At 73.8% G+C, this 57671-nt stretch carries 49 protein-coding genes (1 of these 49 running past the window's edge); 24 read left to right on the forward strand and 25 right to left on the reverse strand.

From position 1 onward, the window contains the following. A partial coding sequence (locus K353_RS27895) for an RHS repeat domain-containing protein (RefSeq protein WP_305000339.1) occupies positions 1-1477 on the forward strand: 1477 nt, incomplete at its 5' end. Between the two features lie 170 nt (positions 1478-1647). Continuing rightward, positions 1648-2070: an SMI1/KNR4 family protein gene (locus K353_RS27900; protein ID WP_111556278.1), complete on the forward strand. Its 423-nt coding sequence runs from the start codon at positions 1648-1650 to the stop codon at positions 2068-2070. A 211-nt stretch (positions 2071-2281) separates the two neighbouring features. Here K353_RS27900 and K353_RS27905 read toward each other — a convergent pair whose 3' ends face one another. Next, on the reverse strand, positions 2282-3841 hold the full coding sequence (locus K353_RS27905; RefSeq protein WP_111556279.1) for a glycosyltransferase family 39 protein: 1560 nt from the start codon (positions 3839-3841) through the stop codon (positions 2282-2284). Positions 3842-4030: 189 nt separating this feature from the next. On the opposite strand from K353_RS27905, the gene K353_RS27910 reads away from it, so the two are divergent. The 3 genes from K353_RS27910 to K353_RS27920 are packed head-to-tail and all read left to right on the forward strand — an operon-like array spanning position 4031 to position 6968. Beyond that, positions 4031-5344, forward strand: coding sequence for a hemolysin family protein (locus tag K353_RS27910; protein ID WP_111556280.1), 1314 nt, complete (start codon positions 4031-4033; stop codon positions 5342-5344). 29 nt (positions 5345-5373) lie between these two features. Then, the gene (trpS, locus tag K353_RS27915) at positions 5374-6411 is read left to right on the forward strand and encodes a tryptophan--tRNA ligase (RefSeq protein ID WP_111556281.1); all 1038 of its coding nucleotides are present in this window, start codon (positions 5374-5376) and stop codon (positions 6409-6411) included. Continuing rightward, the gene (locus K353_RS27920; RefSeq protein ID WP_111556282.1) at positions 6411-6968 is read left to right on the forward strand and encodes a 2'-5' RNA ligase family protein; all 558 of its coding nucleotides are present in this window, start codon (positions 6411-6413) and stop codon (positions 6966-6968) included. The genes trpS and K353_RS27920 overlap by 1 nt, the downstream gene beginning before the upstream one ends. A 45-nt stretch (positions 6969-7013) precedes the next feature. Here K353_RS27920 and K353_RS33950 read toward each other — a convergent pair whose 3' ends face one another. Next, positions 7014-9446 carry a CDP-glycerol glycerophosphotransferase family protein gene (locus tag K353_RS33950; RefSeq protein ID WP_146616584.1) on the reverse strand — a complete coding sequence of 811 codons (2433 nt, stop codon included), beginning with the start codon at positions 9444-9446 and terminating at the stop codon, positions 7014-7016. Positions 9447-9600: 154 nt separating this feature from the next. Beyond that, positions 9601-13179: a CDP-glycerol glycerophosphotransferase family protein gene (locus K353_RS27930; RefSeq protein WP_111556283.1), complete on the reverse strand. Its 3579-nt coding sequence runs from the start codon at positions 13177-13179 to the stop codon at positions 9601-9603. Positions 13180-13321: 142 nt separating this feature from the next. Here K353_RS27930 and K353_RS27935 point away from each other — a divergent pair, with 142 nt between their 5' ends. The 3 genes from K353_RS27935 to K353_RS27945 all read left to right on the forward strand — a co-directional run bounded on the left by K353_RS27935 (position 13322) and on the right by K353_RS27945 (position 16435). Further along, complete coding sequence (locus tag K353_RS27935; protein WP_111556284.1) at positions 13322-14320, forward strand: glycosyltransferase; 999 nt, start codon at positions 13322-13324, stop codon at positions 14318-14320. A gap of 190 nt (positions 14321-14510) precedes the next feature. Next, positions 14511-15455 (forward strand): YihY/virulence factor BrkB family protein, encoded by a 945-nt coding sequence (locus tag K353_RS27940; protein WP_111556285.1) that lies wholly within the window; start codon positions 14511-14513, stop codon positions 15453-15455. Between the two features lie 83 nt (positions 15456-15538). Continuing rightward, positions 15539-16435 (forward strand): class I SAM-dependent methyltransferase, encoded by an 897-nt coding sequence (locus tag K353_RS27945; protein ID WP_233533871.1) that lies wholly within the window; start codon positions 15539-15541, stop codon positions 16433-16435. 86 nt (positions 16436-16521) lie between these two features. Here the strand turns inward: K353_RS27945 and K353_RS27950 are convergent, their stop codons facing one another. After that, the gene (locus K353_RS27950; RefSeq protein ID WP_111556287.1) at positions 16522-17751 is read right to left on the reverse strand and encodes a D-alanyl-D-alanine carboxypeptidase family protein; all 1230 of its coding nucleotides are present in this window, start codon (positions 17749-17751) and stop codon (positions 16522-16524) included. Positions 17752-17890: 139 nt separating this feature from the next. Between K353_RS27950 and K353_RS27955 the strand changes: the two genes are divergently transcribed. Next, positions 17891-18172 carry an SCO4848 family membrane protein gene (locus K353_RS27955; RefSeq protein ID WP_111556288.1) on the forward strand — a complete coding sequence of 94 codons (282 nt, stop codon included), beginning with the start codon at positions 17891-17893 and terminating at the stop codon, positions 18170-18172. Positions 18173-18336: 164 nt separating this feature from the next. Next, complete coding sequence (locus K353_RS27960) at positions 18337-19680, forward strand: hypothetical protein (RefSeq protein WP_111556289.1); 1344 nt, start codon at positions 18337-18339, stop codon at positions 19678-19680. Between the two features lie 101 nt (positions 19681-19781). Here the strand turns inward: K353_RS27960 and K353_RS27965 are convergent, their stop codons facing one another. The 4 genes from K353_RS27965 to sdhC are packed head-to-tail and all read right to left on the reverse strand — an operon-like array spanning position 19782 to position 23198. Next, positions 19782-20555, reverse strand: coding sequence for a succinate dehydrogenase iron-sulfur subunit (locus K353_RS27965; protein ID WP_111556290.1), 774 nt, complete (start codon positions 20553-20555; stop codon positions 19782-19784). Beyond that, complete coding sequence (gene sdhA, locus K353_RS27970; RefSeq protein ID WP_111556291.1) at positions 20555-22297, reverse strand: succinate dehydrogenase flavoprotein subunit; 1743 nt, start codon at positions 22295-22297, stop codon at positions 20555-20557. The genes K353_RS27965 and sdhA overlap by 1 nt, the downstream gene beginning before the upstream one ends. A 26-nt stretch (positions 22298-22323) precedes the next feature. Then, entirely contained in the window at positions 22324-22812 is a 489-nt protein-coding gene (sdhD, locus tag K353_RS27975; protein WP_370447671.1) for a succinate dehydrogenase, hydrophobic membrane anchor protein, read from the reverse strand. A 5-nt stretch (positions 22813-22817) separates the two neighbouring features. Further along, positions 22818-23198, reverse strand: a complete 381-nt coding sequence (gene sdhC / locus K353_RS27980) for a succinate dehydrogenase, cytochrome b556 subunit (RefSeq protein ID WP_111556292.1) — start codon at positions 23196-23198, stop codon at positions 22818-22820. Positions 23199-23437: 239 nt separating this feature from the next. On the opposite strand from sdhC, the gene K353_RS27985 reads away from it, so the two are divergent. Continuing rightward, positions 23438-24160, forward strand: coding sequence for a hypothetical protein (locus K353_RS27985; protein ID WP_111556293.1), 723 nt, complete (start codon positions 23438-23440; stop codon positions 24158-24160). Positions 24161-24241: 81 nt separating this feature from the next. Here K353_RS27985 and K353_RS27990 read toward each other — a convergent pair whose 3' ends face one another. Both K353_RS27990 and K353_RS27995 read right to left on the reverse strand, forming a co-directional pair. Then, a complete protein-coding gene (locus tag K353_RS27990) occupies positions 24242-24739 on the reverse strand; it encodes a 2-oxo-4-hydroxy-4-carboxy-5-ureidoimidazoline decarboxylase (protein ID WP_111556294.1) in 498 nt (165 codons plus the stop codon). 257 nt (positions 24740-24996) lie between these two features. Further along, the gene (locus K353_RS27995; protein WP_111556295.1) at positions 24997-25740 is read right to left on the reverse strand and encodes an SDR family oxidoreductase; all 744 of its coding nucleotides are present in this window, start codon (positions 25738-25740) and stop codon (positions 24997-24999) included. A 181-nt stretch (positions 25741-25921) separates the two neighbouring features. Between K353_RS27995 and K353_RS28000 the strand changes: the two genes are divergently transcribed. Continuing rightward, positions 25922-27511 carry a methylmalonyl-CoA mutase gene (locus K353_RS28000; RefSeq protein WP_111556296.1) on the forward strand — a complete coding sequence of 530 codons (1590 nt, stop codon included), beginning with the start codon at positions 25922-25924 and terminating at the stop codon, positions 27509-27511. Positions 27512-27592: 81 nt separating this feature from the next. Here the strand turns inward: K353_RS28000 and K353_RS28005 are convergent, their stop codons facing one another. Continuing rightward, complete coding sequence (locus K353_RS28005) at positions 27593-29647, reverse strand: protease pro-enzyme activation domain-containing protein (protein WP_233533872.1); 2055 nt, start codon at positions 29645-29647, stop codon at positions 27593-27595. Between the two features lie 403 nt (positions 29648-30050). Between K353_RS28005 and K353_RS28010 the strand changes: the two genes are divergently transcribed. The 7 genes from K353_RS28010 to K353_RS28040 all read left to right on the forward strand — a co-directional run bounded on the left by K353_RS28010 (position 30051) and on the right by K353_RS28040 (position 38789). Next, positions 30051-31301: an amidohydrolase gene (locus K353_RS28010; RefSeq protein ID WP_370447672.1), complete on the forward strand. Its 1251-nt coding sequence runs from the start codon at positions 30051-30053 to the stop codon at positions 31299-31301. Positions 31302-31626: 325 nt separating this feature from the next. Next, entirely contained in the window at positions 31627-32688 is a 1062-nt protein-coding gene (locus K353_RS28015) for a BMP family protein (protein ID WP_111556297.1), read from the forward strand. 303 nt (positions 32689-32991) lie between these two features. Further along, positions 32992-34593 (forward strand): ABC transporter ATP-binding protein, encoded by a 1602-nt coding sequence (locus K353_RS28020; protein WP_199528269.1) that lies wholly within the window; start codon positions 32992-32994, stop codon positions 34591-34593. Between the two features lie 4 nt (positions 34594-34597). After that, positions 34598-35764 (forward strand): ABC transporter permease, encoded by a 1167-nt coding sequence (locus K353_RS28025; protein ID WP_111556299.1) that lies wholly within the window; start codon positions 34598-34600, stop codon positions 35762-35764. Further along, positions 35761-37026: an ABC transporter permease gene (locus tag K353_RS28030; RefSeq protein ID WP_111556300.1), complete on the forward strand. Its 1266-nt coding sequence runs from the start codon at positions 35761-35763 to the stop codon at positions 37024-37026. Before K353_RS28025 ends, K353_RS28030 begins: the two co-directional genes overlap by 4 nt. Continuing rightward, positions 37023-37418, forward strand: coding sequence for a cytidine deaminase (locus K353_RS28035; RefSeq protein WP_111556301.1), 396 nt, complete (start codon positions 37023-37025; stop codon positions 37416-37418). The genes K353_RS28030 and K353_RS28035 overlap by 4 nt, the downstream gene beginning before the upstream one ends. Before the next feature lie 93 nt (positions 37419-37511). Then, on the forward strand, positions 37512-38789 hold the full coding sequence (locus tag K353_RS28040; protein ID WP_111556302.1) for a thymidine phosphorylase: 1278 nt from the start codon (positions 37512-37514) through the stop codon (positions 38787-38789). A gap of 85 nt (positions 38790-38874) precedes the next feature. Here K353_RS28040 and K353_RS28045 read toward each other — a convergent pair whose 3' ends face one another. The 4 genes from K353_RS28045 to K353_RS28060 form a co-directional block, all read right to left on the reverse strand. Continuing rightward, positions 38875-39771 carry a hypothetical protein gene (locus K353_RS28045; RefSeq protein WP_111556303.1) on the reverse strand — a complete coding sequence of 299 codons (897 nt, stop codon included), beginning with the start codon at positions 39769-39771 and terminating at the stop codon, positions 38875-38877. Between the two features lie 11 nt (positions 39772-39782). Next, a complete protein-coding gene (locus K353_RS28050; protein ID WP_146616585.1) occupies positions 39783-41609 on the reverse strand; it encodes a hypothetical protein in 1827 nt (608 codons plus the stop codon). Positions 41610-41778: 169 nt separating this feature from the next. Then, on the reverse strand, positions 41779-42288 hold the full coding sequence (locus K353_RS28055) for a Uma2 family endonuclease (RefSeq protein WP_111556305.1): 510 nt from the start codon (positions 42286-42288) through the stop codon (positions 41779-41781). Continuing rightward, positions 42285-43568 carry an MFS transporter gene (locus K353_RS28060; RefSeq protein WP_111556306.1) on the reverse strand — a complete coding sequence of 428 codons (1284 nt, stop codon included), beginning with the start codon at positions 43566-43568 and terminating at the stop codon, positions 42285-42287. Before K353_RS28060 ends, K353_RS28055 begins: the two co-directional genes overlap by 4 nt. A gap of 64 nt (positions 43569-43632) precedes the next feature. Here K353_RS28060 and K353_RS28065 point away from each other — a divergent pair, with 64 nt between their 5' ends. The 3 genes from K353_RS28065 (at position 43633) to K353_RS28075 (ending at position 46486) form a co-directional block, all read left to right on the forward strand. After that, positions 43633-44589, forward strand: a complete 957-nt coding sequence (locus tag K353_RS28065) for a LysR family transcriptional regulator (RefSeq protein WP_111556307.1) — start codon at positions 43633-43635, stop codon at positions 44587-44589. Between the two features lie 59 nt (positions 44590-44648). Beyond that, on the forward strand, positions 44649-45794 hold the full coding sequence (locus tag K353_RS28070) for an adenosine deaminase (RefSeq protein ID WP_111556308.1): 1146 nt from the start codon (positions 44649-44651) through the stop codon (positions 45792-45794). 215 nt (positions 45795-46009) lie between these two features. After that, positions 46010-46486 (forward strand): hypothetical protein, encoded by a 477-nt coding sequence (locus K353_RS28075; protein ID WP_111556309.1) that lies wholly within the window; start codon positions 46010-46012, stop codon positions 46484-46486. A gap of 98 nt (positions 46487-46584) precedes the next feature. Here K353_RS28075 and K353_RS28080 read toward each other — a convergent pair whose 3' ends face one another. The 5 genes from K353_RS28080 to K353_RS28095 form a co-directional block, all read right to left on the reverse strand. Then, positions 46585-46767 (reverse strand): PspC domain-containing protein, encoded by a 183-nt coding sequence (locus tag K353_RS28080; protein ID WP_111556310.1) that lies wholly within the window; start codon positions 46765-46767, stop codon positions 46585-46587. A gap of 401 nt (positions 46768-47168) precedes the next feature. Further along, entirely contained in the window at positions 47169-47846 is a 678-nt protein-coding gene (locus K353_RS28085) for a VanZ family protein (protein ID WP_158585498.1), read from the reverse strand. Positions 47847-47991: 145 nt separating this feature from the next. Further along, entirely contained in the window at positions 47992-48318 is a 327-nt protein-coding gene (locus K353_RS33955; RefSeq protein WP_146616586.1) for a hypothetical protein, read from the reverse strand. Then, a complete protein-coding gene (locus K353_RS28090; RefSeq protein WP_111556312.1) occupies positions 48315-49826 on the reverse strand; it encodes a HAMP domain-containing sensor histidine kinase in 1512 nt (503 codons plus the stop codon). The genes K353_RS33955 and K353_RS28090 overlap by 4 nt, the downstream gene beginning before the upstream one ends. Positions 49827-49854: 28 nt before the next feature. Next, positions 49855-50532 (reverse strand): response regulator transcription factor, encoded by a 678-nt coding sequence (locus K353_RS28095; RefSeq protein WP_199528270.1) that lies wholly within the window; start codon positions 50530-50532, stop codon positions 49855-49857. A 270-nt stretch (positions 50533-50802) separates the two neighbouring features. On the opposite strand from K353_RS28095, the gene K353_RS28100 reads away from it, so the two are divergent. Beyond that, positions 50803-51621 carry a SigE family RNA polymerase sigma factor gene (locus K353_RS28100; protein WP_111556313.1) on the forward strand — a complete coding sequence of 273 codons (819 nt, stop codon included), beginning with the start codon at positions 50803-50805 and terminating at the stop codon, positions 51619-51621. Positions 51622-51841: 220 nt separating this feature from the next. On the opposite strand, the gene K353_RS28105 is transcribed toward K353_RS28100, so the two are convergent. The 4 genes from K353_RS28105 to deoC all read right to left on the reverse strand — a co-directional run bounded on the left by K353_RS28105 (position 51842) and on the right by deoC (position 56085). Next, a complete protein-coding gene (locus tag K353_RS28105) occupies positions 51842-52477 on the reverse strand; it encodes an ATP-binding protein (RefSeq protein WP_111556314.1) in 636 nt (211 codons plus the stop codon). 194 nt (positions 52478-52671) lie between these two features. Continuing rightward, positions 52672-53574, reverse strand: a complete 903-nt coding sequence (locus K353_RS28110) for an aldehyde dehydrogenase family protein (RefSeq protein WP_111556315.1) — start codon at positions 53572-53574, stop codon at positions 52672-52674. Beyond that, on the reverse strand, positions 53567-55093 hold the full coding sequence (locus K353_RS28115) for an aldehyde dehydrogenase family protein (RefSeq protein ID WP_233533873.1): 1527 nt from the start codon (positions 55091-55093) through the stop codon (positions 53567-53569). The genes K353_RS28110 and K353_RS28115 overlap by 8 nt, the downstream gene beginning before the upstream one ends. Before the next feature lie 5 nt (positions 55094-55098). Then, on the reverse strand, positions 55099-56085 hold the full coding sequence (gene deoC / locus K353_RS28120) for a deoxyribose-phosphate aldolase (protein ID WP_199528271.1): 987 nt from the start codon (positions 56083-56085) through the stop codon (positions 55099-55101). Positions 56086-56218: 133 nt separating this feature from the next. On the opposite strand from deoC, the gene K353_RS28125 reads away from it, so the two are divergent. Continuing rightward, positions 56219-56809, forward strand: a complete 591-nt coding sequence (locus K353_RS28125; protein ID WP_111556317.1) for a TetR family transcriptional regulator — start codon at positions 56219-56221, stop codon at positions 56807-56809. 13 nt (positions 56810-56822) lie between these two features. Here K353_RS28125 and metG read toward each other — a convergent pair whose 3' ends face one another. Further along, a protein-coding gene (gene metG, locus K353_RS28130; protein ID WP_111556318.1) for a methionine--tRNA ligase crosses the window boundary here: on the reverse strand, positions 56823-57671 show its final stretch. 861 nt of this gene lie beyond the right edge of the window; the window shows 849 of its 1710 coding nt (coding positions 862-1710); the start codon falls outside the window, past its right edge — the gene reads right to left on this strand; the stop codon is at positions 56823-56825.

Raw genomic sequence — 57671 nt, forward strand, 5'->3', positions numbered from 1 at the left:
GACCCTCACCTGGGACAACGCCCATCGTCTCAGCAAGGTCAGCGGCCCGGCGGGCGACACGAAGTACGTCTACGACGCCGACGGCCAGGTCCTGCTCCAGAAGGACCCCACCTCCACCGTCCTCTACCTGCCCGGCCAACAACTCACCCTCACCGGAACGAGCGTGACCGGCACCCGCTACACCCCCCTGCCCGGCGGCGGCACCGTCGTGCGCACCGGCCTCGGCACCAACTACCGCTTCGAGATCACCGATCCCCACGGCACCGCCGGCCTGAGCCTGGACAACACCTGCCAGACCCCGACCTGGCGCCAGTTCACCCCCTACGGCACCCCCCGCGGCACCACCGTCAGCTGGTTCGACAACCGCGGCTTCCTCAACAAGCCCACCAACACCACCACCGGACTCACCACCCTCGGCGTCCGCCAGTACGACCCCGGCACGGGGAGCTTCATCAGCCCCGACCCACTCTTCGACCCCACCGACGCCCAGCAACTCGGCGGCTACAACTACGCCGGCAGCAACCCCGTCGCCAAGAGCGACCCCACCGGCCTACGTCCCGAAGGCAAGTGTTCGGGTACCTGCAACGACGGGACGACCGACCTGTGGGGCGGCGGCCCCGATCACTGGGTGTACGAGAACGTCGGCAACATATGCGGTAACAAGATCAGCATCACCGTGATCGACTTCGGGAAGTACGGCGGTTCAGACTCCTGGACGACGGACGCGCCGAAGAAGAAACTGCAGCCCACCAGCTGGGGTTGGGGCGTGAAGGTGCCCAACCGGGACCGAGACTTCTTTGCAGGCCTGGTCCAGACGCTCGTGATCGAACCGTTGTCACTCGGCGGCGACTTCCTTACCGGCCTGGCCCCCGGGCCTTCCGCCGGTGACCGTCTGCGCGAGAACTACGAACAGTGGATCCTCGCTCACGGAGTGGAGTTCGAGAGTGCGAACTACGCGGCGGGTGGGTTCCTGCCCATGGCCCTCGACGACCCGATCGGAGCGACCGGGTTCACCAAGGCACTCGCAGAGGACCCCGCCCAGGCCGCGCTGGTTAACGCCGTCCGCGAGCAGATGTACAACTCGTATGACACTTTCAAGAGCAACAACAGGCGTCCGGGCATGTCGGAGGGTCTGCTCCTGCCGGACGGCACGATGTACCTGAACTACAGCCTCAAGGGCACCAAGGCGAAGAACGTCGCGGAGGTCGACAACGTCCTGAATGATCTTCCAGACTTCTCGCGGGGCAACGGCCACGGTCAGTGCGGTCTGGTCCAGTGCATCAACCAGGCCATCCAGGACGGGAGGGACCCGACCGGTGGCAAGGTCGCGGCGTTCACTATCCTCCCACCCGCCAAGAAGACCGAGGCACCCCTGGGCCCCTGCCGTAGTTGCTTCTCACTTGTGAAGAAGTACGACCTGCAGGTACTCACCGGGGCGTCCGTGGCCGAGACCAAGACGAAGGGCGGCGGATGGTGACACCTCCCTCATAGCCGTCGTCCACGGACCGCAGCCCTGCCGGATACCCTTCGGCAGGGCTGTTCCGTACGTCTGCAGAGGGAAGTGGTCCGATGGACCGTAGATGGTGGCTATCGCTGTTCGGGGCGGCTACTGGGAACGCAGCCCGGCGGCGCGGTGATTTGAATCCCGTGCTCACCGAGTCCGAGGTGCGGGCGTTCGAGGACCGTTTCGCGATCGAACTTCCGGAGGATTACCGAGAGTTCCTGCTCACCGTGGGAGACGGCGGGGCGGGCGTGTGTCCGCTGCTCCGTCCCTGGTACCCGCCTGACGAACACGAGCCTTATCCCGGGTTCTTGGCGACCCCGTTTCCGCACGGCAGGGAGTTCCGGTTGGCTGGTCCGGTTGACGAGACCGAGGAACTCGTTGCGGGGACGATCGTGGTCGGGTACGACGGATTCGACCCGGTGAAGTGCTGGTACCGCCTGGTGGTCACCGGTGCCCAGGCTGGCCGCGTCTGGCAGGACCGGTTGGAACAGGAGGGCGTCCTGAAGCCTGGCCCGCGATTCGTGGTCTGGTACCGACACCGCCAGTTGACCGCCGGGCCCGACTGACGCCGCAGTAGGCCGGGGCGGACTTCAACCTGTCCTGCCACCGCCTTCTGCAATGCCCTCAGGGCCGGTTCTCGAAGATCGGACCCGGAACAGCACCGTAACGGTGCGATCGGCGGCCTGGCAGGGCTCATGGGCCTTGTCGTGGCGGGTACCCGGGCCCCATCACTATTCGAGGCGGGTCAAGCATCACGCGACGACGGGGCTGGCCCGGTCATCTGCGGACCAGCAGCGCGACGCTCAGGCCGGAGACCCGCCACACCTGCTGGACGGTGAAGTGCCGTTCCAGGGTCTGCTGTTCGGCGTAGTGGACGGTTTTCAGCACGTCCGGGTCGCCGTCGTCCTTGGAGACCAGCCAGATCCGCGGCTCGTCGTGCAGGCAGGCCTCCGGCTCGGCGCACAGGCCGGGCCACAGGTCGTCGCGCCGCTCTCCGCTCTCCCCCGCCGAGACGTCCCGCAGCCGGACGTGGCGCGGCAGGCGGTCCAGGTAGTAGGGCACTCCGATGTCGATCCCCCACCACAGGGCGTCGCGCTGCTGGCCGTACGCGGCGCCGTCGCCCGGGCGGGAGCCGGCGTCGACGACCGCGGCGGCGGCCCGGTAGTCGAGCGGGACGAACCAGGTCAGCGGCTTCGGGTACTCGTAACGGGCGTGCGAGAGCGGGCCGCGCACCGCGACCTGGTCGGGGTACGCGAGCAGGCCGAGGACGGCCAGCGCGGCCACCGCGCCGCGGAGCCGGGCCAGGGCCAGACCCCCGCCGGCCAGGGAGCAGGCGGCCGGCAGGACGAAGAACATGTACTTCGCGATGAAGTACGAGTGGGAGCCGTACCGGGAGAGCACCCACAGCAGCAGGACCGGGAGCAGCACGCCGGCCGTGCCGAGCGCGGCGGAGTCCCGCCGGGGGCCGCCCCAGGCGAGCGCGCCGGCCAGCAGGACGCCGCCCGCCAGCAGCGTGGAGCAGAAGAGCCCGCCCCAGACGTCCGCCAGCTGAGCGAGACCGGGCGCCTGGATCCAGCCGATCTGCCGGCCGGACTGCTCCCGGCCCAGCACGGCCACCGGGTACGCGCAGATCACGGCCAGCAGGACCGCGGCGGCGAAACCCGCGGGCCGCCGCCACCCGCGGGGCTCCCGCCGCCAGGCGACCAGGACGCCGAGGGCGTGCGCGGCCAGGAAGGCCAGCGCCACCAGGTGCAGGTAGGCGGTGCCCACCAGCGTCAGCGCGTAGGCGCCCCAGCGCGGTGCCGTCGGCCGTTCCAGGGCCCGCAGCAGGGCCAGCAGGGCCGCCGCGGCCATCAGCGTCACGAAGGCGTACGAGCGGGCCTCCTGGCCGTACCGGGCGACGGTCGGGGTGAGGGCGAGGACCAGGCCGCCCAGCAGGCCCGCGCGCGGGCCGAACATCCGCCGTCCGGCCAGCGCGGTGCAGGCCGAGGCACCGGCCATCGCCAGCACCGTCGGCAGGCGCAGCGCCGTCGGGGACTCGCCGGCCGCCGCCGTCCAGTAGTGCATGGCCAGGTAGTACAGGCCGTGCACCGCGTCGACGTTCCCGAGCATGGCGAGGATCGCGCCGGGGGGACGGCGGATCACGGTCAGGGTGGCCAGTTCGTCGTGCCACAGCACCGGGCGGCCGATCAGCAGCAGGCCGGACGCCAGGGCGAGCAGGGCCGGGAGGAGCCAGACCCGGCCGGTCAGCCGCCGCAGGACCGGCAGTGCGACGCCGGTCCGGTCCCGGCCGGGGCCGGGGGAGGACGCGGGCGGGGACGGGGCGGTCCGGGCCATGGAACGGTCCTGCGCTTTCGGCCGACAGCCACCCGGACCGGTCCGGCCGGGCAGTTTCGCGCGACTTTATCGCCGACCGGCCGGTACCGCAGGATTCCCGGCGCACGACATGCCGCGCGCGCCCCCTCGGCCCAGCCGTTCGACCCGTTCGGCCCGGACCGGTCGGCGCGGCCGCCCTACACTCGCCCCGTGAGCGAAACCCTGCAGGACGCCGCGCTCGTCCTGGTGTTCATCATGTTGGGCGGCCTGTTCAACGTCGCCGAGATCGCGCTGATCTCGCTGCGCGAGGGGCAGATCCGCGCGCTGGAGGCGGTGGGGACGCGGCGGGCCGGGCGGGCCGCGCACCTGGCGGCCGACCCGAACCGGTTCCTGGCGGCGGTGCAGGTCGGGGTGACCTGCATGGGCTTCCTGTCGGCCGCGTTCGGCGCGGACACGCTGGCCGGGAAGCTGGCGCCGGTGTTCGTCCGGGCCGGCCTGTCGGAGGGCGTCGCGGACGCGGTCGCGCTGGTCGGCCTGACCCTGGTCATCTCGTACGCCTCGCTGGTGCTGGGCGAGTTGACGCCCAAGCGGATCGGCCTGCAACGGGCCGAGTCGATCGCGCTGCTGGCCGCGCCGGTGGTCGACGTGATGTCGGTGGTGCTGCGGCCGGTGATCTGGCTGCTCGGCCACTCGACCAACCTGATGGTCCGCCTGCTGGGCGGCGACCCGAGCGCCGGACGCGGCGTGATGAGCCCCGAGGAACTGCGCGGCCTGGTCGCCGCCAACACCGAACTCGGCTCGGACGAACGCGCGTTGATCAACGAGGTGTTCGCGGCGGGGGAGCGCCAGCTGCGCGAGGTGATGGTGCCGCGCACCGAGGTGACCTTCCTGGACGGCGACCGGCCGGTCGGCGAGGTCCGGGCCGAGACCGACTCCGCCCCGCACTCCCGCTACCCGGTGGTCGAGGGCTCCTACGACGCGGTGACCGGCTTCGTGCACGTCCGCGACCTGTACGGGGCGCGCGGCGAGCAGGCCGTCCGGGTGCGCGAGCTGGCCCGCCCGGTCAAGCTGCTGCCCGCCACCAAGCGGGTGCTGGAGGCGATGGGCGAGATGCGCCGCGAGGGCCACCACCTGGCGATCGTGGTCGACGAGTACGGCGGCACCGCGGGCATCGTCACCCTGGAGGACCTGGTCGAGGAGGTGATCGGCGAGATCCGCGACGAGTACGACGCCCAGGACACCACCGCGACCCGCAGGCTGGCCGGCGGCGGCGTCGAGATCGACGGGCTGCTCAACCTCTCCGACTTCACCCAGGAGACCGGCCTGACCCTGCCCGAGGGCCCGTACGAGACGGTCGCCGGCTTCGTGGTGCGCGAACTGGGCCGGCTGCCCCGCAAGGGCGACCAGGTGGTCACCGACGCCGGGGCGCGGCTGACCGTCGCCCGGCTGGACGGGCGGCGGGTCGAGCGGCTGCGGGTGAGCACCGTCACACCGGCCGAACCGGTGGCCCCGGAGGTTTCCTGACCGGCCCGGGGAACTGGAACAATGGCCGCATGGTCAACGCAGCGGTCACCGGTCCCGTGAAGGACCGTCCCCGGGTGCTCTCCGGCATCCAGCCCACCTCGGGCTCCTTCCACCTGGGCAACTACCTCGGCGCGGTGCGCCAGTGGGTCGACCTCCAGGAGGCCAACGACGCCTTCTACATGGTGGTCGACCTACACGCCATCACCGTCGAGCAGGACCCGGCGGTGCTGCGGCAGAACACCCGGATCTCCGCCGCGCAGCTCCTCGGCGCCGGCCTCGACCCGGAGCGCTGCACCCTGTTCGTGCAGTCCCAGGTGCCCGAGCACGCCCAGCTCGCCTGGGTGATGAACTGCCTCACCGGCTTCGGCGAGGCCTCCCGGATGACCCAGTTCAAGGACAAGTCGGCCAAGCAGGGCAGCGACCGCACCACGGTCGGCCTGTTCACCTACCCGGTGCTGATGGTCGCCGACGTGCTGCTCTACCAGGCCGACGCGGTGCCGGTCGGCGAGGACCAGCGCCAGCACCTGGAGCTCACCCGGGACCTCGCGGACCGCTTCAACACCCGCTACGGCCGGACCTTCACGGTGCCCGAGCCGTACATCCTCAAGGCCACCGCGAAGATCCAGGACCTCCAGGACCCGGCCGCGAAGATGAGCAAGTCCGCGGCCACCGACAAGGGCCTGGTCAACCTGCTCGACCCGGCGAGGACCAGCGCCAAGAAGTTCAAGAGCGCCGTCACCGACACCGACACCGTCGTCACGTACGACGAGGCCGCCAAGCCCGGCGTCTCCAACCTGCTGCGCATCCACTCCGCGCTCAGCGGACGGTCGGTCGACGAACTGGTCGCGCACTTCGAGGGCAAGATGTACGGCGCCCTGAAGACCGAGCTCGCCGAGCTGTTCACCGAGTGGGTCACCCCGTTCCAGGCCCGCACCCAGCAGTACCTGGACGACCCGGCCGAGCTGGACCGGGTGCTGGCGCTGGGCGCCGAGAAGGCCCGCGCGGTGGCCGCCGAGACGCTCGCCGAGGTCTACGACCGGGTCGGCTTCCTGGCGCCCAAGCGCTGATGCCGACGGCTGCCGCCCCCGACGGTGCCGGCCTCGACGAGGCCGTCACCATCGGCGTGTCCATACACGTCCCGGAGCCCTACGGCAGCCGGGTGCAGGACGCCCGGGCCGGCCACGGCGACCCGCAGGCCAGGTCGATACCGACCCACGTCACCCTGCTCCCGCCGACCGAGACCCGCACCGCCCTGCTGCCCGCGATCGAACACCACCTGCGGACGGTGGCCGCCGCGCGCCGCCCGTTCCGGATGCTGCTCCAGGGCAGCGGCACCTTCCGCCCGGTCTCCCCGGTGGTGTTCATCCGGGTCGAGGAGGGCGCCCAGGAGTGCCGCGAACTGGAGGCCGAAGTCCGCTCCGGCCCGCTCGCCCGCGAACTGGCCTTCCCCTACCACCCGCACGTCACCGTCGCCCACGGCCTCCCCGAACCGGTCCTGGACGCCGCCTACGAGGACGCCCGGAGCTTCCGGGCGGTCTTCGAGGTCGGTGAGTTCGTCCTCTCACGGTTCGGGGCGGATTCTGTGTGGCGTCCCTGGTCGGCATTCGGATTCGGCGCTGCCTGACCGCCCCCGGACCGGCTGGGAGTTCCCCGGGGCTTCACTGGGGGTTCACTGGGAGCCGGCCGGGAGCGGACGGGCGAGTTCGAGCATCCGGTCGACCACCCGGGCCGCGGCCCGGCCGTCGTCGAGCGGGCAGAACCGCTCCCGGAAGGCCCGGTAGCGCTCCGCGTACGGCGCCGGGTCGAAGTCGCGCAGGGCGGCCACCACCTCGGCGGAGGTGGACAGCAGCGGGCCCGGCGCGTGCGCCTGGAAGTCGAAGGTGAAGCCGCGCAGCCGGTTGCGGTAGTGCTCCAGGTCGTAGGTGAAGAACAGCATCGGGCGCCCGGTCACCGCGAAGTCGAACATCAGCGAGGAGTAGTCGGTCACCAGCACGTCGGCGGCCAGCATCAGGTCGGCGACGTCCGGGTGGTCCGAGACGTCCCGGACGAAGTCGTCGTCGGGCATCCGCCCGCCGACGTGCACGTGCGGGCGCAGCAGCAGCAGGTGGTCCTCGCCGAGGGCGGCCCGGGCCGCCTCGACGTCCAGCCGCAGGTCCAGCCGGTAGCGGTCGCCGTCGCGCTGGTCGTCGCGCCAGGTCGGGGCGTACAGCACCACCGTGCGCCCCTCCGGGACGCCGAGCCGGGCGCGGACCGCGGCCCGCTCGACCGGGTCGGCGCGCACCAGCCGGTCGTTGCGCGGGTAGCCGGCCTCCAGCGGCTCGCCCCGGTAGTCGAAGGAGTCGGCGAGGATCGGGCCGGCGAACGGGCTGGGGGACAGCAGCAGGTTCCACTGCCGCACCTCGCGCTCCAGCCGGTCCAGGTAGCCGTCCTCGGCCATCCACTCGGTGCGCACCTGGCGCGCTATCCGCTTGAGCGGGGTGCCGTGCCACAGCTGGGCGACCACCTGGCCCTCGCGGCGCTCCAGGAAGTCCGGGAAGTGCGTGTTGCCGACCAGGTAGCGGCTGGTGGCCAGCGCCTCGTACCACTCGGGGCTCCACATCCGCAGCGCGGTGGTGCCCGCAGGGGGCTGCTCCTGGCCGTCCTCGACCACCCACAGGTGCTCCAGCGGCAGGCCGCGGGCGACCAGTTCCTCGTGCACGGCGCGCGGGTTGCAGGAGTAGCTGCGGCCGCCGAAGACGTCGTAGAGCACGGCGTCGCGCAGCGGCAGGCGGCGGGCCGCCGGGTAGTCCGCGGTGCGCAGCCGCAGCTGGCGGCGGGCGTTGCGCTCGGCGGCGGTGAGCACCGGGGTGCTGTCCAGGATCAGGGTGTCGTGCCAGCGCCGCTCCAGCAGGAAGGTCTTGGGGCCGCGGGTGCCGCGCAGCGGCAGCGCCGCCAGCGCGGCGGGGTGCAGGCGCAGTGGCAGGCCGTCGTCCCCGGGGGCGCCGGTCCGGCGCAGCGACAGCTCCCAGACGCCCTTGGCGAGCGGCCGGGGCCGGCCGTCGGAGGCCGCCGGTTCGAGCGCCAGGACGGTGCGGAAGCGGCCGTCGCCGGTCAGCTCGACCGGGCGGCGGCGCTCCCGGCCGTCGCCGCTGTGCCGCAGCACCAGCTCGACCGGCCGGTCGGCGTGGTGCGGCAGCTCGCCGGCCAGCTCGTAGCCCTCCGGGACGGGCGTGAGGGCGTCCACCAACGGCTCCGGGTCCTGGACGCGGAACTGCAGGTGCAGGTCGGAGAGCTGCTTGGCGTACAGCGCCTGCCGGTCCGGCAGCGGGAGCTGACGGCGGCCGACGGGCGGGCAGTCGGCGCGCACGGCGGTGGTCCGGCCGTCGGGGCCGAGCAGGCTGGGCTCCCAGTGCCCGGCCAGGGCGCACTGCCCGGCCCCGACGCGGGCGGTGAACGCGGTGCCGTCCCAGTCGGTGGCGCAGGCGACGCCGGTGTCGGTCTCCCGGTGGCGCAGCACCAGGGTGCCGCCGGCCGTCCCGGCGGGGGCGCGGCCGGAGACCAGGAAGCCGTCGCCGTCGCTCTCCAGGCCGGTGACGGCGGCCAGGCCGGTGAGCACGGTCAGTTGCAGGGTGCCGGCGCCGAACTGCGGCACCACCAGCACGTCCGCGTCGGCCCAGTGGACCGGCGGGTACTCGGCGCTGCCGCACCAGTGCGCGGCCAGCGTGGTGCGGGCGCGCAGCCGGCCGGAGGCCACCAGCGCCTCGACCCGCCAGGTGCCGGGTTGCCACTGGCCGCCCCGGCGCAGCGACCGGGGGTCGATCAGCGCGGTGAAGCCGGTCCAGTCGAGCCCGTGCGCCTCCTGGGCGCTGTCGTCGGTGGCCTCGGGCAGGTAGCGGGGGCGGGTGCCGAGCCGCAGCGGGCGCCGCCCGGACGGCGGGACCAGTTCGAGTTCGACCGAGGTCTCGCCCGGCCGGTCGCCCGGGTGCCCCGCCAGCCGCCCGTCGCCGAGCAGCGAGAGCACGCCGCCGTCCCACGCGGCCTGTCGCAGACCCACCCTGGCCGAGACGTCGGAGGCGGTGCGGGTGCGGTCCTGTCGGCCGGCGAAAAGGGAGAGTCGAGACACTTCTTCATGACATCCAGGCCACCTGGGAAAGTCAATTCCCCCCCTCCTGGGAAAATTCTCAGCATTCGCCGTTTTTCCTGGAATGGGAGGGGAACCGGCGGTGGGTTGACCGGTGGTGGAGCGGCGCCCCCCGGTTGACGGGGGGCGCCGGCCGTCACTCGCCCTCGGCCAGCAGCGCGTCCACCACCCGGGCCGCGGCCCGGCCGTCGTCCAGGTCCCCGTACGCCTCGCGGAACGCCGCGTACCGGTCGGCGTACTCGGCGGCCACCCCGGGCAGGTCGGCGAGCGCGCCGACCACCTCGGCGGAGGTGCGCAGCAGCGGGCCGGGTGCCTGGGCCTCGAAGTCGAAGCTGAAACCGCGCAGGTTGTCGCGGTAGTGCTCCAGGTCGTAGGCGAAGAACAGCACCGGGCGGCCGGTGTTCATGAAGTCGAACACCGAGGCCGAGTAGTCGGTCACCAGGGCGTCGGCGACCAGCAGCAGTTCGGCCGTGTCGGGGTAGGTGCTGACGTCCCAGACGTAGCCGTTGCCGGCCTCGGCGATCTGCCCGCGCACCACCTCGTGGCTGCGCACCAGCAGCACCTGGTCGTCGCCCAGCGCGGCGCGGGCCGCGTCCAGGTCGAGCTGCAGGTTGAACTGGTAGCCGCCGTCGGGCAGCCGGCGGTCCTCCCGGAAGGTCGGCGCGTACAGCACGACCTGCTTGCCCTCGGGCAGGCCGAGCTGCTCGCGCACCCGCTCGGCGGTCTTCTCCCGGTCGGCGGCGAACAGCAGGTCGTTGCGCGGCGAGCCGCTCTCCAGCACCTTCCCGGTGTACCCGAAGGCGCGCCGCAGCACCGGCACCGACCAGCGGTTGCCGGCCGTCAACAGGCTCCACTGCGGCACCTCCTCCCTGAGGTGCTCCAGGTACCCGGAGTCGGTGAACCAGACCTTCTCGAAGTCGGCGCCGATCCGCTTCAGCGGCACGCCCTGCCAGGTCTGCAGGACGACCTGGCCGGGGCGGCGGCGGAAGTACGTGGGCAGGTGGGTGGAGGTGACGACGTACTTCGCGGTGGACAGCGCCCGGAACCACTCGGGGGAGCGGTGCCGGACGGCCTCGGCGGTCTGCGGCAGCTCCGCCTGCAGGTCCACCGAGGTCCACAGGTGGCGCAGCGGCAGGCCGCGGCGGACCAGCTCCTCGTGCACCGCGCGCGGCGAGTCGCCGTACACGCCGCCGTCGGCGGCCCACCAGTCCTCCCGGACGGTGTGGTAGAGCACCGTGTCGGTCAGCGGGCCGGCCGGCTGCTCGACGTAGGCGTGCCGCAGGGTGCGCTGCCGGTAGCCGCTGCGCTCGTCGGGCGTCAGCGGGTCGTGCGACTCCAGCGAGAGGGTGTCGAAGCCGCGGCGCTCCAGGGCGACCCGCTTGCCGCGGGCCTCGACCTCCAGCGGCAGCGCGTCGAAGGTCCGGGAGTCCAGCACGGCGGCCGGCCACAGGCTGTCGACCGGGGCGCCGACCGGGCGGAACAGCACCGTCCAGGTGCCCTTGTGCAGCGGCACCCGGCCGGCGAAGGACGCGGTCGGCACGGCGGGCAGCGCGGCCCGGAAGCGCCCGTCGGCGATCTCCACCGGGTAGGCGTGCTCCTCCTGCCGCTTCACGTGCCGGATCACCAGCTCGTAGCGGTGGGCGCCGGGCAGCGGGAAGGACCCGCTGAGCACGAAGCCCTCGCCGTCGGTGGCCCGGGCCACCTCCTCGATCACCGGCTGGAGCACCTGGTCGCACAGCTGCAGGTAGCCGGACGGGGAGGGCTTGGCGTACAGCGCGCGGGCGCCGCCGGCCAGCGGCAGGTGCAGCTCCACCGCGGCGGTGCGGTCGTCCAGCACCAGCGGCAGCGCGCTGCCGTCGGACAGCTTGAGCTCCAGGTCCCAGCGGTCCCGGGTGCGCTCCTCCGCGGCCGGGTCCAGGGCGTCCCAGGACTCCCGGACGGCGGTCAGGTCGGCCACCCGGAACCGCGCGGTGAACGGCAGGTCGCGGCCGGCCGGGGTGCCCAGCTCCAGCTCGGCGAACAGGTCGCGGTCGGACTCGACGTGCTTGAGCCGCAGCTCCGCGCCGGCCAGGTCGGGGCCGGAGCGGACCAGGCCGCGCAGCTCCACGGTGCCGTCCTGCGCGGTGGCGGCCACCGCGCGGGCGCGCACCCGCTCCACCCGCAGCAGCAGGTGCCCGTCCCGGGACCACGGCACGATCCGGACGTCGTCCTCGACCCAGTGCGCCGGCGGGTACTCGCTGCGGTCGTGCCAGCCGACCGACACCCGGCCCTTGTACACGCCGCCCTTGCCGGCCCCGGCCACCAGCACCCGCCAGGAGCCGTCCTTCCAGCCGCCGCGCTGCTTGAGCCGCTGCGGGTCGATGGACGCGGCGAAGCCCGCCCAGTCGCAGCTGTACAGGTCGTGCGGGGAGCTGGCGGTCGCCTCCGGGCTGTACTGCGCCTTGGTCTGCACGGCCACCACGCCGCGGCCCTTGGCCTCGCGCAGCACCAGCGCCTTGACCATGTCGTGCCGGTGCTCGGCGCCCAGGTGCTCGGGGAAGGCGTGGCCGGTGAGCCGCAGCCGGCCGCCCTCCCAGCGGGCCTCGTACAGCCGCGAGCGCATCACCAGGGCATTCTTCAACCGCAGCACGTCCGCGGGCACGCTCTTGCGGCCGCCGCGCAGGAACGGGTAGTCGGCGTACGGGCGCAGCAGGCCGCGGGCCGGGGCCGCGCCGTTGCTGTCCTTCTCGAAGCGGAGCTGCTCGATCAGCTCGTCCAGCCGGCCCTGCAGGGTCAGGTGGTACTTGAGCCGCAGCGGGGCGCGCAGCTTGCGGACCTGCTCGGGGCCGATCGCGCGCAGCAGCCGGCCGGCCGACTCCAGGTAGGCCGCGTTGTACGCCGGGTCGTTCTCCAGCACCGAGCCGAAGAACATCGGGATCTCCTCGACGAGGTTGTTCTCGTCGTAGGTGCGCAGGTACTTGCGGAACTTCGGGTCGCTCTGCGCCGACAGCCAATCCCGGACCAGCTCCATCGACTTGACCCGGTCGACGACGCCCTTCGGGTTGGTCTTCATCTGGGTGATCGACATCTCGCCGACCTCCCGCTCGCGCCAGTGGTAGATCGGCTCGGCGAGCACGTCGACCCGGCGGGCCAGGAAGTGGTGCGGCACGCTGACCGGGGCGTCCTCGTACAGGATGCCCTCGGGGTACAGCACGCCCGCCTGGTCGAAGAAGGCGCGGCGGTAGACCTTGTTCCAGGCGGTGCGGTCGGTGATCAGCGCCGGGATCTCGGTGATGTGGGTGCGCAGCCGGGTCTCGGCGAACGGCTTGCGGTGGCCGCCGGACTGGTAGTGGCCCACCGCCCGGAAGCGCAGCACGTTGCCGGTGCAGAAGTCCGAGCCGGTCTCGTCCAGCGTGCCGATCATCAGCTCGTAGGCGGACGGCGGCATGGTGTCGTCGCTGTCGACGAACGCCAGGAACTCGGTGCCCTCGGAGATGTGCCGGTAGCCGGTGTTGCGCGCCGCGCCCAGGCCCTTGTTCACCTGCTTGACCAGCCGGAAGCGGGAGTCCTTCGCGGCGTACGCCTCGGCGATCGCGGCGCTGGAGTCCTTGGAGCCGTCGTCGACCATGACGCACTCGAAGTCGGCGAAGGTCTGCGCGGCGATGGAGTCCAGGCACTCCTCGAGGTAGCGCTCGACGTTGTAGATCGGGACGACGACGGACAGACGGGGGGCCATCGGTAGCGCAGAGCCTTTCCTCAGGGAGTGCGGCCGGCGGGCCCGTGAAACGTGCGAAAGCGGACCGGCACCGGCCGCGATCCTACCTCTCCGGGCTTGCTAGTCTGCGCCAGGCCAGGCCAGGCCAGGAGAGTGAGAACAGATGCCGCGGTTCAGTGTCGTCGTGCCGGTGCACGCCGTCGAGGAGTACCTGCCCGAATGCCTGGAGTCGGTCCTGGCGCAGTCCTTCACCGACTTCGAGCTGATCGCGGTGGACGACCGCTCGCCCGACGGCTGCGGCGCGATCCTGGACGCGGCGGCCGCCCGCGACCCCCGGGTGACCGTCCGGCACCTGCCCGAGAACGTCGGCCTCGGCCCGGCCCGCAACGCCGGCGCCGCCCTCGCCACCGGCGACTACCTGGTCTTCCTGGACAGCGACGACACCCTCACCCCCGGCCTGCTCGCCGACACCGACGCCCGGCTGCGCGCCACCGGCGACCCCGACCTGCTGGTGTTCGACTACGCCCGCAGCCACTGGGACGGCCGGGTCGCCCGCTCCGCCTCCGCCCCGGTCTTCGCCCGCCCCGGCGCCGAGGTGTTCACCCTGGACGAGCGCCGGGACCTGCTCGACCTGCTCCAGGTCGCCTGGAACAAGGCCTACCGCCGCGAGTTCCTGCTCCGGCACGACCTGTCCTTCCCGCCCGGCTACTACGAGGACACCCCGTTCACCTATCCGGCGCTGCTCGCCGCCGAGCGGATCACCCTGCTCGACCGGGTCGGCGTGCACTACCGGCAGCGCCGCGAGGGCGGCAACATCCTGGCCACCGCCTCCCGCAAGCACTTCGACGTCTTCGCGCAGTACGACCGGGTGTTCGCCTTCCTCGACACCCGCCCCGACCTGGACCGCTGGCGCCCGGTCATCTACCGGATGATGCTCGGCCACCTCGCCACCGTGGTCTCCAAGCCCGGCCGGGTCCCGCCCGGCGACCGCCGCGAGTTCTTCCGCCGCGCCGCCGAGCACTGCGCCCGGCACCGCCCGGCCGGCTACCGGCCGCCGCCCGGCCGCGAGGGGCTGCGCGGCGAACTGCTCGGCCGCGGCAACTACCTCGGCTTCCAGGGCCTGCGGGCCCTGGCCCGGGCCCGCCGGGCCGTCCGCCGCTGAACCCCCGCCCGGCGGGGGCGGGCTGACGGGTCCTCACCCGAAGCCCCGAAGCCTCGGAGCCCCCGGAGCCCCCGGGACGGCCCGTGGCGGGCCCCGGGACGGCCCGTGACGGGCCCCGGACGGCCCGCGGCGCGCCGGGCCCGGCCCCCGCTCCCGCGGCGGGGACCCGGACGCCGGTATACAGCCATGCGTGGACTTCCTCACCAAGCTGCCCGTGATCGGCCCGCTCGCCGCCCGACTGCTGCGCAGCCGGCCCTACCGGGTGTACCTGCTGTTCGACGACGTCCAGGGCAACCGGCTGGCCGGGGCGGTCACCTTCTTCGGCTTCCTGGCGCTGTTCCCGCTGCTCACGGTGGCCCTGGCGATCGCCCTGGCCACCCTCTCCGACTCCCGGGTGCACCAGCTCCAGGACAAGATCACCGAGCAGCTGCCGGGCCTCGCCGACTCGCTCGACCTGGACGCCATGGCGGCCAACGCCGGCACCGTCGGCCTGGTCTCCGGCCTGCTGCTGCTGATCTCCGGCCTCGGCTGGGTGGACACCATGCGCGGCGCGGTGCGCACCGTGTGGCGGCTGCCGGACGACGGCGGCAACCCGGTCCTGGTCAAGGCCCGCGACTGCGTGGTGCTGCTCGGCCTCGGCCTGGTCTGCCTGGCCTCGCTGGCCGCCTCCGCGCTCGCCACCACCCTGGTCCACCGGCTCTCCGACGCCCTGGGCCTGGACGGCGGGGCCGCCCGCTGGCTGCTGTCCGGGCTGGGCTTCCTGATCGCGGTCTGCGCCGACCTGCTGCTCTTCGCCTACCTGCTCGGCCCGTTCCCGCGGATCACCGGCCAGCGCCGCCGCGCCCTGCTGGAGGGCGCGCTGATCGGCGCGGTCGGCTTCGAACTGCTGAAACTGCTGCTCTCCTCCTACCTGGGCTCGGTGGCCGGCCGCAGCCTGTACGGGGCGTTCGGCGTGCCGGTGGCCCTGCTGCTGTGGATCGACTTCGTCACCCGGCTGCTGATGTACTGCGCGGCCTGGACCGCGCTCGCCGACCCGGAACGGGCCCGGCTGCGCGCCGTCCGGCAGGCCGAGGCCGCGCTCGAAGCCGCCGGGGAGACATCCGCCCCGCCCGCTGTGCGGCGTCCGGACGAGTGACTATGATCCCGGTCACACCAGTCCGGTTCCCGCCGACCGCACACCGCCGTGCCCCGGCCCCGGCCAGCTCCCCAGGAGACCGCGTGTCCGCACCAGGCACCGCCGCCGCTCCCGCCGCCCCCGAGGGCCTCCCCGTCCCGGCCGCCCCGGACGACGTCCCGGGCTGGTTCTTCCGGGCCGACCAGGAGGTCTTCGCCCACCTGCTCGACCGGCAGAGCGAGACCGGGACCACCGGCGACCTGCTGGAGATGGGCGCCTACCTGGGCCGCTCGGCGATCCTGCTGGGCTACCACCTGCGCGCCGGGGAGACCTTCACGGTCTGCGACCTGTTCGACCTGGAGGCCCCGGACGACCAGAACTCCGCCGAGATGGACATGTCCTACCGCGACACCCTGACCCGGCGCGCCTTCGAGGCCAACTACCTGGCCTTCCACCCCGAACTGCCGGCGATCGTCCAGGCCCCCACCTCGGTCCTCGCCGACGGCCGGATCCCCGCGGGCAGCTGCCGCTTCGTCCACATCGACGCCTCCCACCTGTACGAGCACGTGGCCGGCGACATCCTGGTCGCCCGGGAGGCCCTCGCCAAGGACGGCGTGGTCGCCCTCGACGACTACCGGGCCCCGCACACCCCCGGCGTGGCCGCCGCCGTCTGGGAGGCCGTCTTCACCCTCGGCCTGCGGCCGGTGCTGCTCACCCCCGAGAAGTTCTACGGCACCTGGGGCGACCCCGAGGCGGTCCGCGCCGACCTGCTCGACCGGGACTGGCGCGGCGAGGGCTTCCGGCTCGACGAGGAGCACCTGGCCGGGCAGCGCTGCCACCGCCTCGCCTGGGACGAGCCCCCGGCGCCCGAGCTTGCCCCGGCCCCCGCTCCCGCCCGGCCGCGGCGCTCGCTGCCCCGCCGGATCGCCCTCGACGTCCTGCCGCCCGTCGCCACCCGCTCGGTGCGCCGCGCCCTGCGGGCCGCCCGCCGCACCGCCTGATCCAACTGCCCCGCCGGACCGCCGGACCGCCCGACGCCCCGGACCGCCCGACGGCCCCGCACCGCCGGACGCCCCGGCCGGCCCGGTCAGCCCGGCCGGCCCCCCGCGCGGGCGGCCCGGCGGCGCAGGGTCCGCAGCCGCAGCAGCCCCGCCGCCGCGACCGCCGCGCACAGCCCGACCGCCGACCAGGTCGCCGGCCCCGGCCCGCCCGCCGCCGCGTGCGCCGCCGGCCCGCCGTCCGGGACCGGCGGGGCCGCCGGGGCGCCCGGCGCGGTCGAACCGCCCGGTCCGGCCGGGGCGTCGGCCACCGGCCGGGCCGCCGCCGACGGGGCCCGCTCCGGGGCGCGGTCCTCGGCCAGCGCCCCCACCGGGGTGACCTTCCCGGCCGCGGCGAAGCCCCAGTCCAGCAGCGCCGCCGCCTCGGTGTAGACCTTGGGGCTGTCCGCCGGGTGCATCACCGTCACCAGCAGCGTCCGCCCGTCGCGCTCGGCCGCGCCCGTGTAGGTGGCGCCCGCGTTGGTGGTGTAGCCGTTCTTCACCCCGATCAGGCCCGGGTAGCTGCCCAGCAGCCGGTCGGTGTTGGCGATGCCGAAGCTCCCACGCTGCCCGGTCTTCTGGTCCACCGCGCCCGGGAACTGCGCCCAGCGGGTCGCGCAGTAGCCCCGGAACTCCGGATCGCGCAGGCCCGCCCGGGCGAACAGGGTCAGGTCGTACGCCGAGGTGACCTGCCCGTCCATGTCGTAGCCGTCCGGGCTGACCACGTGGGTGTCCCTGGCCTGCAGCTGATCCGCCCGGGCCTGCATGTCGGCGACGGTCTTCGCCACCCCGCCGTTCATGTTCGCCAGCACGTGCACCGCGTCGTTGCCGGAGGAGAGGAACACCCCGCGCCACAGGTCCTCGACCTTGTACTCCAGGTCCTCCTTGATGCCGACCAGGCTGCTGCCCGCCCCCATCCCCTGCAGCTCCGCCCAGGCCACCTTGTGCACGTCGGAGGCCGGGAAGCGCGGCAGCACGGTGTCCGCGAACAGCATCTTCAGGGTCGAGGCCGGCGGCAGCTGCGCGTGCGCGTTGAACGCCGCCAGCACCTGCCCGGTGCCCGCGTCCGCGATCAGCCAGGACTTCCCGGTCAGGTCCTTCGGCAGCGGCGGCGCCCCCGGCCCCGGCGCCACCTGGACCCCCGCCGCGCCCAGCCGCTCCCCGCCCACCACGCCGGGCGGCGGGGCGTCCCCGGGCGCGGCGGCGGACGCCGGCAGCGCGGGCACCAGCAGCAGGGCGGCAGCGGACGAACCGTGGAGAATCCGGCGGATTATCAGCATTCCGGAAAAATAACCCGCACCCGCCCCGGACCCGCTCCCGCCGTCGTTCGACGCCACGAACGAGTACCGCCCGCTGCTCCGATCGGCGGGCCCCGCATACTGGACGGGCACCCCGTCTGCCGCGAAGGACCCCGCCACCATGAAGCTCAGCCGCCCGGTCTCCTGGTTCCTCACCGCCTTCGGCGTCTGGTCGGTCTTCATCTGGACCACCTTCGTCAAGAACCTCTGGAAGGACTCCGGCGGCCAGGCCTTCGTGAACGGCGACCACGGGCAGCCCACCGCCTTCTTCTGGGTCCACCTCCTGCTCGCCGTCACCTCCCTGCTGCTCGGCCTCGCCATCGGCTGGATCGGCGTCCGCGGCCTGCGAGCCCTGCGCGCCGCCACCGCCACCGCCCCGGCCGGCGAGCGCCCCGCCGAGTAGCCCCGCCGGGTGGCCTCCCGAGTCGCCCCGGCGGACGAAGCCAGGCGAAGCCAGACGAAGGCGGACGATCCGCGGGCCGCGCCCCGGGCCCCCGGCGTCCGCCCCCTTCAAGTGGCCGAATCCCGCTGCTAGCCTGCCCGGCACGAACTTCGGGGAGGCTCGGCGTGAGCATCGGTTCCACCCGCGGTGAGACCCGCCCGGAGTGGGCGCGGCGGCAGGAGCGGGAACGGCGGCACCGGCGGGCGAAGTCGCGGCTGCGGCTGCCGTTCGCGGTGGCCGCGGCGTGCTGGGCGGTGCTGCTGCTGTGGTTGGCGGCGGTGTACCCGGCGTTCACCGGCGACGCCCCCGAGCCCGGCGCGCCGCTGTACGCGGCGGCGGTGCGGGCCGTGCACACCGGCCCGGCGGCGCTGGCGCAGACCGCGGCGGCGGCCTTCGCCCTGGGGTACCTGGTGGCCGCGCTGGCCCGGTTCGGGGTGCGGGGACGGTACAGCGGGCCGGTCGCGGTGGCGCTGGCCGCCCTGCCGCCGACCGCCGCGCTGGTGGTCTCGGCCGCCCCGGCCGCGGTCACCACCCTCGCCGCGCTGCTGCTCACCGGGGCCGGGCTGCGGCTGCTCGCCCGGCGGGCCGAGGGCGCCCCGGAGCGGGGCGGCCCGGCCCAACGGCTGGATCTGGCCGTCCTGTTCACGGCCGTCTGCGCGCTCGCCCTGACCGGCACCCGGGGCGCCGGCACCGCGTTGGCCGCCGCCGCGGTGCTGCTGCTCTGCCTGCCCCGGGTCCGGGCCCGGATCGCGCTGCTGACCGCGGCCGCGCTGGCCGTGCCGATCGCGCTGGCGCTGCTCGGCCACCCCGCGTCCCCGAGCGGCGACCTGCGCCCGCTGCGGGCCGCCGACCTGGCGCTGGCCCAGCACCGCGCCGCCGCCCCGCTCGGCCCCGTCCTGACCGCCGTCGCCCCGCCCGCCGACTGGGACGCCGCGGGTGCCGACTGCTCCGCCACCGCGGCCCTCACCGACCGCTGGAACACCGCCACCGCCCGCCGCGCCGAAGACGAACTCGCCTCCGCCTGGCGGCAGTTGCTGCGCGACCACCCGGACCGGGTGCTGGACGCCCGGCTCTGCCGGGCCCGGATCGCCTGGGCCGTCCGGGCGGGCGACGGCGGCCCGCACGCCGCCACCGGGGTGCCCGGCCCGGCGGCCGGCGCGCGCGGCCTGTGGCACCCGCTGCACGCCGCCGCGACCTGGAGCCGCACCCTGCTGCGCGCCCCGCAGCTGGACTGGCTGCTGTGGCGCGGCGCGCTCTGGGCCTACCTGGGCCTGGCCGCCGCCGCGCTGCACGCCTGGCGGCACCGGACCGGCGCCCTGGTCCCGGTGGCGGGCGCGGCCGTCCTGGGCACCCAGCTGGCGCTCACCGCCGCCGCCGCCGACCAGGACTACCGGACGATGGGCGCCGCGCTGTTCCTCGGCCCGCTGCTGCTCACCCTGGCCACCGTCCGCACCCGCCGCACCGACTGACGGCCCGCCGGAAGCGCCGGAGCCGGACGCCGAGGGGCCCCCGCCGGACGCCGAGGGGCCCGCCCGGAGCGCACTCCGGACGGGCCCCTCGGACGGGCGGACTAGAAGCGGCGCGTGACGAGCGCGCGCTTCACCTCCTGGATCGCCTTGGTGACCTCGATGCCGCGCGGGCAGGCCTCCGAGCAGTTGAAGGTGGTGCGGCAGCGCCACACGCCCTCACGGTCGTTGAGGATCTCCAGCCGCTGCTCGGCACCCTCGTCGCGCGAGTCGAAGATGAAGCGGTGCGCGTTGACGATCGCCGCCGGGCCGAAGTACTGGCCGTCGTTCCAGAACACCGGGCACGAGGAGGTGCACGCGGCGCACAGGATGCACTTGGTGGTGTCGTCGAAGCGCTCGCGGTCGGCCTGCGACTGCAGGCGCTCGCGGGTCGGCTCGTTCCCGTTGGTGATCAGGAACGGCATGACGTCCTTGTACGCCTGGAAGAACGGGTCCATGTCCACGATCAGGTCCTTGAGGACCGCGAGGCCCTTGATGGCCTCGATCGTGATCGGCTTCTCCGGGTTGACGTCCTTGATCAGGGTCTTGCACGCCAGCCGGTTGCGGCCGTTGATCCGCATGGCGTCCGAGCCGCAGATGCCGTGCGCGCAGGAGCGGCGGTACGTGAGCGTGCCGTCCTGCTCCCACTTGATCTTGTTGAGCGCGTCCAGGACGCGCTCCTTCGGGTCCATCAGGAGCTGGTAGTCCACCCACACCGGGTCCGGGTGCTCCTCCGGGTTGAACCGGCGGATCCGGAAGGTGACGTTGACCAGCTGCACGCTGCCCGACTCGGCCGCGTCCAGCGCGGTCGAGTGCGTCTCGACGGTCGGAGTGGACATCAGTACTTACGCTCCATCGGCTGGTAGCGGGTCTGCACGACCGGCTTGTAGTCGAGGCGGATGGAGGTGGAACCGTCCTCGGCCACCTCGCGGTACGCCATGGTGTGCTGCATGAACTTCACGTCGTCGCGGGTCGGGAAGTCCTCGCGGTAGTGACCGCCGCGGGACTCCTCGCGGGCCAGCGCGGACACGACCAGCACCTCGGCCAGGTCGAGCAGGTTGCCCAGCTCGACGGCCTCCAGCAGGTCGGTGTTGTAGCGCGAGCCCTTGTCCGCGATCGAGACGTTCTTGAAGCGCTCCTTGAGCGCCGCCACGTCCTCGACCGCCTGCTGCAGGGTCTTGCCGGTGCGGTAGACGGACGCGTTGGCGTCCATCGACTCCTGCAGCTCCAGGCGGATCTTCGCGACCGACTCGGTGCCGGTGGACTCCCGCAGGCCCTCCACCAGCGCCTCGACCAGCGCGCCCGGGTTCTCCGGCAGCTCGACGTAGTCGTGCTTCTCGGCGTACTCGGCGGCGGCGATGCCCGCCCGGCGGCCGAACACGTTGATGTCCAGCAGCGAGTTGGTGCCCAGGCGGTTGGCGCCGTGCACCGACACGCACGCGACCTCGCCCGCGGCGTACAGGCCCGGGACGACGTCGGTGTTGTTGCGCAGCACCTCGCCCTCGACGTTGGTCGGGATGCCGCCCATCGCGTAGTGCGCGGTGGGCTGGATCGGGATCGGGTCCGTGTAGGGCTCGATGCCGAGGTAGGTGCGCGCGAACTCGGTGATGTCCGGCAGCTTGGCGTCCAGCTGCTCCGGCGGCAGGTGCGTCAGGTCCAGGTAGACGTGGTCGCCGTCGGGGCCGCAGCCGCGGCCGGCCCGGATCTCCGAGTAGATCGCGCGGGAGCACACGTCACGGGACGCGAGGTCCTTCATGACGGGGGCGTAGCGCTCCATGAAGCGCTCGCCGTCCTTGTTGCGCAGGATGCCGCCCTCGCCGCGGGCGCCCTCGGTGAGCAGGATGCCCATCCGCCAGATGCCGGTCGGGTGGAACTGGAAGAACTCCATGTCCTCCAGCGGCAGGCCCCGGCGGTACGCCACGGCCTGGCCGTCACCGGTCAGGGTGTGCGCGTTCGAGGTGACCTTGAACATCTTGCCGGTGCCGCCCGAGGCGAACACCACGGCCTTGGCCTGGAAGACGTGGATCTCGCCGGTGGCCAGCTCGTAGGCCACCACGCCGGCGGTCCGGCCCTCGTTGATCAGCAGGTCGAGGACGTAGAACTCGTTGAAGAACTCGACGCCCTGCTTGACGCAGTTCTGGAACAGCGTCTGCAGGATCATGTGGCCGGTGCGGTCCGCGGCGTAGCAGGACCGGCGGACCGGGGCCTCGCCGTGGTTGCGGGAGTGGCCGCCGAAGCGGCGCTGGTCGATCCGGCCCTGGTCGGTGCGGGAGAAGGGCAGGCCCATCTTCTCCAGGTCGAGGACCGCGTCGATGGCCTCCTTGCACATGATCTCGGCGGCGTCCTGGTCGACCAGGTAGTCACCGCCCTTGACCGTGTCGAAGGTGTGCCACTCCCAGTTGTCCTCCTCGACGTTGGCGAGCGCGGCACACATGCCGCCCTGCGCCGCGCCGGTGTGCGACCGGGTCGGGTAGAGCTTGGTCAGGACGGCGGTGCGGCTGCGCTGCGTCGACTCGATGGCCGCGCGCATGCCGGCGCCGCCGGCGCCGACGATGACGGTGTCGTACTGGTGAATCTGCATGGGGGTCAGTCGCCTCTGGTGGCTCGTCAGATGTTCGGGTCGAAGGTGAAGATCACCAGGGTGCCGAGGACGACCGTGAACACGGTCGCGACGCCCAGGAGACCCTTCAGCCACAGACGAGTGGCGTCCTTCTCCGCGTAGTCGTTGATGACGGTGCGCATGCCGTTCGAGCCGTGCAGCATGGCCAGCCACAGCATCAGCAGGTCCCAGAACTGCCAGAACGGCGAGGCCCACTTGCCCGCCACGAAGGCGAAGCTGACCTTCGAGACGCCGCCGTCCAGCATCAGGTTGATCAGCAGGTGGCCGAGGACCAGCACCACCAGCACGACGCCCGACAGGCGCATGAACAGCCAGGCGAGCATCTCGAAGTTGGTGCGGGTGCGGCGCGGGGTCCGCTTGCTGCGCGCCCGGGCCGGCTCCACCACGAAGGCGTCGGCCGGGTTGCCGGTGCCCAGGCCCTTGCCGGTGTGGGCGTGCACGGAGGGCACCACCAGGTCGTTGGTCTCAGTGGACACGCGGATCAGCCCCCGAACCAGGTGCGAAGGGTGTGCTCGAGGACGGGGTAGAAGGAGCCGGCCATCAGGACGACCCACACGCCCACGACGGTCCAGAGCATCTGCTTCTGGTACCTCGGGCCCTTGGCCCAGAAGTCCACCGCGACGACCCGCAGGCCGTTCAGGGCGTGGAACAGGATGGCGGCCACCAGGCCGTACTCCATCAGGTTCACCAGCCAGAACTTGTAGGTGGCGATCACCGAGTCGTACGCCTCGGGCGACACCCGCACCAGAGCGGTGTCAAGGACATGTGCGAACAGGAAGAAGAAGATCAGGACGCCGGTGACTCGGTGAGCCACCCAGCTCCACATGCCTTCCCGGCCGCGGTACAGCGTTCCAGCCGGCACGGAAAACCCTCCGGAAGCGGTTCGGGGGCTCGGCCGGCTTCGGTGTCGGTCAGCCCGGCCGGATACGGTCCACCGGCCGCGAGCATCCTATCGACGCGCCGTCGGCAACCGCCGCCGGGGGCCCCTGGTGTGATCAATCAGGCACGCACGGCCTAATCGCGCCGGGAACCGTGACCCTGCGTCACGGAGCGGCTGCGCTACGGTACGCCTCCTCCCGCCGCCCAGCAGAGAGACCCGCCGTGCGACCCCTGCCCGTGCTCGCCGCCCTCGCCTCGCTCGCCGCGCTCGCCCCCGCCGCGGCCGGCTGCGCCGCCGCGCCGTCCGGCCCCGCCGCCGACGTCGCCGCCGCCGCGGGGCCCTTCGCCCGGCCGCCGGCCGCGCCGTCCGCCGGGCGGCCCGAGTACGACGCCGCCGCGGTGCGCGCCCTCGCCGTCACCGACGCCGACCTCGGCCCCGGCTGGCACGTCACCCTCATGCAGCCCGGCCGGAACGACGTCTCCAGCCCCCCGCAGACCGCCGACGTCCCGGCCTGCCAGCCCGTCCTCGACGCGCTGACCCCCTCCAAGGGCGGGGCCGGGCCGCTGGCCGAGGCCGACCTGGACATCGTCCGCGCGGGCGACGCCGCCGCCTCGCTCTACACGGCGGTGCCGGCCTTCCGGCCCGGCCGGGCCGCCGCCGTCCGCTCCGGGCTCGACCGGGTCCTCGACCGCTGCCGGGCGTTCACCTCGACCGCCGGCCGCCACCTGCTCACCCGGCTCGACACGCCCACCCCCGAAGGAGCCGACGCCGCCAGCGCCTTCACCCTCACGAATGAAACCGGCGGGGCCGTCATCGCCCAGCGCGCCCTGGTCGCCCGGGCCGGGGACGTCCTCGCCGTCTTCACCACCCTGGACGCGACCGGCCGCCCGGCCCCGGAACCGGCGGTGGTGCGGGCGCAGCTGGCGAAGATCACCGGGAGGTGAGGGCGGCCGGGAGACGGGGCAGGGCCCCGGCGGGGCCCTGCGGGCGGATCGGTCGGTCCGGCGCCGTTCCCGGCGCCCGGTTCAGCTCTTCACCGCGACCAGGTGCTCCAGGCGGTTGAGCGCGATGCGGCGCAACTCCTCGGCGGAGACCAGGCGTTCCTCGTCGGGGTCGTTGGCCAGGCGGGTGCGGACGGAGGTGAGGACGGCGTCCAGCATCTCCTCGGGGACGACGCCGTCCAGGCAGACCACGAAGACGTACCCGAAGCGGGCCTCGTAGGCGGCGTGGGCGGCGCGCAGCGCGGTGCGGGCGGCCTGGCTGCCGGGGGCGCGCATGCCGAGCAGGGGCTGGGGCATCCAGCTCTCGTCGGCGAGGGCCTCCGCCAGGTCGGCCGGGCGCAGGTCGTAGCTGGCCTCGCTGGCCGCGGCCAGCAGGGACTCGATGTCGGGGTAGGGGCGGTGGGCGGTGAGGCGGAGGGCCCAGCGGTGGCTGCCGCAGCAGGCGAGCAGTGCTTCCTCCACGGCGCCGGAGTCGGCTTCGTTGAACCGGTGGAGCCCCAGCAGGGACGGCTCCGTCCGCACGTCGAGACGCTGCGGCGGGATGTCGCTGGCCAGCGGGTCCTCCTCGTGAGGGCGGGAAGGCGGAATGCTCCAGAGACGGGTGGTGGAACGGGGAGAGCAGGGGTGTGGCGATGCCGCCGCTCGAGGCTGGCACAGCTCGGCGGGGCAGCGCCTCCACGGTAGTTGAGGGCTCATCAGTTGGGGAGGCGGCGGGCCGATTTCACTCGATCGAGCTATCAAGTTGTGACCCGCCGCCCTTTTCGTTCCCGCGGGACGGATCAACCGGCCCGGTGCACCTTGTGGTTGGCGGCCTGGGCGCGGGGCCGCACCACCAGCAGGTCGATGTTGACGTGGGCGGGCCGGGTGACCGCCCAGGAGACGGTGTCGGCGATGTCCTCCGAGGTCAGCGGTTCGGCGACGCCCGCGTAGACCGCGTCGGCCTTGTCCCGGTCGCCGCGGAAGCGGGTCAGCGCGAAGCCCTCGGACTTCACCATGCCGGGCGCGATCTCGATCACCCGGATCGGCTCGGCCACCAGTTCGAGGCGCAGGGTCTGGGCCAGCGAGTGGACGGCGTGCTTGGCGGCCACGTACCCGCCGCCGCCCTCGTACGCGGCCAGCGCCGCGGTCGAGGACACGATCAGCACGGTGCCCTCGCCGGTGGCGCGCAGCGCGGGCAGCAGGGCCTGGGTCAGGTGCAGCACGCCGAGCACGTTGACCTCGTACATGGCGCGCCAGTCCGCCGGGTCGCCCGCCTCGACGCTGTCCGCGCCCAGCGCGCCGCCCGCGTTGTTCACCAGGACGTCGACCCGGCCGACCTCGGCGGCGAAGGCGTCCACCGCCGCCCGGTCGGTGACGTCCAGGGTGCGGGCGCGTCCGCCGACCTCCTTCGCCAGCGCCTCGATCCGCTCGGTGCGCCGGGCGGTCAGCACCACCTCGAAGCCGTCCGCGGCCAGGCGGCGGGCGGTCGCCGCCCCGATGCCGCTGCTGGCGCCGGTGACCACGGCCACCTTCTGCTCGCTCATGTCGTCCACTCCTCGTCCGTCCGGTCGGTGGACCGATCATCCCAAGGGACGGGCCGCGGATGTTGTGAGCAAGCTCCCAGCCGTGGCATCTGTCTGCTGCCGACGGGGCACGGCTACATTGCGTATCCAGCTGACCCGTTAATCAGCGCTAACCCTCACCACCCCCCGCGGAGGAACCCCCATGGCAGCCGAGCCACGCCGCACCGAGTCGGGACTGCCGATCGAGCCGGTGTACGGCCCCGAGACCCTGGCCGGGTTCGACGCCGCGAGCCGGCTCGGCACCCCCGGCCGGTACCCGTTCACCCGCGGCGTGTACCCGACCATGTACACCGGCAAGCCGTGGACGATGCGCCAGTACGCGGGCTTCGGCACCGCCGCCGAGTCCAACGCCCGCTACAAGCAGCTGATCGCCAACGGCACCATGGGCCTGTCGGTGGCCTTCGACCTGCCGACCCAGATGGGCTACGACTCGGACGCGGCGATCTCCTCCGGCGAGGTCGGCAAGGTCGGCGTGGCGGTCGACAGCGTCGAGGACATGAGCGTGCTGTTCGGCGGCATCCCGCTCGGCGAGGTCTCCACCTCGATGACCATCAACGCGCCCGGCTCGCTGCTGCTGCTGCTCTACCAGCTGGTCGGCGAGGCCCAGGGCGTGCCCTCGGGCAGGCTGACCGGCACCATCCAGAACGACGTGCTCAAGGAGTACATCGCCCGCGGCACGTACATCTTCCCGCCCAAGCCCAGCCTGCGGCTGATCGCGGACGTGTTCCAGTACTGCCGGGCCGAGATCCCCAAGTGGAACACCATCTCCATCTCCGGCTACCACATGGCCGAGGCCGGGGCGAACCCCGCGCAGGAGATCGCCTTCACGCTCGCCAACGGCATCGAGTACGTCCGCACCGCGGTCGCCGCCGGGATGGACGTCGACGACTTCGCGCCCCGGCTCTCCTTCTTCTTCGTCTCCCGCACCACGCTGCTGGAGGAGGTCGCCAAGTTCCGCGCCGCGCGCCGGATCTGGGCCCGCGTCATGAAGGAGGAGTTCGGCGCGAAGAACCCCAAGTCGCAGATGCTGCGCTTCCACACCCAGACCGCCGGCGTCCAGCTCACCGCGCAGCAGCCCGAGGTCAACCTGGTGCGCGTCTCGGTGCAGGCGCTGGCCGCCGTCCTGGGCGGCACGCAGTCGCTGCACACCAACTCCTTCGACGAGGCGATCGCCCTGCCGACCGAGAAGTCCGCCCGGCTCGCGCTGCGCACCCAGCAGGTGCTCGCCTTCGAGACCGACGTCACCGCCACCGTCGACCCGTTCGCCGGCTCCTACGTGGTCGAGGCGATGACGGACGAGCTGGAGGCCGCCGCCCTGGAGCTGATGGCCAAGGTGGAGGACATGGGCGGCGCCGTCGCGGCGATCGAACAGGGCTACCAGAAGGGCGAGATCGAGCGCACCGCCTACCGCATCCAGCAGGAGCAGGACTCCGGCGAGCGGACCGTGGTCGGCGTCAACCGCTTCCAGCTCGCCGAGGAGGAGCCCTACGAGCCGCTGCGGGTCGACCCGGCGATCGAGGCGCAGCAGGCCGAGCGGCTCGCGCGCCTGCGCGCCGACCGGGACTCCTCGGCGGTGGACCGGTCGCTGTCGCAGCTGCGCAAGGCGGCGGAGGGCGCCGACAACGTGCTGTACCCGATGAAGGAGGCGCTGGCGGCCCGGGCCACCGTGGGCGAGGTCTGCGACGCGCTGCGCGGGGTGTGGGGGACGTACGTGCCGGTCGACCGCTTCTGAGCGGCGCCCCCGACGGGGCGCGGGAACGCGGAGGGGCGCCGGGAGAAGTCTCCCGGCGCCCCTCCGCCGCGTGGCCGGCGGTTACTTCCTGAGGGTGAAGGACTTGAAGAAGTCCTTGCCCGGGGAGCCCAGGCCGGTGGCGGTGTCGTAGCCCTTCGAGGCCGACAGGCCGTAGTCCGCGCCGATCTTGTAGAGGCGCACCCGGAGCGAGCCGCTCACCACGCCGAGGTCGACGACGTTGCCGCGCTTGGTGTGGACGGCGCCGTCGTTGACGTCGTTGAACGCCTTGCTGCCGGCCCGGTCGTAGAGGGCCGGGTTGGCGAAGCCGAGGGCCCGGCCGCCGCGGGCCTGGATCGCGTCGGCGAACATCGCGGCGGTCTCCGGGGCGGAGACCGAGGTGCCGCCGTAGCCGCCCTCGCTGTAGGCGCCGCCGTCGGTGAAGCCGACCAGGGTGGCGGCCACCAGGTCACCGCTCATCGCGATGTCGGGGGTGGCGCGCAGCGGCGTCTTGGAGGCGGTGCCGTCGGCCGCGGTCTTGGAGACCTTGTCCGGGACGACGCCCTGCTGGTACCACGGCTGGGCGAAGTCCTTGGAGACACCGCCGCCGCCGCCGAAGTAGAAGGTGCCGGGGAACGGGCTCCAGGACTTCTGGTCGGCGGAGAGCACCGAGCGCAGGTCGCCCATCGAGACCTCGTCGCCGTACTTGCCGCCCTTGTTGTCGAGCTGGAGCGCGGTGCCGCCGACCGAGGTGACCCACGGGGAGGCGGACGGCCAGTCGGCCTGGGCCTGGTCGGTCTCGGTCTGGCAGTTGGCGCCGGTGGCGGCCGCGCCCGGGGAGCTGTCGCCGCAGTCGCCGGACGAGAAGGTGAAGCCGATGCCGGTCACCGCGCCGAGCTGGAATATCTGGTTGTCGGCGGCGACCACGGCCGGGTCGATGTCGCCGGTGGTGCCGTGCATGATCTCGCCCCAGGAGTTGGAGACCACGTCGGCCAGGTGCCCGTCGACGACCTTGGCCATCGCGTCGTACAGGTCCTCGTCGTAGCAGGAGTTGCCGCCGACGTAGACGACCTGCGCGTCGGGCGCCAGGCCGTGCACCATCTCGACGTCGAGCGCCTCCTCGCCGGCCCAGCCGGCCGGGCCGCCGCACTCGTCCTCGTGGGTCCACTGGTCCGGGGTGACGTACTCGGTGTACTGGCCCGGCTTGAACGGCTGGTCGCCGTGCAGGGAGGAGAAGTGGTCCGCGTCCTGCTCCATGGTGGACAGGCCGTAGGCGTCGATGATCGCGACCCGGGCGCCCTTGCCGGTGACCTTGGCGTCGCTGACGCCGTACGCCTTGCGCAGCTGGGACGGGACGTACGAGCAGGGGGCGAAGGGCTCGTTCTTCTCGTAGCCGTCCGGGGCGCCCTTGGCGGTCTTGGAGCCGTAGCCGTCCTCGGAGCAGGTCGGCACGTCCGGCAGGGTGGCCGGGGCCTTCTTGTCGGGGGCGGCGAGCCGGGAGGCGGCGTTCGCGCGCTGCTCGGCCCCGCGCACCGAGGTGGCGTTCGAGCTGTTCCTGTGGATCGCGTCGGCCAGGCCGGAGACGGCCAGCACCGAGCCGGCCACCGCGGCGGGGACCTTGGCGTCCGAGGCGGGCGCGCGGTGGGTGCCGTCCGCGGTGCGGTAGTTGTGGAAACCGGTGCCGAAGGCCTTGGCCATCGCGGCGGTGGAGCCGGCCACCTGCACGTAGTGGTTCGTGCTTGCGGAGACGGTCAGGCCCGCGCCGGTCACCCAGTCGGTGACGGCCTTGACCTGCTGCGGGGTGGCGCCGAACTTCGCCTGCACCTGGTCGGAGGACAGGTACCGGCCGTAGGCCGCGGAGTCCGGGTCGGAGACCGCCCTGGCGAGCGCGGCCAGGCCGTCGGCGTCGCGGCCGGCCAGGTAGATCCGGGCGGTGGCCGGGGCGGCCGCGTCGGCGGCGCCGGCGTCGGCCTGCGGGGTGGCCCACGCGGGGTGGGTGCCGGGCAGGGCCTGGGCGCTGTCGCCGGCCGGGGTGGCGGCGGAGGCCGGAACGGCCGCGCCGAGGGTGGTGAGGATCAGTGCGGCGGCGACGGCGGCCGGAGCGATGCTCCGGGCGAGCTTGTTGCGCGCGATGGGCACGTCGGGTCCCCCCTTCTCGGTTCGATGGAGCGTCAACTGCCCCTCGTGAGGGCGTGACGGGGCGCGCCGCGAGCGGAAGACCCCCCACCGCGGCACCGGAAGTTGACTGTGCGAAAGCTGTCTATGCGGACTGATGTACGCCACTCAAGAGCAGGTCCGAAAGCTTTACCCCGGCATGACCCGATCCGGGGGAAACGTTTGGCCGCCGCGCTCCGGGGCCCGCACGGAGCAGCCGCCGTGTCCGACGGCCGGTGCGGTTCGTTGCACAGGGCCGGGGGGAACGGAACGAAGGGCGGACTGAAACGAAGTGTCCTACCCATCCCGGCGGCCGCCATGCACCCATCCGGTGATCAGTTCTCCGGAACCCGGGCCAAAACCGCACGACCGGCCTACCCTTGACAAGGTGAACGCTCCCCAGCCGGCAGCCGCCGCCACCGTCACCGCCGCCCGTCCGCCCGCCGACCTGCGCGCCCGGGTGGCGTCGTACCGGGCCGAGTTGATCGAGCTGCGCCGTGACCTCCACCGGCACCCCGAGCTCGGCCGCCAGGAGTTCCGCACCACCCGGCTGCTGCGCGAGCGGCTGGTCGCCGCCGGACTGGAGCCCCGGGTGCTGCCCGGCGGCACCGGGCTGCTGGTGGACCTCGTCCCGCCGGGCACCGCGCCGGGCACCCCGCTGCTCGCGTTCCGCGCCGACATCGACGCGCTGCCGATCGACGACGCCAAGCAGGACGTGCCCTACCGCTCCACGCTTCCCGGCCGGGCGCACGCCTGCGGCCACGACGTGCACACCGCGGTGGTGCTCGGCACCGGCCTGGTGCTGGCCCAGGCGCTGGCCGCGGGGGAGCTGGCCCGCCCGGTGCGGCTGATCTTCCAGCCCGCCGAGGAGATGATGCCCGGCGGCGCGCTGGACGTGATCGCGGCCGGCGGGATGGAGGGGGTCGGCCGGATCTTCGCCGTGCACTGCGACCCCAAGGTGGCGGTCGGCCGGATCGGGCTGAAGGCCGGGGCGATCACCTCGGCCTGCGACAAGGTGCGGATCTCGCTGGACGGCCCGGGCGGGCACACCGCCCGCCCGCACCTGACCACCGACCTGGTCACCGCGGTGGCTAAGCTGGCCGCCGAGCTGCCCGCCGGGCTCTCCCGCCGGATGGACCCGCGCTGGGGCGTCTCGCTGGTGTGGGGGCGGATCGGGGCCGGCTCCGCGCCGAACGTGATCCCGCAGCACGCCGAGCTGGAGGGCACCGTCCGCTGCCTGGAGCTGGCCGGCTGGCGGGAGGCGCCGGAGGTGCTGGAGGAGCTGGTCGCGCACCTGGCCGAGACCCACCGCGCCAAGTGGTCCCTCGACTACCACCGGGGCGTGCCGCCGGTGGTCAACGAGGCCGCCTCGATCGACCAGCTGGAGGCGGCGATGAACGCCCGGTTCGCCGAGGGGCGCGGCCCGGTGGTCGAGCCCACCGAGCAGAGCCTGGGCGGCGAGGACTTCTCCTGGTACCTGGAGCACGCCCCGGGCGCGCTGGCCCGGCTCGGCGTCCGCGGCCCGCACGAGAAGGGCGCCCGGGACCTCCACCAGGGCGACTTCGACGCGGACGAGCGGGCGATCGGGATCGGCGTCGAGCTGTTCGCCGCGCTGGCGCTGGAGCACGCCCGGACCTGACCGGGCGCGAGCGCGGGGAGCCCGGGGCCGCCGCCCCGGGCTCCCCGCGGTTTCGGCGCGGCGCCCTCCCGGCCCCCGGGCGGGGGCGTAGCGGCGAGGCGCCTTCTCGGCCCCCGGGCGGGGGGCGTAGCGTGGTGGACCGATACCAGCCGGTAAGGAACGCCGGGTTGGCCATGTGTGCGGCTATGTCCGGATTTGCCTGGGCGTACGACCACATTTTGATAACAACCCGGACGCCCCCCCAGGCCGTAACACAACCGTGTTCTACGCGCGTTACGGTGGCGCACGACCACGCCAACCGGGTGTGTGAGAAGGAGAAACTCCCTTGCGCCGTTCACTCAAGCTCGCCGCGGCAGTGCTCTCGGGTTCCCTGGGCATCGCCTCGCTCGCCGCCTGCGGCGCAAAGAGCACCGACAACACCTCCACCTCCTCCTCGGCCGGTGCGGGCAGCTCCAGCTTCAAGGTCGGCATGGCCTACGACATCGGCGGCCGCGGCGACCAGTCCTTCAACGACTCCGCCGCGCGCGGCCTGGACCAGGCCAAGACCGACCTGGGCGCCACCATCACCGAGGCCGAGGCCAAGTCGGGCGAGTCGGAGGGCGACAAGGAGCAGCGCCTGAAGTCCCTGGTCACCGGCGGCTTCAACCCGATCATCGCGGTGGGCTTCGTCTACCAGGACGCGGTGAACAAGGTCGCCGCCGAGAACCCGAACGTGAAGTTCGCGATCATCGACTCCTCCTCGGCCGACCAGCCGAAGAACGTCACCTCGCTGACCTTCTCCGAGGAGCAGGGCTCCTTCCTGGCGGGCGTGGCCGCCGCCAACAAGTCGAAGGCCAAGCACGTCGGCTTCATCGGCGGCGTGCAGTCCGAGCTGATCAAGAAGTTCGAGGCCGGCTACACCGCGGGCGCCAAGTCCGTCGACCCGAACGTCCAGGTCGAGGTGACCTACCTGTCCACCCCGCCGGACTTCACCGGCTTCGCCGACCCGGGCAAGGGCAAGCAGGCCGCCCAGGGCCAGCTCGACAAGGGCGCGGACGTCGTCTACTCGGCCGCCGGCTCCTCCGGCACCGGCGCGATCGAGGCCGTCTCCGCCGCCGGCAAGTGGGCCATCGGCGTCGACTCCGACCAGGCCAAGCAGCCCGCCCTGGACAAGTACAAGGAGCACATCCTCACCTCGATGGTGAAGAACGTGGACAAGGCCGTCTTCACCTACATCAAGTCGGCGAAGGACGGCAGCACCCAGGGCGGCGTGCAGAACTTCGACCTGAAGGCGGGCGGCGTGTCGCTGGCCACCACCGGTGGCTACATCGACGACATCAAGGCCAAGATCGACGCCGCCACCCAGCAGATCACCAGCGGCCAGACCACGGTCCCGACCGCCCCGTAAGGCCGGTCCGGCCCACCGCCGGTCCGACCCGATCGCACGGCAGGGGCCCGGGCGGGCGCGCCCAGGCGCGCCCGCCCGGGCCCCTGCCGGTTCCACCCACGGCACACCGCCGCACCGCCCCCGGCCCCGCGGCACGGCTCCCCCCGGGTTTCCCCACTGAGCCCTCAGCGCGACGAAGCGCCCGACGACCAGCAGGAGATCGCCATCACCCCCTCCGACTCCGTCCCGACGGACGGCACCCCCCGCGCGGGGACGGCGACACCTGCCGTCGAACTGCGCGGCATCACCAAGCGCTTCCCCGGTGTGGTGGCCAACCACGACATCGACATCACCGTCCGGCGGGGCACCGTCCACGCGCTGATGGGCGAGAACGGCGCGGGCAAGTCCACCCTGATGAAGATCCTCTACGGGATGCAGAAGCCGGACGAGGGCACCATCGCCATCGACGGCGAGCAGGTGGAGTTCGCCACCCCCGCGGACGCCATCGCGCGCGGCATCGGGATGGTCCACCAGCACTTCATGCTGGCCGACAACTTCACCGTCTGGGAGAACATCGTCCTGGGCGGCGAGAGCCTGTACGGCATCGGCGCCAGGGCCAAGGCCCGCATCCGCGAGCTGTCCGACCAGTACGGCCTGGGCGTCCGGCCGGACGCGCTGGTCGAGGACCTGGGCGTGGCCGACCGGCAGCGGGTGGAGATCCTCAAGGTGCTCTACCGCGGCGCCCGGATCCTGATCCTGGACGAGCCGACCGCGGTGCTCGTGCCGCAGGAGGTCGACGCGCTCTTCGACAACCTGCGCGAGCTCAAGGCCGAGGGCGTCACCGTCATCTTCATCTCGCACAAGCTGCACGAGGTGCTCTCGGTGGCCGACGCGATCAGCGTGATCCGCCGCGGCACCACCGTCGGCGACGCCGACCCGCGCGAGGTGACCGCCCGCCAGCTCGCCGAGCTGATGGTCGGCGCCGAACTGCCCTCCCCGGAGAGCCGCGAGTCCACCGTCACCGACACCGAGATGCTCCGGGTCGAGGGCCTGCGGATCGCCAAGCCGGACGCCGAGGGCGTCGAGCGCGTCGTCCTGGACGACGTGTCGCTGCGCATCCGCAAGGGCGAGATCCTCGGCATCGCCGGCGTCGAGGGCAACGGCCAGGCCGAACTGGTCGAGGCCGTCATGGGCATGCTGCCGCTGGACGCCGGCACCGTCACGCTGGACGGCGCCGACCTGACCGGCACCCTGACCCGGGTCCGCCGCGAGGCCGGCATCGGCTACATCCCCGAGGACCGGCACCGGCACGGCCTGCTGCTGGAAGCCCCGCTGTGGGAGAACCGCATCCTCGGCCACGTCACCGAGCGGCCCAACTCCAAGGGCGTGCTGCTCGACCCGGCCGGCGCCCGGGCCGACACCCGGCGGATCGTCGAGGAGTACGACGTCCGCACCCCCGGCATCGAGGTCACCGCGGCCTCGCTGTCCGGCGGCAACCAGCAGAAGCTGATCATCGGCCGGGAGATGAGCCACTCCCCGAAGCTGCTGATCGCCGCCCACCCGACCCGCGGCGTGGACGTCGGCGCGCAGGCCCAGATCTGGGAGCAGATCCGCACTGCCCAGCGCGACGGCCTGGCGGTGCTGCTGATCTCCGCCGACCTGGACGAGCTGATCGGCCTGTCCGACACCATCCGGGTGATCTACCGCGGCCGCCTGGTCGCCGACGCCGACCCGGCCACCGTCACCGCCGAGGACCTGGGCAGCGCGATGACCGGCGCCGCCAGCGGCCACATCGAGTCCGCCCCGGGGGCCGCCGCCGAGGCGCGGGCCGCCGCCGCCGGGGGCACCGCCCCCGCGCACGCGTCCGACGCCCCGACCGCCACCCCGCCCACCGACACCGCCGACGACGAGCAGGCGGGGGAGTAGCCACATGACCAGTCCCAACCCCCCGGCCGCGCCCGCGGCCAAGCGGTCGCTGCGCGAGCGCGTCGACCTGGAGCGGATCGGGCTCGCCCTGGCCGCCCCCGTCCTGGCGGTGCTGCTGTCGCTGATCATCGCCGGCGCCCTGCTGGCGGTCTCCGGCCGCGACCCGTTCGACGCCTTCTCCATCATGTGGAACTACGGCACCGCCTCCGACGGGCAGGTCGCCGTCCTGAACAAGGCCACCGTGTACTACCTGGCCGCGGCCGCCGCCGCGTTCGGGTTCCGGATGAACCTGTTCAACATCGGCATCGAGGGCCAGTACAAGCTGGCCATGATGTTCGCCGCGTTCGTCGGCAGCCAGGTCGACCTGCCGGCCTTCCTGCAGATCCCGCTGCTGCTGCTCGTCGCGATGTGCGTCGGCGGCCTGTGGGCGTCGATCGCCGGCCTGCTGAAGGTCTACCGGGGCGTCAGCGAGGTCATCTCGACCATCATGCTGAACGCCATCGCCACCGCCGTGATCGGCGTGCTGCTGGTGCCCGGCATCTTCGCGCCGAAGACCAGCGGCACCACCAACTCGATCCAGACCGGCAAGATCTCCGAGTCCAGCCACTTCTTCTCGATCGAGACCCAGGGCGGCACCCTGTGGGGCTTCATCGTGATCGCGGTGCTGGTCGGCGTGGTCTTCCAGTTCACCCTGAACCGCACCCGGTTCGGCTTCGACCTGCGCGCCACCGGCCGCTCGGAGACCGCCGCGAACGCCTCCGGCGTCAACGTCAAGCGCATGGTGATCACCTCGATCGTGGTCTCCGGCGCGCTGGCCGGCCTGGTCGGCCTGCCCGAACTCATGCAGAACACCCCGTACTTCGGGCAGAACGTGCAGACCGGCCTCGGCTTCATCGGCATCTCGGTGGCGCTGCTCGGCCGCAACACCCCGATCGGCATCGCGTTCTCGGCGCTGCTGTTCGCCTTCCTGGACGCCTCCGGCGCCCAGCTGCCCACCCGGGGCGACTACCCGTCCGAGATCATCCCGGTGATCCAGGGCACCATCGTCATCTGTGTCGTCGTGGCCTACGAGCTGGTGCGCCGCTACGGCCTCAAGCGCCAGCAGCAGAAGGTCGGCGCCGAGCTCGCCGCGCAGGCTGCCGCGGCCGCCCAGAAGGAGGTCGCGGCATGAGCACCGCAGTCGCCGGCAAGCCCAAGACGCCGGTCGCGTCCGCGAAGCGGACCAAGCTCACCTGGCCGGTGGTGCTGCTGCTGATCGCGCTCGCCCTGGTGCTGTTCGCCGCGGTCGGCGCGGCCACCGGCAACCACGGCCTGACCTCCTCCGGCCAGATCAGCGCCGCACTGGCCTCGGCCGTGCCGATCGCGATGGCCGGCCTCGGCGGCCTCTGGTCGGAGCGCGCGGGCGTGGTCAACATCGGCCTCGAAGGCATGATGGTGGCCGGCACCTTCTGCGGCGCCTGGGGCGGCTTCCTGGTCAACCCGTGGGTCGGCCTGCTGGCCGGCATGGCGGGCGGCGCGCTCGGCGGCCTGCTGCACGCGCTGGTCACCGTCACCTTCGGCGTCGACCACATCGTCTCCGGCGTCGGCATCAACCTGCTGATCCCCGGCATCTGCGCCTACGTCAACCGGATCTACTACAAGGACTACGTGGCCGACGGCGCCGGCGCCAACCAGTCGCCGCCCTCCGACTCGCTGCCCACCTTCACCTTCCCCGGCCTGTCCGGCTGGCTGGAGGGCGTCGAGAAGCACCACTGGTTCCTGGTCTCCGACGTGGCCGGCATCGTCCGCGGCCTGGTCACCGAGCTGTCGGTGGTCACCCTGATCGCCGCCGTGTTCCTGGTCGCCAGCTACTTCCTGCTCTGGCGCACCGTGTTCGGCCTGCGGCTGCGCTCCTGCGGCGAGAACCCGTCCGCCGCCGAGTCGCTGGGCGTCAACGTCTACAAGTACAAGTACCTCGCGGTGACCGCCTCCGGCGCCTTCGCGGGCCTCGGCGGCGCGTACCTCTCGCTGGTCGCCGCGCACTTCTACCGGGACGGGCAGACCCAGGGCCGCGGCTTCATCGGCCTGGCCGCGATGATCTTCGGCAACTGGATGCCGGGCGGCCTGGCCGCCGGCGCGGGCCTGTTCGGCTTCACCGACAGCCTCCAGCTGCGCGACGCCGACTCGGTGCACGTGCTGCTGCTGGTGGTCGCCGTCGCGATGGCGCTGCTCGCGCTCTGGCAGTTCTACCGCCGCAAGCTCGTCGCCGGTGCGGTCAGCATCGTCGTCGCGGGCGGCGTCGCCGCCTGGTACGCCTGCACCGACGAGGTGCAGCGCCCGCTGATCGTGGCCACCCCGTACGTGATCACCCTGGTGGTGCTCGCGCTGGCCTCGCAGCGGCTGCGGATGCCCAAGGCGGACGGTCTGGTCTACCGCAAGGGCCAGGCCAAGTGACGGCGGCGCCGGAGGTCGACTGGGCGGCGCTGCGCGAGGCCGCCCGGGCGGCGATGCGGCACGCGTACGCGCCCTACAGCAAGTACCCGGTCGGGGCCGCGGCCCTGGTCGAGGACGGCCGCACGGTGGTCGGCTGCAACGTGGAGAACGCCTCGTACGGACTCGGCCTGTGCGCCGAGTGCGGGCTGGTCTCCGCGCTGCACGCCTCCGGCGGCGGCCGGCTGGTGGCCTTCACCTGCGTGGACGGCGGCGGCGAGCTGCTGATGCCGTGCGGGCGCTGCCGCCAGCTGCTGTACGAGCACGGCGGGCCCGGACTGCTGGTCGAACTGCCCTCCGGCATCCGCCCGATGAGCGAGGTGCTGCCGGACGCGTTCGGACCGGAGCGGCTGTAGCCGCCCGCCTTGTTACGCGCGTAGAGTGTCGCGGGAGGACATCCCGCGGCACTCTACGCATTTCACCTCTTCTGGATCTTCTGGAGCACCTGCATGGACGCCATCTCCGTCATCCGGGCCAAGCGCGACCGGGGCGAGCTGACCGACCCCCAGATCGACTGGGTCATCGACGCCTACACCCGCGGCGAGGTCGCCGACGAGCAGATGTCCGCCCTGGCCATGGCCATCCTGCTGAACGGCATGACGGCCCGCGAGATCAGCCGCTGGACCGACGCGATGATCCGCTCCGGCGAGCGGATGGACTTCTCCTCGCTCGGCGTCCCCACCGCCGACAAGCACTCCACCGGAGGCGTCGGCGACAAGATCACCCTCCCGCTCGCCCCGCTGGTCGCCGCCTGCGGCGCCGCCGTCCCGCAGCTCTCCGGCCGCGGCCTCGGCCACACCGGCGGCACCCTCGACAAGCTGGAGTCCGTCCCCGGCTGGCGGGCCCTGCTCTCCAACGAGGAGATGCTCGACGTGCTGCGCGGCTGCGGCGCCGTGATCTGCGCCGCCGGCGACGGGCTGGCCCCCGCCGACAAGAAGCTCTACGCCCTGCGCGACGTCACCGGCACCGTCGAGGCGATCCCGCTGATCGCCTCCTCGATCATGTCCAAGAAGATCGCCGAAGGCACCGGCGCCCTCGTCCTGGACGTCAAGGTCGGCTCCGGCGCGTTCATGAAGAACCTCGACGACGCCCGCGAGCTCGCCCGCACCATGGTCGGCCTCGGCCGCTCGGCCGGCGTCGCCACCGTCGCCCTGCTCACCGACATGTCCACCCCGCTCGGCCTCACCGCGGGCAACGCGCTCGAAGTCCGCGAGTCCGTCGAGGTGCTGGCCGGCGGCGGCCCCGCCGACGTCGTCGAACTCACCCTCGCCCTGGCCCGCGAGATGCTCGCCGCCGCCGGCGTCCACGGCAAGGACCCGGCCGACGCCCTGCGCGACGGCTCCGCCATGGACCACTGGCGCCGCATGATCACCGCCCAGGGCGGCGACCCCGACGCCGCCCTCCCGGTGGCCCGCGAGACCCACGTCGTCCCCGCCCCCGCCACCGGCGTCCTCACCGCCCTCGACGCCTACGCCGTCGGCGTCGCCGCCTGGCGCCTCGGCGCCGGCCGCGCCCGCAAGGAGGACCCGGTCCAGGCCGGGGCCGGCGTCGAACTCCACGCCAAGCCCGGCGACCCCGTCACCGCCGGACAGCCCCTGCTCACCCTGCACACCGACACCCCCGAGCGCTTCCCCTACGCCCTGGAGGCCCTGGCCGACGCCGTCACCGTCGCCCCGGCCGGCACCGCGTTCACCCCGGCCCCGATCGTCCTGGACCGGATCGGCTGACGTCCCGGACCGGACCGGCCGGCCACGGCGGCCACGGCGGCCGCGGCGGCCGGGGAGCGGGGGCCGGGGGCCGGGGCCCGGCCGCTCAGCCGCCGGTGAACGCGAGGCCGATCCCGCCGGCCGGGACCTCCGCGCCGATCCGGTACTGGACGACCTCGAACGGCGCGAACGTCCCGGCCGCCACCGCCCCGGCCGGTTCGACCGTGACCTCCAGCGGCCGCCGCTCCCCGCCGTCCAGGACGAGGGCGCAGGACAACTCGCCCTCGTCGCGCGCCAGTTCCCGCCCGTCCGGGCCGGTGAGCACGATCAGCCCGGCCTCGGCCCCCACCGGCTCCGGGTCCCCGTCCAGCCGGAAGCCCGGCCACCGCACCGGCGGGACGGGACCCACACTGATCAGGTACTCGGCCTCCTCCGCCAGCGGGTTGGACGCCAGGAACGGCAGGGTCCCGGGGCTGCCGACCGGCAGGGCGACGAGGTTGTGCTGCGCCCAGTGCCGGTCGTCGACCGGGTCGGCCACGTTCGTGCCCGGCGGGTCGAGCGGGTGCCGGACCTGGGCCAGCAGGCAGACGTGGGGGCCGGCGTCCGCGGGGATGCGCCCGGTCAGCGGGTCGGAGACCACCTGCCCGCCGTGCGGCGGCACCACCACGGTGGTCAGCCCGAGGAACTTGTCGGCGTCCGGGACGAGCGGGCCGCTGACCGGGGGCGACCACCACAGCCCCAGGTAGGCGATCGACTCGCTGTTGCCGCCCTGCCAGTTCCCGACCGTCACCTGGACGGTCAGGTCCTCGCCCGGTTGGAACGCGGTGAGCGGCTGGATGCCGGAGCAGAGGTACCAGCAGACCTCCGGCGGCACCGGCCGCACACCGTTGTCGACCGGGAAGGACCCGGCCGGCAGGACCGGCGGCGGGTAGCTGTGGACGAACAGGTACGGCCGGTCGTCGGTGGTCCCCTGCGGGTCGCGGCCGTCGTTGCGCGCGGGCATGGCCGACCTCCTCACGTCTCGTCGTAGTCGAGGACCCGGACGTCCACCGGGTCGTCGTCGACCGACCCGCCGGCCGCCCAGCAGTCGTAGCGGCGGAACCGGTCGGCGTCCAGGTCCGGGTTGGCCTCGCCGGACGCGCCCTCGGCGATCCCGGTCCACAGCGCGGTCACCGCGGCGGTGGACTCCCGCAGCAGCCAGCCGGGGTCGGTGCCGACCGGCAGCCCGCCGCCGCCGTCGGACGGCTCCTCCAGCGGGGTCGGCGGGTAGCGGTAGAACACCGCCACCGGATCGGCCTCGGGGCGGTGCGGGGTGATGTTGTCACCGCTCGACGGCACCGCGAGGAACTGCCGGTACAGCGGGTAGCGCAACCGCCCGTCCGGCGCCGCCACCCCGCATCCGGCCAGGTAGCCGCCCGCCTTCCGCAGGCCCTCCCACAGCCGGGCCTGGAAGTCGAACAGCAGGCCCACCAACTGGGTGAGCTGGGGCAGGTCGGCCCCCCGGGCGAACTCCTCCGGGGTGAGCGGCTGGTACTGCGAGGCGAGGGCGGCCTGCTCCTCCGGGCTGAGGCTGCTCTCGAACGCGTGCCGGAAGTTGTCCGACACGTGCTTGTCCCAGAAGGTGCACGAGGTGCCGTTCCCCCACTGCTCCCAGCACACGCCGCCCAGCGTCCCGACGAAGGCGATGAACCCCAGCACGCCCAGCCAGAAGCTGCCGCACTGGTTGTCGCTGTCCCGGGTGCTGTCCGTCGCGGACGGCGGGCGCTGGTACGGGGGCACCGCCGGCCCCGAGTACGTGGCCGGCCCGAGCCCGGAGTCGGCGACGGCGGGCGGGGTGGCCGTCTCGGTCGTCACCACCGGGACCGGCGGGTTCGCCGGGTCGGCCCACAGCCGCCGGACGAACACCGGGGCGGGGAGCTTCGGCCGGGGCGGCTGCCGGAACGTGCCGAGCAGCTCCAACTGCCGCACCAGGCGCCCGTACCCGAGCCGGAGGTCCGGCGGCGGCGGCGTCGCGCCCGGGTCGTAGGTCCGTTCCAGCACCTCGGTCAGGAACGCCGCCGCCTCGTCCGGGAGCCCGGCCCCGGGGGCCGCGCCGTACCGGAGGGTGGCCGCGAGCCGCCGGAAGTCCCCGGCCTCCGGCCGCAGTTGGGCCAGGTAGCAGCCGACGGTGTTGCGGGCGATCCGGTCCCGGAACCGGTGGCTGCGCCGGGGCCCGCCGACGACCTTGCCCAGGTAGGCCGAGCCGGCGGCGTTCGCCGCGTGGCCGGACAGGACGCCGAAGGCCGTCGCCCGGGCGGCGGGGGTCTGCGCCGCCGCGAAGGCCGCGCGGACGAAGGCGTCGGTGCGCCGGGCCAGGAAGACGTCGCCCCAGCCCCAGGCGTCCAGCGGGAGGTCGCCCTGCCGCGGATGCTCCGGCACGTGCCGCATCTCCGCGAGCCGCCGGCCCAGGTCCTGGATCTCCAGGTGCTTGCCGTGCACCCGCTCGCCCAGCTTCCGCAGGCGCACCGTGGCCCCGCAGTACTGCGCCGCCGCGTCCGGGTGCGCCGGGTCGGCGAGGGCGGCCTCGATGTCGGCGCGCACCGCGCCGACCTCCGTGTAGAGGTCCACCCCCTCGGTCCACATCGCGGCGGCCTCGGCGAGCAGGTCGAGTTCCAGGCCGTCCGACTGGGCGTGCTGGAGCAGGTGGTCCAGCAGGCTGCCCAGGGCGGCGTCCGCGGGGTGGTCGGCCACCTCGGCGAGCAGCTCGTCCAGGGCGGGGCGCAGCGCGGGGTCGACCTGCGCGGCGGCCAGGCCCTCCCGGTGCTCGGCCAGCGCGGCGGCATGGGTTCTGGCATCGATCATGGGGGTCACCCACATCCCACTGTCGGGCGGGCGTCCTGCGGCCGACCGGCGGCGCGGCACGCGGACCCGCGGCCGACCGGACGCGCGCGAATCTTCAGACCGCCTCCAGCGTCACGCCGCCCACCGCCCCCGGCAACCTCCCGCGCCCACCGGCCCGTGCCCGGCCCAGCTACCCGGCGTACGTGCGCAGGACGCCGGTGTCGAGCGTCCAGGGGCCGACGGTGATCACGTCGCCGAAGACGAAGTCGGTACGGCGGGTGTAGTTCGGTTCGGAGTGGACGATCCCGGTGCCCGGGCGGGGGTCGACCAGGAGGTGGAGCGGAATGCCCATGGCGGCGTAGTCGCGCGTCCTGGCCCGGTGGTCGACCTTCAGGAAGTGCGGCGCGACGACCTCGACGACCAAGAGCGGGCGGGCGGTCGGGGTCGGGAGGACGGCGAGGTCGGGGCGGCGCAGGAGGCCCAGGGCCGGGGCCTCCAAGGGCGGGGCCGGAATCACCCGTCCGGGGGGCGAGAGCTGGGCGGCCAGTTGACGGTGGATCAGTTCGACGGTGGCGCCGTGCCGGAGGTCCGGGACGAGCGCGAGGTGGACCATGCCGTCGGCGATCTCCGGGGGCCGGAGGTCCGGCACGGCGGGTACCCGGTCGGCCATCGCCCGCAGGGCGGGGTAGTCGTCGGTCATGCCCGGAGGGTAGCGGCCTCGGCGCGGCGGGCCGCGTGCGCGCGGCGGGTGGCGTAGAGGGTGACGCCGGCCGCGCAGGCCATGGCGGTGAGGGCGACGGCGGCGGTGCCGGACCAGCCGGTGGAGTGGTAGGCGTCGGCGCCGAGGGTGCCGCCGAGGCTGTTGCCCAGGTAGTAGGCGATCAGGTAGAGCGCGGAGGCCTGGGCGCGGCCGGTGGTGGCGGTGCGGCCGACGGCGGAGGAGGCGGTGGCGTGGCCGGCGAAGAAGCCGGCGGTGATCAGGACCAGGCCGAGGACCGCGCAGGCCAGCGAGTCCGCGAGCGAGAGCAGCAGGCCCGCCGTGGTGGTGCAGATCGCCAGGTAGAGGGTGCCGCGGCGGCCGCAGCGGGCGGTCAGGCGGCCGGCCGAGGCGGAGGACGCGGTGCCGACCAGGTAGACCACGAAGATCGACGCGGCCACCGACTGCGGGAGGTGGAAGGGCGCGGCGGTGAGCCGGTACCCGACCGTGTTGTAGACCGCGCCGAAGACGGCCATGAACAGCATGCCGAGCGCGTACAGCCGCAGCAGCAGCGGGTCGCGCAGGTGCCCGGCGACGGTCGCGGCCAGCGCCCGGGCGTCCACCGGCGCCCGCCGGAAGTGCCGGGCGCGCGGGATCAGCGCGCGGAAGGCCAGCACCGCGAGCAGTGCCAGGACGGCCGAGACGGCCAGGCCCCAGCGCCAGCCCCAGGCGGCCGCCGCCCAGCCGGAGACCAGCCGGCCGCCCATCCCGCCGATCGAGTTGCCCGCCACGTACAGTCCCATCGCGGAGGCCAGCGCCGACGGGTGCACCTCCTCGGCCAGGTAGGCCATCGCGGTGGCGGGCAGCCCGGCCAGCGCCGCGCCCTGGACGGCGCGCAGCACCACCAGCGTGGTGAGGTCCGGGGCGAACGGCAGGGCCACGGCGAGCAGCGCGGCGGCCAGGGTGGAGGCCGTCATCACGGCGGTGCGCCCGTACCGGTCGGACAGCGCGCTGGCCGGGAGCAGGGCGAGGGCGAGTCCGAGGGTGGAGGCGGAGGCCGTCCAGCTGGCCTGGCCGGGGGTCAGTCCGAGGTCGGCGGAGAGGATCGGCAGCAGGCCCTGGGTGGAGTACAGCAGGACGAAGGTGGCCACGCCCGCCGCGAACAGGGCGAGGTTGGCGCGGCGGAAGTCCCGGCTGCCGGGGCGCAGGCGCAGATCGGCGGGGGTGCCGGCGGGGGTGCTGGTGGGGGCGGGCGCGGACGCCTCGGTACTGGCGGGCTGCATGGCGTCGACGCTAGGACCGGGCCGGTTGATGCGTCCAATGCATCAATGCGCGATGATCCATGCCATGGCGCATCAGAGCAGCTCCGGGCCGGTCCGTCCCGCCGAACTCGGCCCCGACGCCGATGTGACGCTGCTCGCACCGCAGTTGGCGGAGTTCGCGGCGGTCGCCCGGCTGGAGCACGTCACCCGGGCCGCCCAGCTGCTCGGCATGCCGCAGCCCACCCTGTCGCGGGCCGTCGCCCGGCTGGAGGCCGGTCTCGGCGTCGACCTGCTCGCCCGGCAGGGCCGCGCCGTCCGGCTCACCCGCTCCGGCCGCATCCTGCTGGACGCCGTCGAACGGGCCCTCGCCGAGGTCGAGCGCGGCGTCGAGGCGGCCCGCGCGGAGGCCGACCCGGCGGCCGGACGGGTCGCCTTCGGCTTCCTGCACACCATGGGGACGGACGCCGTCCCCGCCCTGCTGCGCGGCTTCCGGGCCGGACACCCGCGGGTGCGCTTCCAGCTGGTGCAGGACTACGTCGCCGCGATGCTGGAGCGCCTGCGGGCGGGCGAGCTCGACCTCTGCCTGGTCTCCCCGCTCCCGGACGACCCCGACCTGGTGGCCCGCCCGCTGGACGAGCAGCGGCTGTTCCTGACCGTCCCGGCCGACCACCGCCTCGCGGCCCGCCGCCGGATCCGGCTGGCCGAGGTCGCGGACGAGCCCTGGGTGACGGTCGAGGAGGGGTACGGGCTGCGCCACATCATGGAGGGCTTCTGCGCCGAGGCCGGGTTCGCCCCGCGGATCGCCTTCGAGGGCGAGGAGGTGGAGACCCTGCGCGGCCTGGTCGCCGCGGGCCTCGGCGTCGCCCTGCTGCCGCCCGCGCTGGTCCCCCGCCCCGGCGTCGTCGAACTGGAGGTCACCGCCCCCCGCACCCGCCGCGCCATCGGCCTGGCCTGGCTCGCGGCCCGCCCGCTCACCCCGCCGGCGGCGGCCTTCCGCGACTTCGTGCTCTCGCGCCGGGGGAGCATCCTGGCGCACGACTAGCGCCCGGTCCGGCCGATCCGCGGTAGGCAATCTACGCGCGTAGGAGGTATGCTCCTGCGATGGAGAAGCAGATCGCCGCGTTCGCGGGCACGGCCCCGCGCGTTCCCACGTCCGAGCAGATCGTCCGGGCGCCGAAGGTGCTGCTGCACGACCACCTGGACGGTGGACTGCGGCCGGAGACGATCGTCGAACTGGCCGCCGACTGCGGCTACCGGGGGCTGCCGACCACCGACCCGAAGGAACTGGGGACGTGGTTCCGGGAGGCCGCCGACTCGGGGTCGCTGGAGCGGTACCTGGAGACCTTCGCGCACACCTGCGCGGTGATGCAGACCCGGGCGGCGCTGGTCCGGGTGGCGGCGGACTGCGCGGAGGACCTGGCCGCGGACGGCGTGGTGTACGCCGAGGTGCGGTACGCGCCGGAGCAGCACCTGGAGGCCGGGCTGAGCCTGGACGAGGTGGTGGAGGCCGTCAACGAGGGCTTCCGGACCGGCGAGGCGAACGCCCGGGCCCGCGGGCACCGGATCCGGGTCGGGACGCTGCTGACCGCGATGCGGCACGCCGCCCGCTCGCAGGAGATCGCCGAGCTGGCCAACCGCCACCGGGACCGCGGCGTGGTCGGGTTCGACATCGCGGGCGCCGAGGCGGGCCACCCGCCGACCCGGCACCAGGCGGCGTTCGACTACCTCAAGGGCGAGAACAACCACTTCACCATCCACGCGGGCGAGGCGTTCGGCCTGCCGTCGATCTGGGAGGCGCTGCAGTGCTGCGGCGCGGACCGGCTCGGCCACGGCGTGCGGATCGTGGACGACATCACGGTCGGCGAGGACGGCCGGGTGCGGCTGGGCCGGCTGGCCGCGTACGTCCGGGACAAGCGGATCCCGCTGGAGATGTGCCCGACCTCGAACCTGCAGACCGGCGCGGCGGCCTCGTACGCGGAGCACCCGCTCGGGCTGCTGACCCGGCTGAAGTTCCGGGTCACGGTCAACACCGACAACCGGCTGATGAGCGGCACCTCGATGAGCCGCGAGTTCGCGCACCTGGTGGACGCTTTCGGGTACACCCTGGCGGACCTGGAGTGGTTCACCGTCAACGCGATGAAGTCGGCGTTCCTGCCGTTCGACGAGCGGCTGGCGATGATCAACGACGTGATCAAGCCCGGTTACGCGGGACTGAAGGCGGAGTGGCTGTTCGGCCCGCGCGGCTGATCCGGGGCTGGTCCGCGGCTGAACCACGGCCGATCCGCAGTGCCGCGCTCCGGAGGGATGGTCCGACTTATCACTCTCCGGAGTGGACGGGCTTTGGCCGCGGGGCGGCCTTCTCACTACGGTGGGCCGGTCACTGCTGACTCGGTGTGACGGCGACGTCCCCAACTCCCGGGCGTCCGCCCCGCACCGGCCCGACCAGGACTGAGGACGCACACATGAAGCAGGCCACTCTCAAGGCCGCCGGCGCCGCCGCGCTCGGCGTCGCCTTCGCCGCCGCCGCCGCGGGCTCCGCCGCCGCCGCGCCGGTAGCCCCCGGCGGCCTCGGACTGCCGACCAGCGCGCTCACCAACCCCGGCGTGACCGGTGCGGCCACCGGCGCGGTGAGCAAGCTCCCCGGCGGCGACCAGCTCGGCACGGTGACCGGCACGCTCAACCCGGCCGCCGGCGCCCCGGCCGCCGCCCCCGTCGAGGAGCAGGCCCCGCCGGTCGCCGAGCAGACCGGCCCGGGCGGCGTCGACCAGGAGCAGGGCGCCCCGGCGGCGGCCAACCGGGTCGGCGGCCTGGACTCCGTCCCCGGCGGCCAGGGCCTGGCCCGGACCCCGGTCGGCGGCGTGGTCGGCACCCTGACCAGCCTGTCCCCGACCGGCGGCGGCGCCCCCGGCCTGCCCAGCCTGCCGGGCCTGGGCGGCTGACACCCGCGGCACGCACGGAACGGAGGGGCCGCCCCCAGCGGGGCGGCCCCTCCGTTCCGTGCGTGCCCGGCGCGGGCCCTCCCCGCGCTGCGGGCGGCTCACGGCTCCTGCGGGAGCAGCAGCCACAGCGCCAGGTAGACCAGGAACTGCGGGCCGGGCAGCAGGCAGGACACCAGGAAGATGATCCGGACCGTCCACGGGGTCAGCCCGAAGCGCTGGGCCAGCCCGGCGCAGACGCCGGCGATGACGCGGTGGTGACGGGGACGGGCGAGGCTGCTCATCGTCTCCTCCGAGGAGTGGGCCCGGCCGGTCCGTCCGGCCGGGGCGATGCCTCCATCCTGCCGCCGTGACCCGTGCTTGCGCGTCCGCCGGGAAGCCGATCCGGACCCCGGTGCGGCCCCCGCCGAGGAGGAGGCCGGTCTCGGGGCCGGCTCCGGGTCCTCCCTGAGTCCGATCCCTGAGTCCGATCGTCGTAGGAAACCAGGAAACAGGAAAAAGCTCTGATGCGTGCGGACCGCCTGCTGGCCGTCACCGTCCTCTCCGCCCTCGGTGTCACCGGCCTGACGGCCTGCGGTTCCGACGGGACCGAGCAGGGCGACGCCGCGCCCACCGCCGCCACCGCGACCGCCTCCGCCGCGGCCTCGAAGCCGGCGGCGGGCGGCGGGCTGATCCCGCCGACGGCTCAGCCCCGCGGCGCGGCCGGGGAGCGGAGCACCGGCAGCCCGGGGGCCGGGGCGGGGCGCGGACGCGTCCGGTCCCGGCCCGCCGCGCGTTCGGCCGTCGGAACCGCCGGAACCGTCGGAGCGGTCGCCGCCGGGTGCGGGGCGGCCCCGCCGGCCGGGGCCTCGATCCACGTCCCGGCGCGGTGGCGACGGTCCAGGGCGCGCAGCGGCGGCATCAGCAGCAGGTGGGCCAGCGCCGCGCCCGCGGTGCCGAGCAGCACGTCGTCCACGTCCAGGACGTGGCCGGGCGCCCAGCCCTCCAGGATCTCCAGGGCGGTGCCGAGCAGCGCGGCGGCGCCCGTGGTGCGCAGGAAGGACAGCAGCCGGGAGCGCAGCGGCGAGCCCACCGCCAGCGGCAGCAGCACCCCGACCGGGGCCAGCGGCAGCACCCCGGAGCCGAGCCGGCGGGCGGCGGCGGGCGCGCCGAGGGCGAGCGCCTGGTGCACCGAGGCGAACGGGCTGAGGTTGGGCGGGCTGGTCCAGTCGCCCGGGACCGGCCGCAGGCAGAGCCAGCCGAGCAGCAGCAGGTGCAGGCCCAGCAGCAGCCGGGCCGCCGTCCGCGACCGGTACGGCGCCGCCGGTCCGGTACCGGCCCGGCCGCTCGTCGGTCGGCGGGTCGGGCGGTCGTCGGCGGTCACGCGGTCGCTCGGTGCGGTGGTGGGCACACTCCCGGGGACGCAGGTTCCGTCCGGCCCGGTTCCCCGCGGCCCGGCCGTCCCCCGTTCGGCCGCGCCCCCGCGCGTGGCTCCCGCCGGCCCCGCCGGGCCGCCGGGGCCGCCGCGGTCAGGGGCAGTGGCTCGGGGACGGGGCGACGAACGCGCTGCTGGGGGTGGCCGTGGCGGCGGGGGCCGGGGTGGCGGCCGGGCCGGCGCTCCGGGTGGGCCCGGAGGCGGTGGGCCTGGCGGCGCCGGGCCCGGAGGCGGCGGGCGCGGGGGACGGGACGGCGCTGTCCGGGGCGAGCGGGACGGTGACCTCGTTCGGGCAGGCGGTGCGGCTGGCCGGGGCGCCGGCGTCGACCGGGACGGCGGTGGGGCGGATGCCGCAGCCGGTCAGCAGGGCGGTGGCGAGCAGGGCGCCGAGCGCCAGGAGCGGGAGTCGGCGGGCGGTCATCGCGGGTCCTCCGGCCCGGGGGCGGGCGGCTGGGTGAGCGGCAGGGTGAGGGTGAAGACCGCGCCGGGGCCGTCCGGGTTGTTGGCGGCGGTGATGTCGCCGCCGTGGATGCGGGCGTTGGCCTCGGCGATGGACAGGCCGAGGCCGCTGCCCTCGGAGCGGGCCCGGCCCTTGTCGGCCTTGTAGAAGCGGTCGAAGACGTGCGGCAGCACGTCCTCCGGGATGCCGGGGCCGCCGTCGGAGACCGACACCACCACGGTGTGCGCCTCGTCGTCCTGGCGGACCTTCACCCTCACCGGGGAGCCGCCGTGCTTGAGCGCGTTGCCGATCAGGTTGGCGAACACCACGTCCAGGCGGCGCGGGTCGACCACGGCCAGGATGCCGCGCGGCGCGTCCAGTTCGACCGCGTCGTACCAGGCCCGGCCGTCGATGCAGGACATGATCAGGTCGGCCATGTCGACCTCGTCGGCGACCAGCTTGGCGGTGCCCGCGTCGAACCGGGTCACCTCCATCAGGTTCTCCACCAGGCCGGAGAGCCGGCGGGTCTCGGAGACCACGATCCGCACGGCCGGTTCGATCATCGGGTCGAGGACGTCGGCCTCGTCCTCCAGGATGTCGGTGACGGCGGTCATCGCGGTCAGCGGGGTGCGCAGCTCGTGCGACATGTCGGCGACGAACCGGCGGGACTGCGCCTCGCGCGCGCTCAGCTCCGCGACCTGCTCCGACAGCGACTCCGCGGTGCGGTTGAACGTCCGTGCCAGGTCGGCGAGTTCGTCGTTGCCCTCGACGTCGAGCCGGGTGTCCAGCTCGCCCTCGCCGAGCCGCCGGGCGGCGTCCCCGAGCCGGCGCACCGGCCGCAGCACGGTCGCCGAGGCGGCCTGGGCGAGCAGTGCCGAGCCGACCAGGGCCAGCAGGGTGGCGATCGCCAGCGAGACGCCCAGGGTGTTCAGGTCGGCCCGCTCGTTCTGCAGCGACTTGAACATGTAGGCGGTCGGCCCGCCCGGCACCACCTTCGTCCCGCCGACCACGTACGGCCCGGCCAGGTTCACCCGCTGCCAGTACAGGTGGTACTGGTACGGGTTGCCGGGGCCGGTCTCGCGCGGCTTGTCCACCGCGGTGAGCAGCGCGGCCGGCACCTGGCGCAGGCCGAACGCGATCGGGTCGGAGGACGCGGTGCAGTCCGGCACCGAGTCGTCCACCACCACCACGTCGTACGCCAGCCCGGAGCTGGCCACCTGCACCGCCAGCGCCCGCAGGTCCGCGCAGGACGGGTGCAGCGGCAGCTGCGAGACGTTCCGGGTCAGCGAACCGCGGAAGTCGTTCAGCGCGGTGTCCTGGGCGCGCTTGAGCACCGCGTCGCGGTTCAGCCAGTAGGCGATGCCGGACGCGGAGACGGCGGTGACCAGCGCGACCGCGGCGAACACCGCGATCAGCCGGACCCGCAGCGAACTGAGCCGCCGCCAGGACGCCGAACGGGCCCGGCGCGGCGCGGTCTGATGGTCGGTCAAGAAGGGCTCACCGGTCGGAGGGGGAGGGTCACGCGGGCGGGTCGAGACGGTAGCCGACGCCGCGCACGGTCCGGATCAGGGTCGGTGCGGACGGCACGTCCTCGACCTTCGCCCGCAGCCGCTGCACGCAGGCGTCCACCAGCCGGGAGTCGCCCAGGTAGTCGTGCTCCCACACCAGCCGCAGCAGCTGCTGGCGGGAGAGCGCCTGCCCGGGGCGGCGGCTCAGCTCCAGCAGCAGCCGCAGCTCGGTCGGGGTCAGCTGGAGGTCCTGGCCGTCCTTGGTGACGGTCATCGCCGAACGGTCGATCACCAGGCCGCCGTACGCCGCCGAGTCCGAGTTCTCCCGCTCGCCGCGGCGCAGCACCGCGCGGATCCGGGCGTCCAGCACCCGGGGCTGCACCGGCTTCACCACGTAGTCGTCGGCGCCGGACTCCAGGCCGACCACCACGTCGATGTCGTCGGAGCGCGCCGTCAGCAGGATGATCGGCAACTGGTCGGTGCGGCGGATGCGCCGGCACACCTCGAAGCCGTCGATGCCGGGCAGCATCACGTCGAGCACGATCAGGTCCGGGCGCTGCTCCTTGAACAGGCGCAGGCCGTCCTCGCCGGACGCGGCGGCGGCCACCCGGTGACCCTGGCGGGTGAGGGCGAGTTCGAGGCCGGTGCGAATGGCGTCGTCGTCCTCGATCAGAAGCAGGAAAGACACGGGGGTCATTGTGTCCCACCCCGCCTCCGGAAGCACCCACCCGGGTGACCCCCGGCGCACCGGGAACCGGACCGCGCGGCTCCGGCGTCCGGATCCGCGGGGCACCCGACCGGTACGGACCGCCCCCCTTGTGACAGCCCTGTGACAGTCGGCGGACACCGCCATGACGCGCGGACGGCAGGATTTTCCTCGTCGCCGCAGGACGGCGCCGGGCCGGTGCCCGGAGCCGCGGCGGCGCAGATCCGCTCGTACCGACCATGGGGGTGCCCGATGACCGCAACGCTGACGACCCGAAACGCCGGGCCGCGTTCCGCCGTCCTCGGCACCAACCGGCCGCGGCACGAGGAGGAGAACGCCGGCACCGTGCTCGTCCGGGGGTGCGCGCACAGCGCCGGGACCCGCCGCCCGGTCGTGGGGACCAGGAGCGGGGACACCGTCCACCACCGGACCGGGAACCCGGTGGCGGGCCGGACGCTGCGGCTCGCGCCGCAGACCTTCCGGGGTGAGCAGGCCGACCAGGGGGCCGCGCCGGGGGAGCGGCCGGCCGCCGCGGCGGACGAGGCGCGCGACATCGCCGAGTTCACCGCGTACGTCCGCGAGCGCCGCGCCTCCCTGTACGCCACCGCCTACCACCTCACCGGCGACCGCCACGAGGCCGAGGACCTGCTGCAGAGCGCGCTCTTCTCCACCTACCGCGCCTGGGGCCGGATCACCGACAAGGCCGCCGTCGGCGGGTACCTCCGCCGCACCATGACCAACCTGCACATCTCCGCCTGGCGCCGCCGCAAGGTCAACGAGTACCCGACCGAGGAGCTCCCCGAGCACGCCGGCGACACCGACGCGATGGGCGGCACCGAGCTGCGCGCCGTGCTCTGGCAGGCGCTCGCCAAGCTGCCCGAGAACCAGCGCACCATGCTCGTGCTGCGCTACTACGAGGGCCGCACCGACCCGGAGATCGCCGACATCCTCGGCATCAGCGTCGGCACCGTGAAGAGCTCCATCTGGCGCGCGCTGCGCCGGATGCGCGAGGACGAGCAGCTCAACCGCTCCGGCGACACCGTGCACGCCTTCGGCGAGCTGGTCGCCTGAGCCGCGCCGGCCGCTGAGCCGCGCACGGCGCACAGGACTCCCGTCGGGGGACGGGGCAGCGGGGGGAAAGAGGGGGAACGGGGGGAAGGGCACGGGACGCGGCGGCCGACTCGGGGGAGACGGCCGCGGGGGGAGGTCCCGGACCCGGACGGAACGGGCGGGGCCCCGGTGCGGGGGAGACGGCACCGGGGCCCCGCCCGCTCCCGTCCGTCCCCGTCGCTCAGACCAGTTCGGCGGGCAGCTGCCGGGCCACCGCGGCGATCCGCCGGCCCGCCTCCAGGCCCGAGCAGGCGTACGAGCCCAGCTCCACCTGCCGGGCCACGATGCCGCGCTCGGCCCGCATCAGCCGCAGGCCCCGGCGCACCAGGTACGGCACCGACTTGCGGCCCTCCCGGACGTCCCGCCGGAACCGCCGCCAGGCCGTCGTGGCCGGCTTGTTGCGCAGGCACAGCGCGTCGCCCAGCAGGCCCTCGGCCGCGCACCGGCGCACCAGCTCGGCGGCGAAGATCCCCTCCGCGACGAAGCCCGCCGCGCCGTCCAGCTCCAGCCGGCGGCTGCCCGCCCGGCCGTTGTCCGGGATCGAGTACACCGGCACCTCGGCCCGGCCCTCGAAGACCAGCGCCCGGATCGCCGCCATCGCCTGCTCCGCGTGCCAGGACAGCGGCGAGTCCCAGTCCGTCCCGCCGCCGTCCGGCAGCTGCGGCAGCGTCGGGTCGTCGCCGTCCTTGTAGAAGTCGTCCAGTTGCAGGACCGGGAGCCCGCTGCGCTCGGCCAGCGAGGACTTCCCCGACCCCGAGGGGCCCGACAGCAGGATGACGCGGGATATCGGGCGGCGGTTCAGCGGGGTGTCACTCACGGGAAACCAGTCTGAGGCATCGGAGGGGCAGCTCGGAACCCGCCGGCCGGCCCCGTCACGCAGCGTGCGGGCATGGGGACGGGCCCGCACCAGGGGGGGAGAAGTGCGGGCCCGTCACGGCCGCCCGGGCCCCGGGGGGGGGGTAGGGCACTGAGGACGGCCGGTCTGTGTGGAGTTGGCCGGTCGGCCGGGGGCTAGATGCCCATCGGGTGCCAGACCGTCTTCGTCTCCAGGAAGGAGAGCAGCCGCCCGGTGCCGGGCTCGGCCGTCCAGTCCTCGGCGGACGGGTCGGCGGCCGGTCGGACCACTCGCTTCAATGTATCCGCCGCCGACTCCTCCAGCGCGGCCGCCGCGCCGGGCCCGTCCGGGGCGATCGCCCCGGCCAGGTCGAGCGCGTTGACGTCCTGGTGGGAGGCCAGCGTCGGGGCGAGGTCCGCGGTGCGGCCGGAGAGCAGGTTGACCACGCCGCCCGGCACGTCCGAGGTGGCCAGCACCTCGCCCAGCGACAGCGCCGGCAGCGGGGCCCGCTCGGCCGCCGCGACCACCACGGTGTTGCCGGTGGCGATCGCCGGGGCGATCACCGAGACCAGGCCCAGCAGCGAGAAGCCGGCCCCGGCCTGCGGCGCCAGGACGCCGACCACGCCGGTCGGCTCCGGGGTGGACAGGTTGAAGAACGGCCCGGCCACCGGGTTGGCGCCGCCCGCGATCTGCGCGACCTTGTCGGTCCAGCCCGCGTACCAGACCCAGCGGTCGACCGCCGCGCCCACCAGCGCCGCCGCCCGCCCGGCGCTCACGCCCTCGGCCGCCGCCACCTCGGCGGCGAACTGCTCCCGGCGGCCCTCCAGCATCTCGGCCACCCGGTACAGCACCTGCCCGCGGTTGTACGCGGTGGTGCCCGACCAGCCCTTCACCGCCGCGCGGGCCGCCAGCACGGCGTCCCGGACGTCCTTGCGGGTGCCCAGCGGCGCGTTCGCCAGCCACTGGCCCTTCGTGTCGGTCACCTCGTACACCCGCCCGCTCTCCGAGCGCGGGAACTTCCCGCCGACGTACAGCTTGTAGGTCTTGAAGATGTCCAGTCGGACAGTCTGCTCAGACATCGAGGTACGCCTCCAGACCGTGGCGGCCGCCCTCGCGGCCGTAACCGGACTCCTTGTACCCGCCGAACGGCGAGGTCGGGTCGAACTTGTTGAAGGTGTTCGCCCACACCACGCCCGCCCGGAGCCGGTTCGCCATCCACAGGATGCGCGAGCCCTTCTCCGTCCAGATGCCGGCGGACAGGCCGTACGGGGTGTTGTTGGCCTTCTCCACCGCCTCCGCGGGGGTGCGGAAGGTCAGCACCGACAGCACCGGGCCGAAGACCTCCTCGCGGGCGATCCGGTGGGCCTGCGAGACGCCGGTGAACAGGGTCGGGCGGAACCAGTAGCCCGCGCCCGGGAGTTCGCACTCCGGGGCCCAGCGCTCGGCGCCCTCCTGCTCGCCCGCGGCGGCCAGCTCGGTGATCCGGGCCAGCTGCTCGGCCGAGTTGATCGCGCCGACGTCGGTGTTCTTGTCCAGCGGGTCGCCGACCCGCAGGGTGCCCATCCGGCGCTTGAGCGCGTCCAGCAGCTCGTCCTGCACCGACTCCTGCACCAGCAGGCGGCTGCCCGCGCAGCACACGTGGCCCTGGTTGAAGAAGATGCCGTCGACGATGCCCTCGACCGCCTGGTCCAGCGGCGCGTCGTCGAACACGATGTTGGCGGCCTTGCCGCCGAGCTCCAGCGAGAGCTTCTTGCGGGTGCCCGCGACCTGCTTGGCGATCGCCCGGCCCACCGGGGTGGAACCGGTGAAGGCGACCTTGTCGACGCCCTCGTGCGCGGTCAGCGCGGCGCCGGTGCGGCCGTCGCCGGTGACGATGTTCACCACGCCCTTCGGCAGGCCCGCCTGGCGGCAGATCTCGGCGAAGCGCAGCGCGGTCAGCGGGGTGGTCTCGGCCGGCTTCAGCACCACCGTGTTGCCGGTGGCCAGCGCCGGGGCGACCTTCCAGGCCAGCATCAGCAGCGGGAAGTTCCACGGGATGACCTGCGCGGCCACGCCCAGCGGGCGCGGGTTGCGGCCCCAGCCCGCGTGGTCGAGCTTGTCGGCCCAGCCCGCGTAGTAGAAGAAGTGCGCGGCGACCAGCGGCAGGTCGACGTCGCGGGTCTCGCGGATCGGCTTGCCGTTGTCGATCGTCTCCAGCACCGCCAGCTCGCGGCTGCGCTCCTGGATGATCCGGGCGATCCGGAACAGGTACTTGGCGCGCTCGCTGCCCGGCAGCGCCGACCAGTCGGCGAACGCCCCGCGGGCCGCCGCGACCGCGCGGTCCACGTCCTCCGCGGTGCCCTGGGCGAACTCGGCCAGCACCTGCTCGGTCGCCGGGTTGACGGTCTTCAGCGCCTCCGAGCCGGAGGAGTCGACGAACTCGCCGCCGATGAAGTGGCCGTAGCTCGTGGCGATCTCGCCGGCGGCGGCCGGGGACTCGGGGGCCGGGGCGTACGCGAACAGGCCGGAGCGGCGGGCGGGCGGCTGCCCGGCCGGGGGCGTGGTCGTGGTCGGGGTCGGGGTTCCGGTCTCGGTCCCGGTCTTCTTGGTCTTGGCCATCGTCCTCAGTCCACCGTCACGTAGTCGGGACCGGAGTACCGTCCGGTGCTCAGCTTCTGGCGCTGCATCAGCAGGTCGTTCAGCAGGCTGGAGGCGCCGAACCGGAACCAGTGCGGGCTCAGCCAGTCGTCGCCGAGCGTCTCGTTCACCATCACCAGGTACTTCATCGCGTCCTTGGTGGTGCGGATGCCGCCGGCCGGCTTCACGCCGATCTGCACGCCGGTCGCCGCGCGGAAGTCCCGCACCGCCTCCAGCATCAGCAGCGTCACCGGCGGGGTCGCGTTCACCGCGACCTTGCCGGTGGAGGTCTTGATGAAGTCCGCACCGGCGATCATCGCCAGCCAGGACGCCCGGCGGACGTTGTCGTACGTCTGCAGCTCGCCGGTCTCGAAGATCACCTTGAGGTGGGCCGCGCTGCCGTCCGGGCGCGCGCAGGCCGCCTTGACCGCGCGGATCGTCTCGAAGACCTCCAGGTAGCGGCCGGAGAGGAAGGCGCCCCGGTCGATCACCATGTCGATCTCGTCCGCGCCGGCGGCGACCGCCTCCGCGGTGTCCGCCAGCTTCACCGGCAGGCCGGCCCGGCCGGACGGGAAGGCGGTGGCCACCGAGGCGACCTGGATTCCACTGTCGCCCAGCGCCGCCTTCGCGGTGGCCACCATGTCCGGGTACACGCAGATCGCCGCGACCCGCGGGGCGGAGCGGTCGGACGGGTCCGGGCTGAGGCCCTTCGCGCACAGCGAGCGGACCTTGCCGACGGTGTCCGCGCCCTCCAGGGTGGTCAGGTCGATCATCGAGATGGCCAGGTCGATGGCGAGCGCCTTGGCGGTGGTCTTGATCGACCGGGTGCCGAGGGTCGCGGCCCGCGACTCCAGACCGACCTGGTCGACCCCGGGCAGGCCGTGCAGGAAACGGCGCAAGGTGGCCTCGGACGCCGCGACGTCCGCGAGACCGCCGCCCGCGGCGCCGGGGGCGTTGGCTGCAAGAGTGGACATAGTCACCAGAGCAGCATATCTACGCGCGTAGGAAGCCGGTAGGGCGGGTCGGTTTCGAGTCCTGACCGAAATCTGCCCGCTCCCGGCGCGGGCGGCGTCCCCGGCCCCGCGCCGCCCCGGGGACAATGGCGGGATGGACGGCGGCACGAAGGCGCGGGGGCGGCGGCCCGGGGGCGAGGACACCCGGGGGGCGGTGCTGGCGGCGGCCCGGACGGAGTTCGCGGCGCGTGGCTACCAGAAGGCCAGCATGCGGGCGATCGCCCGGGCCGCCGGGGTGGACCCGGCGCTGCTGCACCACTACTTCGGCAGCAAGGACCGGCTGTTCGCGGCGGCGCTGGAGTTCCCGTTCGACCCGCGCACGGTGGTGGAGCAGGTGTTCGCGGGCGACCCGGCGACGGTCGGCGAGCGGGTGGCGGGCTTCGTGCTGGCGCTCTGGGAGCAGCCGGCCGTGCGGGAGCGGCTGCTGGCGCTGGTGCGGACGGCCGCCGCCAGCGAGGAGGTCGCGGCGCTGATGCGCGGCTTCATGGTGACCGAGCTGGTCGCCCGGGTCGCGGACCGGCTCGACGTGCCGGAGCCGGAGCTGCGGGTCGAACTGGTGATGGCGCAGGTCGTCGGCCTGGCGGTGGCCCGGTACGTGATCGCGGTCGAACCGCTCGCCTCGGCACCCCCGGAGGTGCTGGCCCCGCTGCTGGGCCGCACCGTCCAGGGGTACCTGACGGGCTGAGGGCGGGGCCGGGTCAGGCCTGGCCGCCGCCGAAGCGCTCGGTCCAGGCGGCCAGGTCCTCGTCGGTGATCTTGGCGAAGAGCACCGGCGGGACGGTGAAGCCCGTCCCGGCCGGGACGGACGACAGCGCGCGGGCCTCGTCGGCGGACACCCAGGTGCGGGTGTCGCCGTCCAGCGCGAAGGACTCCCGGATCGCCTTGGCCGCGGCCGGGATGAACGGCTCGGAGACCACCGCGTACAGGTGGATCAGGTTGATCGCGGTGCGCAGGGTGCGGGCCGCGGCCTCCGGGTCGGTCTTGATCTCGGTCCACGGCGCGGTGACGTCGAGGTAGGAGTTGCCCGCCGACCAGAGCGCGCGCAGCGCCTGCGCGGCCTTGCGGAAGTTCAGCGCGTCGAGCTGGGCCTCGTACTCGGCCAGCAGCTCGGCGATCTGCCCGCCCAGCCGCTCCTCCGCCGCGCCGTTCGCCGCGCCGGCCGGGACCTCGTCGCCGAAGCGCTTGCGGCTGAAGGAGAGCACCCGGTTGACGAAGTTGCCCAGGGTGTCGGCGAGGTCCTTGTTGACGGTGGCCGCGAACAGGTCCCAGGTGAAGCTGGAGTCGTCGGACTCCGGGGCGTTCGCCATCAGGTAGTAGCGCCAGTAGTCGGCCGGCAGCAGTTCGAGCGCGACGTCGGTGAAGATGCCGAGCTTCTGGCTGGTGGAGAACTTCCCGCCGTAGTACGTCAGCCAGTTGAACGCCTTGACGTAGTCGACCTTCTTCCACGGCTGGCGCGAGCCGAGGAGGGTGGCCGGGAACATCACGGTGTGGAACGGGACGTTGTCCTTGGCCATGAACTCGGTGTACCGGACGGTGTCGTCCGCCTC

The sequence above is a fragment of the Kitasatospora sp. SolWspMP-SS2h genome, from assembly GCF_003259315.1.
Taxonomy (GTDB): Bacteria; Actinomycetota; Actinomycetes; order Streptomycetales; family Streptomycetaceae; genus Kitasatospora; species Kitasatospora fiedleri.

What these genes read in the sequence shown, in the direction of transcription:
- K353_RS27905 (WP_111556279.1), bottom strand. Translation starts at nt 3,841, where the DNA reads ATGGCCCGGACCGCCCCGTCCCCGCCCGCGTCCTCCCCCGGCCCCGGC.
- trpS (WP_111556281.1), top strand. Translation starts at nt 5,374, where the DNA reads ATGGTCAACGCAGCGGTCACCGGTCCCGTGAAGGACCGTCCCCGGGTG.
- K353_RS27920 (WP_111556282.1), top strand. Translation starts at nt 6,411, where the DNA reads ATGCCGACGGCTGCCGCCCCCGACGGTGCCGGCCTCGACGAGGCCGTC.
- K353_RS27930 (WP_111556283.1), bottom strand. Translation starts at nt 13,179, where the DNA reads ATGGCCCCCCGTCTGTCCGTCGTCGTCCCGATCTACAACGTCGAGCGC.
- K353_RS27935 (WP_111556284.1), top strand. Translation starts at nt 13,322, where the DNA reads ATGCCGCGGTTCAGTGTCGTCGTGCCGGTGCACGCCGTCGAGGAGTAC.
- K353_RS27950 (WP_111556287.1), bottom strand. Translation starts at nt 17,751, where the DNA reads ATGCTGATAATCCGCCGGATTCTCCACGGTTCGTCCGCTGCCGCCCTG.
- K353_RS27955 (WP_111556288.1), top strand. Translation starts at nt 17,891, where the DNA reads ATGAAGCTCAGCCGCCCGGTCTCCTGGTTCCTCACCGCCTTCGGCGTC.
- K353_RS27965 (WP_111556290.1), bottom strand. Translation starts at nt 20,555, where the DNA reads ATGTCCACTCCGACCGTCGAGACGCACTCGACCGCGCTGGACGCGGCC.
- sdhA (WP_111556291.1), bottom strand. Translation starts at nt 22,297, where the DNA reads ATGCAGATTCACCAGTACGACACCGTCATCGTCGGCGCCGGCGGCGCC.
- K353_RS27995 (WP_111556295.1), bottom strand. Translation starts at nt 25,740, where the DNA reads ATGAGCGAGCAGAAGGTGGCCGTGGTCACCGGCGCCAGCAGCGGCATC.
- K353_RS28000 (WP_111556296.1), top strand. Translation starts at nt 25,922, where the DNA reads ATGGCAGCCGAGCCACGCCGCACCGAGTCGGGACTGCCGATCGAGCCG.
- K353_RS28025 (WP_111556299.1), top strand. Translation starts at nt 34,598, where the DNA reads ATGACCAGTCCCAACCCCCCGGCCGCGCCCGCGGCCAAGCGGTCGCTG.
- K353_RS28030 (WP_111556300.1), top strand. Translation starts at nt 35,761, where the DNA reads ATGAGCACCGCAGTCGCCGGCAAGCCCAAGACGCCGGTCGCGTCCGCG.
- K353_RS28040 (WP_111556302.1), top strand. Translation starts at nt 37,512, where the DNA reads ATGGACGCCATCTCCGTCATCCGGGCCAAGCGCGACCGGGGCGAGCTG.
- K353_RS28045 (WP_111556303.1), bottom strand. Translation starts at nt 39,771, where the DNA reads ATGCCCGCGCGCAACGACGGCCGCGACCCGCAGGGGACCACCGACGAC.
- K353_RS28050 (WP_146616585.1), bottom strand. Translation starts at nt 41,609, where the DNA reads ATGATCGATGCCAGAACCCATGCCGCCGCGCTGGCCGAGCACCGGGAG.
- K353_RS28055 (WP_111556305.1), bottom strand. Translation starts at nt 42,288, where the DNA reads ATGACCGACGACTACCCCGCCCTGCGGGCGATGGCCGACCGGGTACCC.
- K353_RS28060 (WP_111556306.1), bottom strand. Translation starts at nt 43,568, where the DNA reads ATGCAGCCCGCCAGTACCGAGGCGTCCGCGCCCGCCCCCACCAGCACC.
- K353_RS28065 (WP_111556307.1), top strand. Translation starts at nt 43,633, where the DNA reads ATGGCGCATCAGAGCAGCTCCGGGCCGGTCCGTCCCGCCGAACTCGGC.
- K353_RS28070 (WP_111556308.1), top strand. Translation starts at nt 44,649, where the DNA reads ATGGAGAAGCAGATCGCCGCGTTCGCGGGCACGGCCCCGCGCGTTCCC.
- K353_RS28075 (WP_111556309.1), top strand. Translation starts at nt 46,010, where the DNA reads ATGAAGCAGGCCACTCTCAAGGCCGCCGGCGCCGCCGCGCTCGGCGTC.
- K353_RS28080 (WP_111556310.1), bottom strand. Translation starts at nt 46,767, where the DNA reads ATGAGCAGCCTCGCCCGTCCCCGTCACCACCGCGTCATCGCCGGCGTC.
- K353_RS33955 (WP_146616586.1), bottom strand. Translation starts at nt 48,318, where the DNA reads ATGACCGCCCGCCGACTCCCGCTCCTGGCGCTCGGCGCCCTGCTCGCC.
- K353_RS28100 (WP_111556313.1), top strand. Translation starts at nt 50,803, where the DNA reads ATGACCGCAACGCTGACGACCCGAAACGCCGGGCCGCGTTCCGCCGTC.
- K353_RS28110 (WP_111556315.1), bottom strand. Translation starts at nt 53,574, where the DNA reads ATGTCTGAGCAGACTGTCCGACTGGACATCTTCAAGACCTACAAGCTG.
- K353_RS28115 (WP_233533873.1), bottom strand. Translation starts at nt 55,093, where the DNA reads ATGGCCAAGACCAAGAAGACCGGGACCGAGACCGGAACCCCGACCCCG.
- deoC (WP_199528271.1), bottom strand. Translation starts at nt 56,085, where the DNA reads ATGTCCACTCTTGCAGCCAACGCCCCCGGCGCCGCGGGCGGCGGTCTC.
- K353_RS28125 (WP_111556317.1), top strand. Translation starts at nt 56,219, where the DNA reads ATGGACGGCGGCACGAAGGCGCGGGGGCGGCGGCCCGGGGGCGAGGAC.